The sequence below is a fragment of the Microbacterium sp. NRRL B-14842 genome, from assembly GCF_050470785.1.
Genome location: NZ_JBFLUM010000001.1, coordinates 1,625,889 through 1,680,079, shown reverse-complemented (window position 1 = coordinate 1,680,079; position 54,191 = coordinate 1,625,889). Strand labels below are relative to the sequence as shown.

Below are 54,191 nucleotides of genomic sequence, written 5' to 3'. Positions count from 1 at the left end.
GGTGTACCCCGAACTGGTGATCGCGCTCGCGATGGTGAAGCAGGCCAGCGCGAGGGCCAACAAGGAGATCGGGGTCCTCGACGCCGAGCGCGCCGACCTCATCGACCGCGCGGCGCAGCGCGTCATCGACGGCGAGTTCCACGATCAGTTCACCGTCGGCGTCATCCAGGGTGGTGCCGGCACCTCGACGAACATGAACGCGAACGAGGTCATCACCAACATCGCGCTCGAGATGGCCGGACGCGAGAAGGGCGACTACGCCTTCCTCTCTCCGATCGACCACACGAACCGCAGCCAGTCGACCAACGACGTCTACCCGACGGCGGTCAAGATCGGCCTGTCGCTGACGCTGCGCTCGCTGCTCGACGAACTGGACGCCCTGCGCGTGGCGTTCCTCGGCAAGGCGGGGGAGTTCCACGACATCCTCAAGGTCGGCCGGACCCAGCTCCAGGACGCGGTGCCCATGACGCTCGGCCAGGAGTTCCATGGCTTCGCCACGACCCTGGGCGAGGATCACAGCCGCCTCACCGAGAATGCCTCGCTCATGTTCGAGATCAACATGGGCGCGACCGCCATCGGCACCGGCATCACCACCCACCCCGACTACGCGCCGGCCGTGCTGAAGCACCTGCGCGAGATCACGGGGCTCGACCTCGAGACGGCCACCGACCTCGTCGAGTCCACGAGCGACACGGGCGCCTTCATGTCGTTCTCGTCGTCGCTCAAGCGCAACGCCATCAAGCTCTCGAAGATCTGCAACGACCTGCGGCTGCTGTCGTCCGGTCCGCAGGCGGGCCTCGGCGAGATCAACCTGCCCGCACGGCAGGCCGGTTCCAGCATCATGCCCGGCAAGGTCAACCCGGTGATTCCGGAGGTCGTGAACCAGGTGGCCTTCGCGGTCGTCGGCGCCGACATGACGGTGACCATGGCCGTCGAGGGCGGTCAGCTCCAGCTCAACGCCTTCGAGCCCGTCATCGCGCACTCGATCTTCCAGTCGATCACCTGGATGCGTCAGGCCATGTGGACGCTGCGCGTGAACTGCGTCGAGGGCATCACCGCCAACCGCGACCGTCTGGGCGCGATGGTCGGCGCGTCGGTCGGCGTCATCACGGCGCTCACGCCCTTCATCGGCTACGCGGCGGCCGCGGCTCTGGCCAAGACGGCTCTGCTGACCAACCGCAACGTCGCCGACCTGGTGGTCGAGGCCGGGCTCATGTCCCGCGACGAGGTGACCAAGCAGCTCTCTCCTGCCCGCCTGTCGGGCCTGGAGGCGGTCACCGCGGCCATCCCGATCGTCACCCCGGACGACCTCATCCAGATCTGAGCGTCGACCCGATACGGGAAGGGGACGGGAGCTCGAGCTCCCGTCCCCTTCGTCGCGTCCGAGTCAGTCGAGGATGCGGCAGTGCGTCGTGAGCTCGCCGATCCCGTCGATGCCGACCGTGACGGTCGAGCGGTCGCGGAGGAAGATCTGCGGGTCGCGGGAGTAGCCGGCGCCACCCGGGCTGCCCGTCGAGATCAGGGTGCCGGGCAGCAGCGTGAGCGACTGGGAGAGGTGCGCGATGAGCTTCGCCACCGAACGCACCATCTGGTCGGTGCTGGCGTCCTGCACGGTGTGCCCGTCGACGACGGTCCAGATGTGGAGGTCCTGCGGGTCGGCGATCTCGTCGGCGGTCACCGCGAACGGGCCGGTGGGGGTGAAGCCGTCGAACGACTTGCAACGGGACCACTGCGCCTCGGAGAACTGGATGTTCCGGGCGGTGATGTCGTTGACCACGGTGTAACCCCAGACGTGCGCGAGGGCGTCCGCCTCCGGGACGTCCTTCGCGGGGGTGCCGATGAGCACGCCCAGCTCGGCCTCGTAGTCGACGGCCTCGCTGAGGCTCCGCGGCCAGGAGGTGGTCTGATCGTGACCGGTGAGCGAGTTGGGCCACAGGGTGAACACGGTCGGCGCGGCGTCGGTCTTGAGGCCGAGCTCGCTGGAGTGGGCGGCATAGTTGAGCCCGACGGCGAGCACCGCCGGCGGCGCGATGACCGCGGAGGCGAAACCCCAGTCGGTCAGCGGGTGGCGCGGGGCCGTGCCGTCGCGGAGGGCGGCGCGGAGCTCGTCGAGTCCGGCGTCCCCTCGCTCGATCAGCTGCTGCAGGGTGGCAGGCGCGTCGGACAGGAGATCGGAGACGAGGATGGCGTCCGAGCCCTCCACCACGGCGAGAACCGCACGGGAGGAGTCTGGACGGCGCAGGTGAGCGAACCGCATGGTTCTACGCTACCGGGTGCCTGCGGCCGGTCGGGTGGAGGAAGCCCCCAGAGCCCGGCGCGCAAGCTTGTGCCCCATAAGCTTTGACCATGACCTTCGGAGGACCGTCCGACCCCCAGCAGCCCGCCCGATACACGCCCCCGGCGGGGACACCACCACAGCCCTCGGCGTACTCCGCCGCGCAGTACGCGCAATCGCCCTACCTGCCGCCGTCCTACGGACAGCAGCCGGGCTATGCGTCGGCTCTCGCGCAACCCACGCCCTACACACCGCCGGCGCCGGTCGCGCCGTCGCCCGCGGAGTCGCTGCCGGCTCTCCCGGTGCCGAACAAGAAGGGCCGCACGATCTCGCTGTGGCTCTTCGGCTTCCTCGGCTTCCTGCTGCTCGCACTCATCGGCTACTTCGGCTGGGCCCTCGGCCCGACCGCCTCGGTGATCGGGCTCGTCCTGGCTGTGATCCCGCTCACGATCGTCTTCCTCGGAGTGCGCATGATCGACCGTTGGGAGCCCGAGCCCAAGCGCCTCGTCGCGTTCGCCATCGCCTGGGGTGCGGTCGCCGCCGTCGGCCTCACGCTCCTCGTCGACATCGGGCTCACGATGCTGCTGGGCATCCGGTCCGAGGAGTTCTCGGCGGTGGTGCAGGCCCCCATCGTCGAGGAGTTCTGGAAGGGCCTCGGGGTCTTCCTCATCTTCCTGCTCGCGCGGCGGTCCTTCGACGGGCCGGTCGACGGCGTCGTCTACGGGGCGCTCGTCGGTGCAGGCTTCGCGTTCACCGAGAACATCCAGTACTTCGCCATCAGCCTCATCGAGGGCGGCGGAGAGCAGCTCGGCGTCACGTTCATCGTGCGGGCGGTGCTGTCGCCGTTCGCGCACGCGATGTTCACCTCGCTGACCGGATTCGCGATCGGCCTCGTGGCCCGCCGGCACGCCTCCGCCGGAGCGGCCGCCGGGGCCGGCCTGCTCGGTATGGTCGGGGCGATCCTCCTGCACGCGCTGTGGAACGGATCGGCCACATTCGCGGACTTCTTCGGCCTCTACTTCACCCTGCAGGTGCCGCTGTTCATCGGCTTCATCCTCGGGATCATCGCCTTGCGCAGGGAGGAGGCGCGGCTCACCCGGGCCCGCCTGGCCGAGTATGCGGCCGCCGGCTGGTTCACGCCGGAGGAGGTCACGATGCTGGCCACGCCGGCCGGGCGCAAGGTGGGGCTCGCCTGGGCCGCGCAGCTGCGCGGCGACCGCCGGCCGCTGATGCGCGAATTCATCAAGGATGCGACGGCTCTGGCCGCGGTCCGCCAGCGGGCGATCACCGGACGAGACCCGCTCGCCGTCGAGGACGAGCGTGCCCTGTTGATCCGGACCAGGGCGGCACGCGCCGCGCTGCTGGCCTACTGAGCGGCGCCCCCGCAGACAGACTCAGCGCCCGGTGCTGCGGCGATGCCTGCATGTCTCCCGGGCGCTGAGTTGATCTGCCACCAGGGTGCACCCGCGTCCCGCGAACTGTCAAGAGCCCCGGGGGACTTCGGAGCGGAGTCGCTCGGTGAGGTGTTCGCCGTGAGCAGGTGCCGTCGCGTTGACCGGCCGCGCGACGGTCGGGTTGGATGGAGCCATGACTGATCGCACAAAGCCCGAGTTCGACGCCCCGACCGGCCCTGCCCCCGCAGAACTGGTCATCCGCGACATCATCGAGGGTGACGGCGCCGAGGCCAAGCCCGGCGACACCGTGACCGTCCACTACGCCGGTGTGGAGTTCGAGTCCGGCGAGGAGTTCGACTCGTCGTGGGGTCGCGGGGAAACCATCCAGTTCCCGCTCCGCGGCCTGATCCAGGGCTGGCAGGACGGCATCCCCGGAATGAAGGTCGGTGGCCGCCGCGAGCTGATCATCCCGCCGCACCTCGCGTACGGCCCGGCCGGGGGAGGACACTTCCTCTCCGGCAAGACGCTGATCTTCATCATCGATCTCGTCGCCGTCGGCTGACATCGTCGCTCCGAAGCGCCCTGCACCCCGTGGTGCGGGGCGCTTCTGCATGTCGAGACATTTCTGATCGTCACGGGAATACATGCGAGTGAATGTATGTTGTCGGAAGGGTGCCGCGGACGATCGCGGTGCCATCCCTTCGCCGCCGCCGCGGCCGACGTCTCCTGAGGAGCAATCATGAGCAGCATCGACATCCCCGGTTACCGCCCCGGCACCTGGGTCCTCGACCCGTCCCACAGCGAGGTGACGTTCAGCGTCCGCCACATGATGATCTCGAAGGTGCGCGGCACCTTCGGTGTGAAGAGCGCGACGCTCGTGGCTCCGGAGAACCCCCTCGAAGCCAAGGTCGAGGCCTCCGTCGACGTGACCTCCGTCGACACCAAGGACGAGGGTCGCGACCAGCACCTCCGCTCCGCCGACTTCTTCGACACCGAGAACTTCCCGACCATGGAGTTCGTCTCGACCGGCGCCCGCGTCGAGGGCGGCGACTTCCTCGTCGACGGCGACCTCACCATCCGCGGCATCACGAAGCCGGTCACCTTCGAGCTCGACTTCGGCGGCTTCGGCAGCGACCCGTGGGGCAACTACAAGGCCGGCGCCTCCGCCAAGACCGTCATCAACCGCGAGGACTTCGGCCTCACCTGGAACGCCGCGCTGGAGACCGGCGGCGTGCTCGTCGGCAAGGACGTCACGATCACGCTCGACCTCCAGGGTGCGCTGCAGCAGGACTGACGCGCAGACTCTGTGAACCCCGGGCCCGTCAGGGCTCGGGGTTCTCTGCGTCGTAGTCGCGGAAACGAGGATGCCGCCGGGCGAGGACCGCGACGAGGGCGATCACGATGATCCCTCCGAGCAGCGGCGGGAACCACAGTGACGTCAGCGTCGCGAGCGTCCCGGCGTAGAGGGCGCCGACGCGGGGGCCACCGGTCACCACCACGACGAACAGGCCCTGCAGGCGTCCGCGCATGGCGTCCGGCACCGCCGCCTGCATCATGGTGTTGCGGTAGATCGAGCTGACGTTGTCCGACGCGCCGGAGAGGGCCAGCGCCACGCAGGCGGCGACGATCAGTGCAGCGTGCGGTCGGTCCTCTCCGGCAGGCGTCGCGGAGAAGGCGCCGAGCAGGAGGACGACGCCGAACAGGGCGATGGCGGCGCCGTAGGCCTCCACTGCGCGGGCGATGCCGCGGCCGTGCCACCGGTACTGCACCACGCGTCCGGAGAACAGGCTCGAGGAGAAGGTGCCGACGGCGACCGCCGCCGTGAGGATGCCGGTGGTGAAGGCCCCGCCGCCGAGGATGACCGTGCCGAGTGCCGGGAAGAGCACGAGCGGCTGTCCGAACGTCATCGCGATGATGTCCATGACGTACTGCATCCGGATGTTGCCCGCGCGGCGGAGGAAGCGCCAGCCGTCGACGAGCGAGGCGAGGCCGGGGCGCACGATGTCGCCTTCGGGCCGCAGGGCGGGGAGCGTCCACAGGCCGAGGAACATCGACAGCATGAGCACGACGTCGATCGTGTACGTCCAGCCGTATCCGGTGAGCGCCACCAGGAGCCCGGCGAGGGCCGGACCCGCCATGACCGTGAGCCCGAACGCGACGCCGTTGAGCGCGGACGCGGCCGCGAGCATGCTGCGGGGGATCAGGCGGGGGACGATCGCGGTCCGCGTGGCCATGCCGACGGAGTTCGCCGCCGAGTTCACGATGCTCAGCGCGTACAGCCACCAGATCGTCTCCGTGCCGGTCCAGGTGAGCGCCGCGAGCAGCCCCGTGGAGGCGAAGGTCACCGTGGCGGCGATGAGCGCGACCCGCCGCCGGTCGAACGCATCGGCGAGCATCCCGCCGTAGAGGCCGGCGAGGATCATCGGGAGGAGGCCCGCGACGGCGATCATCGAGACGGCGAACGTGCTCGCGGTCAGATCGAACACATGCAGCATCACGGTCACGATGGTGAGCTGACCGCCGATGCCGGCGAGTGTCGAGCCGATCCACATCCGGGCGAAGGCCGGGCTCGCCTTCAGCGGAGTCAGGTCGATCAGATGGCCGCGTCGGGAGCTCACAGGGCGGTCTTCTTCTGCACATCCCGAGCCTAGTTGACCCCGCGCGCCTCGTCCCCGGCGCCGTGTCCCGCCGTGGTCGTCCGGGCTGGTAGACTCGTCAGGTTGCCGTTCGATCGGCCGCGGATAAAGAGAGCTCACGCATCAGGCGTCGGGCGCCGCGCAACAAGCAGAGAGGGGATCGAATCTATGGCACTGGAAGCAGACGTCAAGAAGGCGATCATCGAAGAGTACGCGACGCACCCCGGTGACACCGGATCCCCCGAGGTGCAGGCCGCGATGCTGACGCAGCGCATCAAGGACCTCACCGAGCACCTGAAGGAGCACAAGCACGACCACCACTCGCGTCGTGGTCTGTTCCTGCTCGTGGGTCAGCGCCGTCGTCTGCTCGGCTACCTCCAGAGCGTCGACATCGAGCGTTACCGCTCGCTGATCGCACGCCTTGGTCTTCGCCGATAAGGCACCACGGACCCCGCGTTCAATCGCGCAGAACATTCTTGAGAAGGCCGCCCCACGGTGTGGGGCGGCCTTCGTCATGTCCGGGCTTGTCCTGGCCATCACTTTCCGGTAGGAAAGTTCTAGAGCTTTCCACCAGGAAAGTCGGGGAGGCCACGATGGAGCAGAAGCCGATCGCCGGTCAGGGCCCTCTGGCCCCGCCGGACTCTGAGACCGCCAGTCAGTACCTGGCAGCGGCCCAGGCGGTGGTCGAGCGCCGCGATCGCGCGGTCGACCGGCGTGCCCTCGCGCGGCTGGAGATCGGCAACGCGGTGGTGACGGCCGCCTACCTCGTCGCCTTCGCACTCGTTCTCCGGCGCGGCGATGTGCTGGCGTCGCAGATCGTCCTGTTCACCTTCCTCGTGTGGGGGCAGTTGTCCAGCGGGATGGCGCAGCGCACCGGGCTGCAGTGGCGGATGACGCGTTCACGATTGCCGTTCCTGCTCGGAGGGGGAGCGGTTCTCATCGGCGCACTCGTGGTGTTCGGCTTCGCCGCCCTGGACACGCGGCTCCCCGAAGCCGTGGTACTCCTTCCCGCCGCCGTGGTGCTCGTCGGCATCGGGGGGCACGGAGTCGTGCAGCTCCTCCGAGCGTCGAACGACTCGCACCGTTCCCGCCCGGGTCCCGTCGCTCTTACGGGCACACGTCGTTGGGGCACCGCCCTGGTCGGCATCGCGATCGGAGTGCTGACCATGCTGGCGGGATCGCCGGACGATGTGCTGCGAAGCGCGATCTCGCTGCTCGTGATGCTCTGCCTGGTGGCGTGGATAGCGGCCTCGACCTCGGAGGTCGGGCTGCCGGCGATCGGCGCGTCGTGGCGGTGGCCGCATGTGCTCGTCTTCTTGCTCGCCGCGTGCGTTCCGGTGGCACTCGTCTTGGGTGCGGGAGTGCTCGGCGATGCGGGGCGGGCCGGAGTCTGGGGTGGGGTTGCCGTGATCGTGTGCTTCGCGGTAGTCACCTGCATCCCGGGACGTGCGGAACGTGACTGACTCCCATGCCGTCCCGCACCCGCGAACGCGGTTGGATGACAACTTCGCGTCCCCGATCCGCTTCTCGCTCATGGCGGGCTTGGGAGACGGGATGGAACTCGACTTCGCGGCGCTGCGCGAGATGCTGCAGTGTGGCGACTCGCCCCTGAGCAAGGCGATCACCCATCTGCAGGCGGCGGGATACGTGACCGCGCGCAAGGGGACCGTCGGCGGGCGCTCGCGCACGTGGGTGCGGTCGACGAGCACGGGCCGAGACGCCTTCGCTGCGCACCTCCAGGCGCTGCGGGAGATCGTCGCCCTGGGCGGCAAGACGTCGTTCTGAGACCCCGTCAGGCGGTGGCACCCACGAGATCAGGGTGGTGGATGGCCGCCACGTCGGGGTGTGCGCGCAGTCGGGACTTCATGGCGTTCTCGCCGTAGGTCGCGTGGATCGGATTGCTCGGGTCCTCGGTGACTCCGGTCGCCTCGGCGGCGAGGTCGGCAGGGAGTTCGAGCAACGGGAGCTGCTGATCGAGCGCCGGGTTGAAGAAGAACGGAATCGAGATGCGCTCCTCGGGCGCCCGCGGCGAGATCACCCGGTGGTTCGTCGCCTTGAGGTAGCCGCCGGTGGCGTACTCGAGCAGCTCGCCGATGTTGACGACGAAGGCGCCCGGCACCGGGGGAGCCGACACCCACTCGCCGTCACGCTCGACCTGGAGTCCGCCCTTGCCCGGCTCCACCCAGAGCAGCGTCAGCACGCCGGAATCCTTGTGCGCACCGACGCCCTGCTGCGGTTCCGGCTCGTTCGTTCCCGGGTATCGCACGATCTTGATCAGGGTGGACGGATCGCGGAACGGCTCGTCGAAGTAGTTCTCCTCCGCCCCGAGGGTGAGGGCCCAGGCCCGCAGGAGCTTGCGGGCGATCTCCGTGAGGGTGTCGTGCCACTCCGTGACGACCTCCTTCAACTCCGGCTGCGCTGCGGGCCAGAGGTTCGGTCCGGTGAGGCGGTTGAAGGCGGGTCCCCCTTCGACCGGCTCCCGTTCGGGGCCGATGTCGATCTGCTCGCGCCAGTCGACCTTGCCCTGCGTCCGCTCCCCGCCGACCCGGGTGTAGCCGCGGAAGTGCGGGCTGTTGACGTTCTCGATCGCGAGCTTGTCCTCCTCTGGCAGAGCGAAGAAGTCGAGGGCGGCCTGATGCAGCCGCGCTTCCAGTTTGGGAGAGATGCCGGTGCCGGTCAGGTAGAAGAAGCCGACATCGTGCGTGGCCGCGCGGAGGTCGTCGCGGAAACGCGCCGCGGCCTCGGGGCCGCCGTCGAGCTGGGACAGGTCGAGGATGGGGAGCGAGAGTTCAGCCATGGACCGAGGCTATGTCGCGGATGAGGCCCGAGGATGCTCTGTTGCATTCCATTACTTCGGTGGCCGGTGTCGGGCGGGCGCCGATCACGGTGCTAGAGTCTCGTCGGTAAGGGATGCCTTACCTCAGTCGCCTGCCAGAGAGTGTCTCCCGTGCTCGCCACCTTCCTCATCGGACTCCGCGAGGGTCTCGAAGCCGCGCTCGTCGTCGGCATCCTCGTCGCTTACCTCCGCCGTCTCGGTCGCCGTGACGCGCTGCCGAAGATGTGGGCCGGGGTCGGCCTTGCGGTCGCCCTCGCTCTGGGCATCGGCGCGATCCTCACCTTCGGGGCCTACGAACTCACGTTCCAGGCGCAGGAGCTGATCGGCGGCGGGCTGTCCCTCGTCGCGGTGGCGATGGTGACGTGGATGATCTTCTGGATGCAGCGTGCCGGCCGCACCATGAAGGCGACCCTCGAGGGCGGCATCGACCGCGCGCTGACGGTGGGCGGTCTCTGGGCGCTCATCGCGATCGGCTTCGTCTCCGTCGCCCGGGAGGGGATCGAGACCACGCTGCTGCTGTGGTCGATGGTGCAGTCCTTCGGCGATGCCCCCTCGGCCCTCCTCGGCGCGCTCCTGGGACTCTCCGTGGCCGTCCTGCTCGGCTGGCTCATCTCCCGCGGGGCGCTGCGCCTGGACCTGCGGCGGTTCTTCGCCTGGACGGGTGGCTTCCTCGTGATCGTCGCGGCCGGTGTCCTCGCCTACGCCCTGATGGATCTGCAGGAGGCGGGAGCGCTTCCCGGTCCCTTCACCGCCGCCGCTCCGCTCGACCCGGCCACCGGCGCCGTCGCCGTGGGCGCGGCCGGCTTCCCGTTCGGCTGGGCGTTCGACGTGTCGGCGGCGATCACTCCCGGCGGCGCGCTGGCCTCCGTTCTGCAGGCCACGGTCGGCTTCATGCCCGCCATGACCTGGCTGCAGGTGCTCGCCTGGAGTCTCTACATCCTCGTCGTGGGCGGGCTCTACCTCCGCGGCCTCCGCTCGGCACGCCCCTCGACGCGCGGCGCCTCCGCCGCCACCCCGACGTCCTCCCTCACACAGCAAGGAGCAGCATGATCACCTCGCACCGGGTCCTCGCTGCGGCAGCCGCCGCGGGCACCGCCGTCCTCCTCCTCAGCGGCTGCGTCGCGAAGAGCGATGCCCAGGCGACGGCGGCGTTCGACGTCTCATCCACCGCCACGGACTGCGCCGTCTCCGCGTCCACCGCGAAGAGCGGGACGCTGACGTTCGATGTGAAGAACGACACCGACCAGGTCTCCGAGTTCTACCTGCTGGCCGAGGACGGTCTGCGGATCGTCGGCGAGGTCGAGAACATCGCCCCGGCTGCGTCCCGCACCCTCACGGTGGTCGCCCAGCCGGGCGAGTACTTCACGCTCTGCAAGCCGGGCATGGTCGGCGACGGTGTCGGCCGGGCCTCGTTCACGGTGACCGGAGACCGCGTGGCGGTGGACGGCCCCGACGCCGAGCAGAAGCAGAAGGCCGTCGATCTCTACGGGGCGTTCGTGAAGGATCAGGTCGGGCAGCTCGTGCCGGCCGTGGAAGACCTCGTGGCCGCCTACGAGTCCGGCGACGACGAGACCGCCCGCACGCTCTTCCCGCAGACGAGGGCGTTCTACGAGCGCATCGAGCCCGTCGCCGAGGCGCTCGGGGACCTCGACCCGCGGATCGACTATCGAGAGGTCGATGCGGTGGCCGAGGGCCTGGACTGGACCGGCTTCCACCGCATCGAGAAGGACCTCTGGGTGCCGGCGAAGGACGCGCTGAACGCCGACGGAGAGACCCCGGCATGGCAGGAATGGGCACCGTCCACGCCCGCGGAGCGCGCCGATTACGGCGACCTGCTCCTGGCCGACGTGCAGGAGCTGTACGACTACGTGCATTCGGACGACTTCACCACCGCACTGGACGACCAGGGGATCGGCGGCATCTCCAACGGCGCGATCGCACTGCTCGACGAGGTGGCCACCGGCAAGATCTCCGGCGAGGAGGACTGGTGGTCCGGCACGGATCTCTTCGACTTCGCCGCGAACGTCGAGGGCTCCAAGATGGCCTTCTCGCTGGTGCAGGACTTCGCCGCGGCGCAGGGAGACGACGGCGAGGCCCTCGTCTCCGAGATCGAGACCGGATACACCGCCCTCGAGGAGTCCCTCGCCGCGCACGGCTCGCTCGCAGAGGGCTTCGTGGGGTACGGCGAGCTGACCGAAGCGGACAAGCGGGAGTTCACCGATCTCATCAACGCCCTGGCGGAGCCGCTCTCGCAGCTCACCGGCACGGTGCTCGACTGACGACGGTGCACGGGCAGGCATGGACGTGAACGAGTCGGAACCGGAGGCCCACGAGGCATCAGCGGGGGTGCCTACTGCGCCCTCCGGCGGCGGTCTCAGCCGCCGCGGGCTGCTCGGGCTGGCCGTCGGCGGCGGGGTCGCGGGCCTGGCCGTCGGCCTCGGGGCCGGGACGGCCGGCGGCGTGGCACTCGGACGCGCACGAGCCGCGGAAGACGCCGAGTCGCGGTACGAGTTCTTCGGCGCGCACCAGGCGGGCATCACGACGCCCGTGCAGGACCACCTGCACTTCGCGAGCTTCGACATGATGCCCCGCACCGACCGGGACGACCTCATCTCCCTGTTGCAGGACTGGTCGTACGCCGCGGCGCGGATGACGCAGGGCCTGGAGGTGAGTGCGAGCGGCGCGGTGAACGGTCCCGCCGAAGCGCCCCCGGATGACACGGGGGAGGCGCTGGGGCTCCCCGCCGCGGGTCTGACCCTCACGTTCGGGTTCGGTCCTGGACTGTTCGAGAACGATGACGGCGATCGCTACGGTCTCGCCGCTCAGCGGCCACCCGGTCTCGAGCGGCTTCCGGCCTTCCTCGGGGACGACCTCGATCCCGAGGCGTCGCACGGCGACCTGTGCATCCAGGCCTGTGCCGACGACCCCCAGGTCGCGGTTCACGCGATCCGCAACCTCAGCCGCATCGCGTTCGGGCGGGCGCGCCTGCGCTGGTCGCAGCTCGGATTCGGTAAGATCTCTCGTACCACGGCCGGCCAGGCGACGCCGCGCAACCTCTTCGGCTTCAAGGACGGCACGGCCAACATCCTCGCCGACGACGCCACGGCGCTCGCGGACCACGTCTGGGTCTCGACCGACGACGAGCCGTCCTGGATGGCCGGCGGTTCGTACCTCGTCGCGCGGAAGATCGCCATGCTCATCGAGACCTGGGACCGGGTGCGGCTGGCCGAGCAGGACACGATCATCGGACGGGACAAAGGTGTGGGGGCGCCGCTCTCCGGCGGTGACGAGTTCACGGCCCCGGACTTCCGCGGCACGAAGATCGATGCGAACAGTCACGTCCGGCTCGCCCACCCGGAGCAGAACGACGGCATCCGCATCCTGCGCCGCGGGTACAACTACGTCGACGGCAACAACGCCCTCGGGCGACTCGACGCCGGGCTGTTCTTCCTGTCCTACCAGCGTGATCCCGCCCAGTTCATCAGCCTGCAGCGCCGACTGTCGACCGACCGTCTCAACGAGTACATCCGTCACGTGGGCTCAGGCATCTGGGCGATCCCGCCGGGCGCGCGACCGGGTTCGTACGTGGGGGCGGAGCTGTTCGCCTGAGCAGGACTCAGCCGGCGGCGACGTCTTCGAGGGCGGCGACGGCGTCCGCAGCGAACGCATCCGCTCCGGCGTGATCGTGAGCGGTCACCGTCACCACCGCGTCGCCGAGGAACAGCAGCAGCTGGCCGTGGGCCCCGTGCAGCCGCCACGCCCGCCCCGGACCCTGCCAGCCCGCGAGCGCATAGCGGTCGTAGCCCGGGTTGACGCCCGCGACGACGCCGTCCTCGTGCATGGCGTCGATCCACTCCGGGGCGACCAGTCGACGACCCTGCCAGGAGCCGCGATCGCGGATGAGCAGCCCCAGGCGCGCGACCTCCTCGGTGCGGAGCGGCAGGCCGCCACCCGCCTCGATGCGTCCGTTCGGGCATCGCGACCAGACCACGTCCTCGATGCCGAGCGGGGCGAAGAGGCGCGTCGAGAGGTAGTCGCCGATGTCGCCCACGCGGGTCGCGAGGGCGGTCATCGCGGTATAGGTGCTCGCGTTGGAGTACTGGAACACACGCCCGCGCGAGGGCCGTCGCAGGAACTCGCGGGCCAGATCCGGCCAGTCCATCATCAGTGTCTCGGACCACGGAAGGTCGATGCCGCTCGACATCGACAGCAGGTGACGCAGGGTGACCTGAGCGACACCGTCGCCGAGCTCGTGGTCCGGGAGGAGGGTGGCGACGGTGTCGTCCAGGCGGATCAGTCCGTCGTCGGCGGCAAGGGCCGTGGCCAGCACGCAGACGCCCTTCGCGATCGAGTGCACGTCCTCCCGGACGTCGGGTGCCCAGCGGTGACCTGCGGTATCCTCGCCGATGCGCACGTGGAGCCCGTGCGCGGCGAACCCCTGGGAGTCGGCGATGGCGACGAGCCGATCCCTGACCTCGGACGCGGGGTGGGCGGCTGTCATCGCGGACGCCGGGATCCGGTCGGATCGTTGCGGCGGCCTTCCCGCGACGCGAGCTCGGGATCGGCGAACAGCCACCGCGGCCGCGGCTCCACGAGCGGACGGAACACCCGCCGCACGGGCGTGGTCGCGAGCAGCAGTGCGAGGACCACCGAGAGCGCCGTGACCGCAGGGAGCCAGAACCAGGTCGGCTCGAGGTCACGCAGCACGCCGCTCTCCCGGAACGGGTAGAGCACGAACGAGTGCAGGAGATAGACGTACATCGTGTACTGGCCGAAGGTGGTCCACCAGTAGGACCCGCGGGGGATGAGGACGAAGAACGCAGCGCAGAGGACGACGGCGAGGAGCAGGAGCGCGAAACGGATGCCGCCGGCCCACCACTGGTCCCCGACGAGGTCGGAGTAGGAGGCCTCGTAGAACAGCCAATGCCGCAGATCGGTGGCCTGCCAGACGGGGAGCCAGTTCCACGCAGCCCACCCGGCGGTGCCGAGGACGGCGACGGCGGTGATCCGGACCCACCACGGGCGGAAGTCGAGGAGACGCAGGCGGTCGACGATGTTCCGCTCCCTGAGCCACCAGCCGAGGGCGAAGAAGGGCAGCAGGCCCAGGGTGCGCGAGAGCGAGAAGGTGCTGTCGACGTTCGGGAGATAGCCCGCGCCGACGGAGATGACCACCGTCCACAGCAACGGCCAGCGCAGCAGGGCGAGGTAGGGGAGGACGAGGCGGAAGATCCCGAGCGCGAGCAGGAACCAGAGCGTCCAGCTGGGCTGCGTCGGGTTCGGGGTGGTCTCTCCCTCCACGAGCCACTTGGTGAGCGTCCAGAGCGCCTCGAAGATGACGTAGGGGAGGATGATGTCGGTGATGACGCGGGCCATCTGCGTCCGGGTGGGGGAGCCCGACTTGGAGAAGTAGCCCGAGATGATGGCGAACGCCGGCATGTGGAAGGCGTACAGCGCCAGGTAGAGGGCGAAGGCGATGTCCGAGTCGTAGATGAGGCGCTGGATCGCATGCCCCAGGACCACGAGGACGATGCAGGCGTAGCGCGCGTTGTCCCAGAAGGGCACGCGTCGGCGTTTGCGGTCGACCGGCCCTGTGCTGGGCCCCGTCGTCCCGACTCCGGTGGTGCTCATTCTCCGAGGCTACCGGCCGGGAATAAAGTTGCCCTGCACGCGTTGACCCAATTACATTCAAATGAATAGAACCGGATGTCGAGCATCCGATTCGGAGAACACGGAGCAATCATGAGCGAGCAGTCAGGCGCGCAGGCGATGCAGTTCGGCATCATGTCGGTCAGCGACATCACCCGCGACCCCACTACGGGAGTCACCCCCAGCGAGCAGGAGCGGATCAAGGCGACGCTGGCCATCGCGACGCATGCCGAGGAGGTCGGACTCGACGTCTTCGCGATCGGCGAGCACCACAACCCGCCGTTCTGGTCGTCCAGTCCCACCACGTTCCTCGCCGCGCTCGCCGCACAGACCGAGCGGCTCATTGTCTCGACCTCGACGACGCTGATCACGACGAACGACCCGGTGCGCATCGCGGAGGAGTACGCGATGCTGCAGCACGTCTCGGACGGCCGCATGGACCTCATGCTCGGTCGTGGCAACACCGGTCCGGTGTACCCCTGGTTCGGCCAGGACATCCGCCAGGGGCTTCCGCTGGCGATCGAGAACTACGCGCTCCTGCACAAGCTGTGGCGCGAGGACGTCGTGGACTGGGAGGGCAAGTTCCGCACCCCGCTGCAGGGCTTCACCTCGACCCCGCGTCCCCTCGACGGCATCGCGCCGTTCGTGTGGCACGGCTCCATCCGCACACCGGAGATCGCCGAGCAGGCCGCCTACTACGGTGACGGGTTCTTCGCGAACAACATCTTCTGGCCGAAGGAGCACTACCAGCGCCTCATCGAGCTGTACCGTCAGCGCTTCGAGCACTACGGTCACGGCACGCGGGAGCAGGCGATCGTCGGTCTCGGCGGCCAGGTGTTCATGGCGGCGAAGTCGCAGGACGCGGTGAACCAGTTCCGCCCGTACTTCGACAACGCCCCGGTCTACGGTCACGGTCCCAGCATGGAGGACTTCACCGAGATGACCCCGCTCACCGTGGGATCGCCGCAGCAGGTGATCGACCGCTATGCGGCGATGCGGGAGCACTACGGCGACTACCAGCGTCAGCTGTTCCTCATCGACCACGCCGGCCTGCCTCTGAAGACGGTGCTCGAGCAGCTGGACATCCTCGGTTCCGAGGTCGTGCCGGTGCTCCGCAAGGAGCTGGCGAAGGACCGCCCGTCCACGGTGCCCGACGCGCCGACCCACGCCGCGCGCGTGCAGGCGACCTACGGAAACGGACCGACCCGGCAGGCGCGTCCCGGCGCGAACCGCGGCGACAACCTCACCGGGGACTCGCCCTACCAGGACACGCCGGCTCCCGCGGGAGCCGCGTTCGGACTCGGCCGGAAGGAGGCCTGACATGACCACGCGTCGCATCGCCGTCGTCTCGGCGGGTCTCTCCAACCCGTCGTCCACCCGGATGCTCGCCGACCGACTGGCAGCGGAGACCGTGAAGGCGCTCGCGGAGCGCGACATCGAGGCCACGGTCGACGTGATCGAGCTGCGCGACCACGCGCACGACATCACGAACAACATGCTGACCGGCTTCGCGCCGCCTGCACTCGAGACGGCGATCAACACCGTCGTCTCGGCCGACGCGCTGATCGCGGTGACGCCGATCTTCTCCACGAGCTACTCCGGGTTGTTCAAGTCGTTCATCGATGTGCTCGACCCGGACGCGCTCACGGGGAAGCCCGTGCTGATCGGGGCGAACGCGGGGACACCGCGGCACTCGCTCGCGATCGACTACGCGATCCGTCCGCTGTTCGCCTACCTGCACGCCGAGGCCGTCTCCACAGGGGTCTTCGCGGCGTCGAGCGACTGGGGCGGCGCCGGAGACGATGTCGCACCGTTGGCGAAGCGCGTCGAGAAGGGGGCGAGGGAACTCGCCGAGGCGGTCGCGCGCCGGGAGGCTGCCACCGTCGTCGACCCTTTCGATCCCGCGACCTACCTGGGTGAGGGGCGCTCGTTCGGCCACATGCTCGGCGGTCTCGCCGGAGAGTGACAGGGGGCCTCTAGAGAGCGACATGCCCCGTGCCTTTCGGCGCGGGGCATGTCCGTGTCTGCGGAGAGGGATGCGGGAGCCGTGGACCGGCTCCCGCATCCGCACGGTCAACCGCTCTTGCGTCGGAACTCGCGCCGCGTCTGCGGGGCGTTGGCGGCGTGCACGGCGGAATCGCCGTCGAGGTGGGCCTCGCCCTGCCGGTGGTGCGCGTTCTTCTTCTCGAGCGCTTCCTTGAACTTGCGCTTCATGTCCTCCGAGGAGGAGCCGGCGCCTTCTTCGGTGCTCATGCTCCCGAGCCTAGGGCACGGCAGGAGCAGCGGCGAGGGTCACCGCTCCCGTCCCCGCGTGAACCGGTCGAGCCCGAGCCCGAGACCGACGGCCAGGGCGACCGACACCGGGACCGCGACGAGGGCGCCGCCGGGCAGCACCGCGGCGACGAGCGCGCCGACCGCGGCCTGGTACGCCGCCCACCCGGTCGCAGCCAGCGTCACGAGTGCCAGGTAGCGGGGCGGGTGGATCCGGGAGGCGCCCGCCACGAGGTTCACGGCGAGCCGGGCGAACGGGACGAAACGAGCGGTGAACAGCACCGTGGCCGTGCCGCGGTCCAGCCGGTCGCGTGCCCAGCCGAGGGCCTGCCGCATGCGGCGGCTTCTCATCCAGCCCCAGCGCTCGGTGCCGACGACGCACCCGATCAGATAGCAGCAGGCGTCACCGAGCGCTGCCGCCCCCGCCGCGCAGAGCACCACCGCCCAGAGCGCGGGCGTTCCGGTCGTCATCGCGACCGCGCCGAGGGCTGTCACGGCGATCTCGCCGGGGACGACGACGAAGAACGCGTCCCCGAGCACGAGCAGGCTCATCGCGGCCAGGCTCCAGGGACCGGCGAGGACGTCAGCGAGCAGGTCTGTCGACACCCCGCCACCCTGCCCCGAGACGGTGAACGGGAACCAACGCGCGGATAGCCGGTGACCCGTGATCCAGCATCCGGTGAACATCCGGTGCTCGACGCCGGTTTCTCGCAGCGGGGGCGAGGTGCACCGTCATCCTGGGGGTGTGAGAGTCGCGATCGTCACCGAGTCCTTCCTTCCGCACATGAACGGCGTGACCGGATCCGTGATGCAGATCCTCCGCCACCTGGAGCGCCGAGGGCACGAGGCCTGTGTGCTCGCTCCCGCCGCCACGGGCATCCCGGAGCGGTTGCACGGTGCCCCCGTCACGGCGATCCGCAGCGTGCCACTCCCCGGATACCGGGATGTCCGCGTCGGCGCGGCGACGACCCGTCGGATCGGAACGGAGCTCGGCCGCTTCCGCCCCGATGTCGTCCACCTCGCGTCGCCGTTCGCCCTCGGGTGGCGCGGGCTGCTCGCCGCAGAACGCGGCGGCATCGGGACGGTCGCGGCCTACCAGACCGATGTGGCCGCATACACGGAGAGGTATCGCGTCGCCGCGACGACCGGTATGGCTCACGCCCACATCGCACGGCTCCACCGGCGAGCGACCCTCACGCTCGCGCCGTCCTCCGAATCCGCGCACCAGCTCGGTCGCCTCGGCGTCGACCGGCTCCGATCCTGGGGGAGAGGGGTGGACGCGGAGCGCTTCCACCCCTCCCGGCGCAGCGACGCGCTCCGAGCGGAATGGGGAGCGGAGATCGTCATCGGCTACGTCGGACGCCTCGCCGCGGAGAAGCAGGTGGAGGATCTCGCCGCGCTGCACGGCATCCCCGGCGCCCGTCTGGTCATCGTCGGCGACGGGCCACGGCGGGACCGGCTGCAGGAACAGCTTCCCGACGCTCTGTTCCTCGGGAGGCTCGACGGGGATGCGCTCGCCACCGTGCTGGCCTCCTTCGACGTGTTCGTGCATCCGGGAGAGAGCGAGACGTTCGGCCAGACGCTGCAGGAGGCCCACGCGAGCGGGGTGCCCGTGGTCGCCACCGGTCGCGGAGGGCCGCTCGATCTGGTGAGGGCCGGCGTGGACGGCTGGCTCTACCGCCCCGGGGACCTCGCCGACCTCCGGCGACGCGTGACCGCTCTCGCCGGGGACGAGCAGACCCGCCGAGCGTTCGGGCAAGCAGGCTGGAGCGCTGTGCAGGGACGAAGCTGGGAACACCTCGGGGATCAGCTCCTGGGGCACTTCGAGGAGGCGCGGGCGCTGCACGCCGTGGACAGCCGTCTGCGCGCTCGCCGCCTCGTCCGACCGGAACCGGCCGCGCCCGCCCCGTCGCGACGGTGGCGGCGGGTGGTCGCGCTCGGCGACTCCTTGACCGAGGGACTGTGCGACCCAGGGCCGGACGGTGCACTCCGCGGGTGGGCGGACCGGCTCGCCCTGCTCCTCGCCGCGCGGGGCGGCCTCCACTACGCCAACCTCGCGGTCCGCTCGAAGCGCGTGGCCGACGTGTGCGGCCCGCAACTGGAGCGCGCACTGGAGCTCCGACCCGATCTGGTCACCGTGCTGGTGGGCGCCAACGATCTCGTGAAGCACCGTGCCGCCGTGCCGGCGCTCGCCGCGAGTCTGGAGGCCGCCGTGCGGCGAGTGCGCGCGACCGGCGCCGACGTGGTCCTGGTCACCCCGTTCCTCCCGGACCGACGCGCGGCGGCGCTGTACACCCGGCGCTTCTCCGCCTTCGCCACGGCCCTCGCGGGGATCGCGGCGCGGACCGGTGCGATCCTCATCGACACGGATCTGCATCCGGTGCTGGCGGAGCGGCAGCACTGGGGCGAGGACCTGGTGCACCTCAGCAGTCGCGGACACCGCTTCCTCGCCTATCGGGTCGCCGAGGTGCTCGGGGTGCCGCACGCGGACGCGCTCGGACTGCTGGATGCGGCCCTGCACGAGAACGAGCCGATCGGCCGCGCGGCCTGGTGGCGGCGGCACGCGCTGCCGTGGGTGTGGCGGCGACTCCACGGCCGTGCCGCGGGAGACGGCCGTCGGGCGAAGCACGACGACTACGTCTACGTGGGACGCTCCTCCGTCGAGCGTGACGCCAGCGTGGTCTGAGGGACGGCAGCCCTCAGCGTCGCCCCATCCCGCGGTACGTCCAGCCGGCGGCTCGCCAGGCGGCGGCGTCCAGACAGTTCCGTCCGTCGATCACGATCCGGCCCCGCACGAGGCCGCCGGCGTGCTGCGGACTGAGCTCGCGGCGGTACTCGTCCCACTCCGTGACGACGACGACAGCGTCCGCGTCCCGCAGGGCCTCGTCCCTGGACGACGTGTATCCGAGCTGCGGATGCCGCGCACGGGCGTTCTCGATCGCCGCCGGGTCCGTCACCACGACATCCGCGCCGAGTCCGCGCAGCCGCACGGCCACCTCCAGCGCGGGAGAATCGCGGACGTCGTCGCTGAAGGGTTTGAAGGCCGCGCCGAGCACGGCGATCCTCCGCCCGAAGACCAGGCCGTCCAGGGCATCGACGACCAGACGCACGGCGCGATCACGCCGGCGGAGATTGATGGCGTCCACCTCGTGCAGGAAGGCGACGGCCTCGCCGCGGCCGAGCTCCTCGGCGCGGGCGGCGAACGCGCGGATGTCCTTCGGGAGGCAGCCGCCTCCGAACCCGATCCCGGAGCCGAGATAGCGGCGGCCGATGCGTGAGTCGTGGCCGAGGGCTTCGGCGAGGAGGGTGACGTCGGCACCGGCCGCTTCGGCGACCTCAGCCATGGCGTTGATGAAGGAGATCTTCGTCGCGAGGAAAGCGTTGGCGGCACCCTTGACGAGCTCCGCGGTGGCGAGGTCCGTGACCAGGAACGGGGAGCCCGCATCGATCGCCGCGGCGTATACGCGGCGGAGCAGGTCGACGGCGGCGGCACCCTCCGGGGTGTCATCGGCCCCCACCACCAGGCGGTCGGGGGTGAGCGTGTCGTGGACGGCCCAGCCTTCCCGGAGGAACTCGGGGTTCCAGGCGAGCGTCGCTCCGGTCTGTGCGATCCGACGGGCGAGGCGCGCGGCCGTGCCCACGGGGACCGTCGACTTCCCGGCCACCACCGCGCCCGGCCGCAGGTGGGGGAGCAGCCCGTCGATCGCCGCGTGGATGTAGCGGAGGTCGGCCGCGGGACCGGAGGCGGACTGCGGGGTGCCGACGGCGAGGAAGTGCACATCCGCCCCGGAAGCGGCCGCCGCATCCGAGGCGAAGCGCAACCGCCCGGATCGCAGCCCCGCGTCGAGGAGCTCGTCGAGGCCCGGCTCGAAGAAGGGCGCGGCGCCTGCGGCGAGGTCGGCCACCTTGCGCTCGTCCACGTCGACGCCCACGACGTCGTGACCGAGCGAGGCCATCGCCGCAGCGTGCACCGCTCCCAGATACCCGCAACCGATCACCGACATCCGCATGCGTCCAGCACAGCCGACCCGTCCCTCGCCCCGGCGGACGCGCGGTGAACGTCGGGTGACGGTGCGGTGTCGTGACCGAACCGCGTGAGGAACCCTCGGGACTGAGGGCGCACGCTGGTAGTGTGGTCGAGGGTGACCCCGGTCATCCGACAATTTCATATCGACTCATGGAGCGATCGGCGGAGAAGCTGGTCCCCTGTGGTGGGTTCCTCGGCACACGTCGGGTGGCTTTCTACTGGTGGCCAGCGCAGGCGAGATTCGCGGGAGTGCCCGCGCGCCCGAACCCTTCCGTTCCGCTCCTTTGAACATGCTCGCGCGTCACACGGATTCGCGAGTCTAAACAAAGAAGGAGAGACCTCTTGGAAGGTCCTGAAATCACCGCCACCGAGGCCGTTCTCGACAACGGCCGCTTCGGCACCCGCACCATCCGCTTCGAGACCGGCCGCCTCGCGCAGCAGGCTCAGGGCGCCGTCGCCGCCTACCTGGACGGCGAGACCATGCTGCTCTCGGCCACGAGCGCGGGCAAGCACCCGCGTGAGGGCTTCGACTTCTTCCCGCTGACGGTCGACGTCGAGGAGCGCTCCTACGCCGCCGGCAAGATCCCCGGCTCGTTCTTCCGTCGTGAGGGTCGCCCCTCGACCGAGGCGATCCTGGTCTGCCGTCTGATCGACCGTCCGCTGCGTCCGTCGTTCGTCGACGGTCTGCGCAACGAGGTCCAGATCGTCATCACGGTCCTCTCGATCGCCCCGGGCGAGTTCTACGACGCCCTCGCGATCAACGCCGCCTCCGCGTCGACGCAGATCTCGGGTCTGCCGTTCTCGGGCCCCGTCGCCGGTGTGCGCCTCGGGTTCATCCCCGGTCACGGCCAGCACGAGGACCAGTGGGTCGCGTTCCCGACCGCCGAGCAGGTCTCCGAGGCCGTGTTCGACCTGATCGTCGCCGGTCGCGTGGTCACCAAGGCCGACGGCTCCGAAGACGTCGCGATCATGATGGTCGAGGCCGAGGCGACCGAGGGCAGCTGGAACCTGATCAAGGCCGGCGCCACCAAGCCCGACGAGACCATCGTGGCCCAGGGCCTCGAGGCCTCGAAGCCCTTCATCGCCCAGCTCGTCAAGGCGCAGGCCGAGCTCGCCGCCACCGCGTCGAAGGAGCCGGGCGTCTACCCGGTCTTCCCCGCGTACAGCGACGAGGTCTATGACTTCGTGTCCGAGCGTGCCTTCGCCGAGCTGAGCGACGTGTACCAGATCGCGGACAAGAGCGAGCGTCAGAACGCCGACGACGCGATCAAGGATCGCGTCAAGGCCGAGCTCATCGAGGCCACCGAGGCGGGCTCGCTCCCGGCTGCGGCACCGCTGGAGTTCTCCGCGGCGTACAAGTCCGTCACGAAGAAGATCGTCCGCGGTCGCATCCTCACCGAGGGCACCCGCATCGACGGCCGCGGCCTGGCGGACATCCGTCCGCTCGACGCCGAGGTGCAGGTCATCCCGCGCGTGCACGGCTCCGCGATCTTCCAGCGCGGCGAGACCCAGATCCTGGGCGTCACCACGCTGAACATGCTCAAGATGGAGCAGCAGATCGACTCGCTGTCGCCCACGACGAGCAAGCGCTACATGCACCACTACAACTTCCCGCCCTACTCGACCGGTGAGACCGGCCGCGTGGGTTCGCCGAAGCGTCGCGAGATCGGGCACGGCTTCCTCGCCGAGCGCGCGCTCGTGCCGGTGCTGCCGAGCCGCGAGGAGTTCCCGTACGCGATCCGTCAGGTGTCCGAGGCGCTCAGCTCCAACGGCTCCACGTCGATGGGTTCGGTGTGCGCCTCGACCCTGTCGCTGCTGAACGCGGGTGTGCCGCTGCGCGCTCCCGTCGCCGGCATCGCGATGGGTCTGGTCTCCGACGAGGTGAACGGCGAGACCCGTTACGCGGCGCTGACCGACATCCTGGGTGCCGAGGACGCGCTGGGTGACATGGACTTCAAGGTCGCCGGTACCAGCGAGTTCGTCACCGCCATCCAGCTCGACACGAAGCTCGACGGCATCCCGTCGTCGGTGCTCGCGGGCGCGCTGACCCAGGCCAAGGATGCTCGTCTGACCATCCTCAACGTCCTCAACGCCGCGATCGACGCGCCTGACGAGATGGCGCCCACCGCGCCTCGCGTCATCAGCGTCCAGATCCCGGTCGACAAGATCGGTGAGCTGATCGGCCCGAAGGGCAAGACGATCAACGCGATCCAGGACGAGACCGGTGCGCAGATCTCCATCGAGGAGGACGGCACCGTCTACATCGGCGCGACCGACGGCCCCTCGGCCGAGGCCGCCCGCGCCCAGGTCAACGCGATCGCCAACCCGACCAACCCGGAGGTCGGCGAGCAGTTCCTCGGCACCGTCGTGAAGATCGCCACCTTCGGCGCCTTCATCTCGCTGCTGCCGGGCAAGGACGGCCTGCTGCACGTCACCGAGGTGCGCAAGCTCGCCGGTGGCAAGCGTGTGGAGAACGTCGAGGACGTGCTCTCCGTCGGCCAGAAGATCCTCGTCAAGATCACGAAGATCGACGACCGCGGCAAGCTGTCGCTCGAGCCCGTGCTCGACGACGCACCCGCCGCGGACGAGGCTCCGGCCGAGGACGCCGCCGCCGAGTAGGACACGGTCGGCACGGAACCCGGGTCCCTCCGTCGGGAGGGGCCCGGGTTCCGTCGTTTGATCCGTGATCGAAACGTTATGGGAAGTTTGCGCGCCGTTCCCCGGATTGGCCGGGACGCTCGCGCCCGTCGCATACCCTCGAAGTACGCACCGGGGGGTGCCGGAGAAGCAGTGATGTCGATCGGTCCAGCCGATCGCAGCGGGGGTGAGAGTATGCGGTTGTTCGGCGTAGGCGCAGGTCCCGACGCGGAACGCGTCGCGCTCGAGCACGAGGATCATCCCTCCGCCCCGATCCCCATCGTCGGCCCCGGTGTGGGGGAGTCCATCCGCACCGCCATCGGCGAGACCGGATACGAGACGTTCCCGTTGATGCTCGGCGCCGCGGAGTTCGGGTGGAACGTCGATCTCGAGACGAGCCACGGCATCCTCGATCGCTACGTGGAGTTCGGCGGCAACGCCATCCATACGGCGGACGGATTCTCCGGCGGTCGGAGCGAGCACATCCTCGGGCAGTGGCTGCGGTCGCGCGACCAACGGGAGCGCGTCGTCCTCAGCGTCCGCATCGGAGCGCATGCCGACAACCCCGGTCTGGGGTCGGTCAACCTCGTCCGCGCCGTCGAGGGGTCGCTCACCCGGCTCGGCGTCGAGCGCATCGACGTGCTGTACCTGGACGCCACGCTGGATGCGACCACCAACCTCGAAGACACGCTGGCCACGGTCGAGTGGCTCGTCGAGGCCGGGAAGATCGGCGCGCTCGGCGCGTACGGCTTCACCCCGGAGCGGCTGGTGGAGGCCCGCATCCTCGCGTCCGCAGGGTACCCCCGGATCACTGTGATCGACACGCCCTACAACCTCGTGCGGCGGCAGCCGTTCGAAGGCGATCTGCGGCTCGTGGCCGGCGCGCAGAACCTCGCGGTCACGCCCTCCCATGCGCTGGAGCACGGGTTCCTGTCCGGGCGCCACCGCACCAAGGCGCTCGCGTCACGAGGCGTCCGCGGAGAGCAGTTGCGAGGGAATCTCAACCGCCGCGGTACGAAGGTGCTGCGCGCGCTGGATCAGGTGGCCGCCGAACTGGCAGTGCCGGTGGCCGCTGTGTCCATCGCCTGGCTGCTCGCGCAGCGCACGGTCGCCGCGCCGATCGTGAACACGTTCGCGACCGACCATGTCGACGAGCTCATGCAGGGCGCCGGTGTGACGCTGTCCCGGGCGCAGGTGGCCGACCTCACCCGCGCGGGCGCCTGAGCTTCCGCTGCCCGTGACATAGGGTGGAAGAGGAAGACCGGCGGATGCTGGCGATGAGGCGAGCGAGCGAGTTGTGACGCACTACATATATCTGGTCAGACACGGTGAACATCAGGATGCCGAGCACGGTCTCGCCGACGGACCCCTTTCGCCGCGCGGCCAGCGGCAGGCGGAGCTGATCGCGGATCGGCTGTCCGGGCTCCCGCTCGACGCCGTGTGGCATTCGCCGCTGCTCCGCGCGGCCGAGACGGCGCGATCGATCGCCGGTCGCCTCCCGTCCGTGGACCCCGCGCCGTCCGCTCTGCTGTTCGACTGCGTCCCCACGGGGATGACAGAGGAGACCCCGGCGGTGTTCGAACCCTTCTTCGGATCGGTGACCGAAGCCGAGATCGAGGCCGGTCGCGCCCAGATGTCCGACGCCGTCAACGAGTTCCTCGTGCGGAAGACCGGAGACGTGCACGAGGTGCTCATCACACACAACTTCGTGATCTCGTGGTTCGTGCGCGAGGTGCTCGCCGCACCCGACTGGCGGTGGATGACGCTGAACCAGTCGCACTGCGGACTGACGGTGATCGCCCAGAAGCAGGGTCGGCCGTGGACCCTGCTTACGCACAACGACACCGGCCACCTGCCTATGGAGTTGCGGACGGGGATTCCCGACGCGCTGTTGGTGTGATCACCGTATCCGCGCGCCGCGGCCTCCGCTCGACGCCCGGAAAATAGACTGGACGCATGACCACGAAGGTAGCCCTCGTCGGCGGGACCGGAAAGCTCGGAACGATCATCGGCGCGGTGATCGGCGAGCTGGAAGGCTTCGAGGTGAGCCGGGTGCTGACATCGGCGAGTGACCTCTCGGAGCTCGCGGGAGCGGACCTCGTGATCGACGCGTCCACTCCGCAGATCAGCATCGATGTGGTCCGCACCGCCGTCGAGCACGGCCTCAACATCCTCGTCGCCACCTCCGGCTGGTCGGCCGAGCGGATCGCGCTCGTGCGGCCGCTGGTCGAGGCCGCTGATACCGGAGCGGTCTTCATCCCCAACTTCTCCCTCGGCTCCGTGCTCGGTTCGGCTCTCGCCGCGGCCGCCGCGCCCTACTTCGACTCCGCGGAGATCGTCGAGGCGCATCGGGAGACCAAGGTCGACTCCCCGAGCGGTACCGCCGTCCGCACGGCGGAGTTGATCGCCGCCGCGAGGGCGTCCCAGGGCCCCGTCAGCGCCCCGCATGCGGATCAGCGCGCGCGGGGGCAGCAGGTCGGCAGCGTGCCCATCCACTCCCTCCGGCGGCCCGGGGTGATCGCGAAGCAGGAGGTGATCCTGTCCGGGCCGGGGGAGTCGCTCACGTTCACGCATGACACCACCGACCCGGCGCTGGCCTACGCGCCGGGGATCCGGCTGGCTGTGCCGTATGCGGCCACCGCGTCCGGAGTCGTGGTCGGTCTGGAGAACATGCTCGACATCGGCATCCGCTCGTGATGTCGCGGATCGGGGTCGCACTGATGGCGGCGGCCCTCCTGCTGTACCTCGCGGTCGCGGGCTGGCTCGCGGTCATGTTCCTGGCCGTCGGGACGCCGGTCTCCATCGGGATGGGCGTCACCCTCCTCGTGCTCGCCCCCGTCGGCGGATGGGCCCTGGTTCGCGAGATGCTCTTCGGTTTCGGAGCGGATCGTCTGGGGCGTCTGCTCGACGCCGAAGGCGGAATGCCGCCGGTCGAGACCGAGCTCACGCCCAGTGGCCGCATCGCCAGGAAGGACGCGGACGCGCTCGTCGCGCGCTACACGGCGGAAGCGGAGGCGGCACCCACGGACTGGCGTGCGCGCTACCGGCTCGGCGTCGTGCAGGATGCCGCGGGGCGCAGGAAGGACGCCAGGGCGAGCATCCGGCAGGCGATCAGCCTGTCCCGCGCCTGACGTCCACGGAGCTCAGGCGAGCGTCGCCTCGAGGGTGATCTCGATGCCTGCGAGAGCCTGGGACACCGGGCACCCGGTCTTGGCGCCCTCGGCGATCTCCTGGAACTTCTCCGGAGTCAGACCCGGAACCGTGGCGTTGACGTTGAGGTGGCTGCCGGTGATGCCGACGCCTGGCTTGAAAGTGACCGAGGCGCTGGTGTCGACGCGCTCCGGCGGGGTGCCGTTCTCGGCGAGGGCGTGCGAGAGCGCCATGCTGAAGCAGGAGGCGTGGGCCGCGGCGATGAGCTCTTCCGGCGTCGTGGTGGTGTCGCTGCCCTCGCTGCGGGACTTCCAGTCGATCGGGAACGTCCCCAGATGCGAGGAGGAGAAGGCGACCGTGCCGGAACCCTCCATGAGCGATCCGGTCCAGGTGGCGGCGGCTTCACTGGTGACGGGCATGGTTCCTCCGGTTCTGACGCCACCGGGGGAGCGGCGTCGCTTGGTCGCCAGCCTACCGAGCGACCCGGCCGTCGGAAACCGGGATCACGCGGTGCGGCGCGTTCTCCCGGTCAGCCCGACGCGCTGCAGCAGGAGGTAGAGCTGGCAGCCGAGACAGAATGCGAACACGGCGTTGAGGAAAGCGGCGAGGAACGCTGCGGCGGTGGCGATCGGAAGGGCCCACGGCACGCCGGCGAGGTGGAGCAGGAGGCCGAGCCCCACCACGACGAGGCCCACGCCTTGGGCGAACCGCGGGGGGCGGGGATCCTCCAGTTCGACGGGCGGCGCCAGGCGCGGACGGACGAGGCGGCGGTAGAGCACGCCCCACGGTGCGGTGGCCGGCGAGACCACTCCCCAGAGGAACAGCAGCGCGATCAGCGTCGCAAGGAGGAAGCCCGGGTCGAGCACGCGCGCGACGGGCTCTACTGACGGCAGTGCCCACGCGCCCCCCGGTACGAAGACGGAGCCGCTCTGCGGCTGGACGGCGAACCAGCCGGCGCGCTCTGCGCCGGCGGGAGTCGTGGAGATGCCGATGAGTGCGAGGAACGTCGCAACGGCGAGGAGGAATGCGGTGATCGCGGCGGCGAAACGGGGGCCTCGCGGGTCGATCCCAGCGGATGTCGTCATCGGGTTCTCCAGACTGCGCTTCAGACGAGGGTGGCGACGGCTGTGGCCAGGGCATCCCGGGCGGGCACGCCCCCGAATCGGGCTCGGACGACACCCGAGGCGTCGACGAGGAACGTGGTGGGGGTCTGCAGCACCCGGTACCGGGCGGAGAGGTCGGGTCGGTGCGTGAGGTCGACCTCGATGTGTGCGAGCCCTGTCGTCTCGGCAGCGTACGCGCCGAGCAGCCGGCGCACCTGCGGACACCGGGTGCACATCTCGGTGCTGAACTGCACGAGGGTCGCGCTCGCGCCGAAGGCTGCGCCCGCCGCATCCGCCGGCTCGAACCTCAGGTCGCCGCCGTTGCGTCGACGACCCTCACGCCGACGAAGCGCGAGACCGACGAGGGTGGCGAGTGCGAGAAGCGCGGCCACGGCGGCGAGGGCGAGTGCGGGGGACACACGTCGAGCGTACGGCCGGAGGACCAGGGGTGCCGCGATGTGTCCATCCGTGACGAGAACATCGCGCCGATGACACCGCCTTCGGGGCGACCGAGGCGGGTATCCTGACAACCATGAGCGCCGCTGTCCCGACTCCGTACGAAGACCTGCTCCGCGACGTGCTCGAGACGGGCACGCACAAGAGCGATCGCACAGGGACCGGGACCACGAGCGTGTTCGGGCGGCAGATCCGCTTCGATCTCGCGGAGGGCTTCCCGCTCATCACCACGAAGCGCGTCCACTTCAAGTCCATCGCGTATGAGCTGCTCTGGTTCCTGCGCGGCGATTCCAATGTCCGCTGGCTGCAGGAGAACGGCGTCTCGATCTGGGACGAGTGGGCGGCCGAGGACGGCGACCTCGGCCCCGTGTACGGCGTCCAGTGGCGATCCTGGCCGACTCCCGACGGCGGCAGCATCGATCAGCTGGCCGAGGTCATCGAGCAGATCCGGACGTCGCCGGACTCGCGGCGCCTTCTCGTGTCCGCCTGGAACCCCGCGGACATCCCGGACATGGCCCTCGCACCGTGCCACGCGCTGTTCCAGTTCTACGTCGCCGACGGCAAGCTCTCCTGTCAGCTCTACCAGCGCAGCGCGGACATGTTCCTCGGCGTGCCCTTCAATATCGCCTCCTACGCGTTGCTGACGATGATGATCGCGCAGCAGGTGGGGCTGGAGCCGGGCGACTTCGTCTGGACCGGCGGGGACTGCCACGTCTACGACAACCACGTCGAGCAGGTGCGTGAGCAGCTCACGCGAGAGGCCTACCCGTACCCGACGCTGCGGTTCGCGCGGAAGCCGGACTCGATCTTCGACTACCGGTTCGAGGACTTCGTCGTCGAGGACTACCAGCACCATGCACCGATCCGGGCGGCGGTGGCGGTATGACCTGGGTGGGACTCATCTGGGCCGAGGCCGCCGGAGGCGTCATCGGTGCTGAGGGCGGTATGCCCTGGTATGTGCCGGAGGACCTGGCGCACTTCAAGGAGACCACGCAGGGCGCACCTGTCGTCATGGGACGGAAGACCTGGGATTCGCTGCCGGAACGGTTCCGGCCGCTCCCCGGGCGCGACAACATCGTCGTGACCCGCCAGCAGGACTGGGCGGCCGACGGCGCCCGCCGTGCGGCCACGGTGTCCGAGGCCGTCCGCGGCCAGGAGAAGGTGTGGATCATCGGCGGGGCGGAGATCTTCCGTCAGGTGATCGCCGACGCTGACCGGCTCGAGGTCACCGAGCTCGACCTCGAGGTCGCCGGCGACACGTTCGCTCCGCCCAAGACCGGGTGGCGCGTGGTCGACGAGGGGGACTGGCTGACGTCCCGTACCGGCGTCCGGTATCGCTTCGTGAGGTACGAGCGCTGATGCCCACCGCACTGATCACCGGAGCCAGCGCCGGGCTGGGAGCCGAGTTCGCCCGTCAGCTGGCTCGTCGGCGCGCCGATCTCGTGCTCGTGGCCCGCTCGGAGGAGTCGCTGTCGGCTCTTGCGACGGAGCTGCGCGGCGAGTGGGGAGTGGCCGTCGAGGTGCTTCCGGCCGACCTGTCCGAGGAGGACGGCGTCGAACGCGTCGCGGCACGGCTCCGCGACCGGGACGACCCGATCGACCTGCTCGTGAACAACGCCGGCTTCGGGCTGCCGCTGCAGTTCGCCGACAATGACATCGAGGACGAGGTGCGGCATCTGCGCCTGCACGTCGAGGCCTCCATGCGCCTCATGCACGCGGCCCTGCAGACCATGCGGGGGCGGGGCGGCCGGATCATCAACGTCGCCTCGGTCGCAGGTTTCATCTCTCGATCGACGTACTCCGCGTGCAAGGCCTGGCTCATCGACTTCAGCCGCTGGGCGAACACGGCCTACGGTCCGGACGGCGTGAGCGTCACCGCGCTCTGCCCCGGCTTCACGCACACGTTGTTCCACGAGCGGATGGGTCTCGCGGTCGGCGAGGAGGGCGTGCCGTCGTTCCTGTGGCTCGATGCCCGAGACGTCGTGCGCGAAGGCCTCCGGGACGCCGCGCGCGGGAAGTCCGTGTCCATCCCCTCGCTGCGTTACAAGGCCGTCGTCGCCGTGACGAAGGTGCTGCCCCGATCCCTCACCGCGGCGGTCGCGCGTCGGGGTCGGGTCTGACGGTTCCCGTCACCGTCCGCGGCAGCGGCATCCGACCCGATACGCTGGACGCATGACGCACTCGGGCAACCCTTTCGGACAGGTTCTCGTCGCGCTCGTCACTCCGATGACGGCCGACGGCGAAGTCGACTGGCCCGCCGTCGAGAAGCACATCGATGACGTGATCACCGCAGGCGCGGACGGCATCGTCGTGACGGGAACGACCGGCGAGACCTCGACCCTGACGGACCCCGAGAAGCTCAAGCTCGTCGAGGTCGGGAAGTCCGTCTCCGCCGGCCGGGCGAAGATCATCACGGGCGGCGGATCGAACGAGACCGCGCACGCCATCGAGCTGTACAAGGCCAGCGAGAAGGCCGGCGCCGACGGCATCATGATCGTCACGCCGTATTACAACAAGCCGACGCAGGCCGGCATCCTCACCCACTTCCGGCTCGTCGCCGACGCGACCGATCTGCCGGTCATCCTGTACGACATCCCCGGGCGCACCGGTGTGCCGATCAAGTACGAGACGATCCTCCGGCTCGCCAAGCACCCGAACATCCTCGCGGTGAAGGACGCCAAGGGCGACTTCTCCGAGGTGAGCCGCGTGCTCAATCAGACCGACCTCATGTACTTCTCCGGTGATGACGCGAATGTGCTTCCGCACCTGTCGATCGGTGCGACCGGCCTCATCGGCGTGACCGCGAACGTGGCGTCCGCGCCCTACCGCACGATCATCGACGCCGTGAACCGCGGCGACCTCGCCACGGCGACTGCGGAGCACAAGCGCCTGGAGCCGCTGGTCCGCGCTGTCATGACGCACGTCCCCGGCACCGTCGCCGCGAAGTACATCCTGCACGGGCTGGGTCGCATCTCCAGCCCGCGCGTCCGCCTTCCCCTCGTCGGCCCGGAAGAGTGGGAGGCCGCCCTCATCGAGGACGAGCTCGACCTCGTCAGCGGCGTGCCGGGGGCGGACTTCTCGAACTTCCGGCCCGACCGCAACGCGGCCGCGGGCGGCGCCCTGCCGAAGGTGCACGGCACGACGCGCTGAGCCGCGTCACCATGAACGAACGGACGCGTGGAGTGTCCGACTGAGGAGACAGCATGTCCATTCCCCTGGCCGAACCGTCCGCTCTCGACGAAGGTACGCTCCGGGTCATCCCGATCGGCGGCCTGGGGGAGATCGGTCGCAACATGACCATGTTCGAGTACGACGGGAAGATCCTGATCGTCGACTGCGGCGTGCTCTTCCCGGAGGAGCACCAGCCGGGGGTCGACCTGATCCTCCCGGACTTCGAGCCGATCCGTGATCGCCTCGATGACATCGTCGGCGTGGTGCTCACACACGGTCACGAGGACCACATCGGTGCCGTGCCCTACCTCCTGCGTCTGAAGAGCGACATCCCCCTGATCGGCTCCGGGCTCACGCTCGCGCTGGTCGAGGCGAAGCTCAAGGAGCACCGCATCAAGGCCTTCACCCTCACCGTGAAGGAGGGTCAGGAGGAGCGGGTCGGTCCGTTCGACCTGGAGTTCGTCGCGGTCAACCACTCCATCCCGGACGCCTTGGCGGTGGCCATCCGCACCCCTGCCGGCATGGTCCTCGCCACCGGCGACTTCAAGATGGACCAGCTGCCGCTGGACGGTCGGATCACCGACCTGCGCGCGTTCGCCCGCCTCGGGGAAGAGGGCGTCGACCTGTTCCTCGTCGACTCGACCAACGCCGACGTTCCCGGTTTCACCCCGACGGAACGCTCCATCGGCCCCGTGCTCGACCAGGTCATCGCGAAGGCGCCGCGTCGCGTCATCGTCGCGAGCTTCTCCAGCCACGTCCATCGCGTGCAGCAGGTGATCGATGCCGCACACGCCAACGGGCGCCGCGTCGCGTTCCTCGGACGCAGCATGGTGCGGAACATGACGATCGCCGAGCAGCTCGGCTATCTGAAGGTGCCGTCGGGCGTGCTGATCGACTTCAAGAAGGCACGCGACCTCCCGGACGAGCAGATCGTCTACATGTCGACAGGGTCGCAGGGCGAGCCGATGGCCGTGCTGAGCCGGATGGCGAACATGGACCACGCGATCGAGATCAGCGAGGGCGACACCGTCATCCTCGCCTCCAGCCTCATCCCGGGCAACGAGAACGCGGTCTACCGCGTCATCGACGGCTTGACCAAGCTCGGCGCCAACGTCGTGCACAAGGCGAACGCGAAGGTGCATGTCTCCGGACACGCCGCCGCGGGTGAGCTCATCTACTGCTACAACATCCTCAAGCCGAAGAACGTCCTGCCGGTCCACGGCGAGTACCGGCACCTCATCGCCAATGCCAAGCTTGCACAGGACACCGGGGTGCCGGAGGACAACACGATCATCGCCTCGAACGGCACCGTGATCGACCTCAAGGGCGGCATCGCGAAGGTCGCGGGCCAGCTCGACCTCGGCTTCGTCTACGTCGACGGCTCGACCGTCGGCGAGATCACCGATGCCGACCTCAAGGACCGCCGCATCCTCGGAGAAGAGGGCTTCATCTCGGTCATCGTCGTCGTGGACGCCACGACCGGACGCATCATCTCGGGTCCCGAGATCCACGCCCGAGGTGTGGCGGAGGACGACGCGGTCTTCGACGACGTCGCGCCGAAGATCGTCGCCGCGCTCAAGGAGGCGTCGGGCAACGGGGTGCGTGACACGCATGCGCTGTCCCAGGTCGTCCGCCGGACGATCGGTCGTTGGGTGAACCAGAAGCTGCGCCGCCGTCCGATGATCGTGCCTCTCGTCATCGAGGCCTGACCCTCCGATACGGCGTGCTGTCGCGCGCCGTATCGGCGAATTCCGCGTGGTGACGCGGAGATGTCGGTCGCGGGTCGTACCGTGGAGGCATGGCCAGGAGCAGCACCAAGACCGAGCGCGCCTCGACGAGCGCGCCGTCGCGCCCCAAGCGGCAGGCGGCTCCCAAGGCGCAGCCCGCCCCCAAGAAGTACATCGATGACGCGGACAAGCCGTCTGTCGCCGCGCGCGCCTGGACCGGGCTCGCGCACGGCGTCGGCGGACTCTTCCGCGCATTCGGACCGGAGACGCTGCAGAAGGACGACCGGAGGGACGGATTCCCGTTGCTCCTGGTCATCCTGGCGGCCCTCGGTGCCGTCAACGAGTGGTTCTTCATCGGCAACGAGGCCGCGTCGAACATCAGTGCCTACTCCGTGGGCCTCTTCGTGGGCCGCGTGGCGTTCATCATGCCCGTGCTTCTGCTGCTCTTGGCGGGCTGGCTGTTCCGGCACCCGTCGTCGGTGCACGACAACGGCCGCATCGGGATCGGCTTCGGCATGTTCGTCCTCGCCCTCGCGGGGATCTTCCACGTCGCCGGTCCCCGTCCCCACCCCAACCAGGGCATGCCCGCGCTGAGCGAGTCCGGCGGTCTGCTCGGCTGGCTTGTGGGGCAGCCGCTCACGTACCTCACCGACATCCCCGCCTACATCGTCCTCGGGCTCCTCGCCGCCCTCAGCATCCTGATCCTCACGAAGACACCGCCGAACCGCATCGGTGCGCGGCTCGGAGACCTCTACGCCTGGATGTTCGACGCCGAGCGCCCGGAGAAGCCGGCGAAGGACGCCTCGGCCACGGTCGACGAGGCCGACAAGGTCGACGACCCCGACGTGCTGCCCTGGTGGCGGCGCAACAAGACCGGCCGCGAGGAAGATCCTGACGAGGGCACGCTCGCGTCCGACGACATCACGGCGCTCCTGTCCACCACGGAGGCCACCCCGGCGTACGACCAGGCGGTGACGGTGGCGAACCCGTACGATGCCGCGACCGAGGTGCTGAGCGCCGTCCGCTCCGTCACCGACACGCTCGCGGAGCAGCAGACGACCGCGCTGCTGGACGATGAGTCCGACACCGGCGAGATGCCGGAGCTCCCCGGGCTCGACGGGTTCGGCACTGAGGGACCCGGCGACCGCGGTCCGCAGGCGCCGGTGGCCCCGTACATCCTCCCGTCGCCGGGAGTGCTGTCCGAGGGTCCGCCCTCGGTCGCGCGGTCCGAGGCGAACGACCGCATCGTCGAGCAGATCACCAGCGTCCTGGACCAGTTCAAGGTCGATGCCAAGGTCACCGGCTTCTCCCGCGGCCCGACGGTCACGCAGTACGAGGTGGAGGTCGGCCACGGCGTCAAGGTCGAGAAGATCCTGCAGCTGAGCAACAACTTCGCCTATGCCGTCGCCTCCAACGACGTGCGCATCCTCTCGCCGATCCCCGGCAAGAGTGCGATCGGCATCGAGATCCCGAACACCGACCGCGAGACGGTCGCTCTCGGCGACGTGCTGCGCTCGGGTGCAGCGCAGAAGAGCACGCACCCGCTCACGATCGGCGTCGGCAAGGACGTGGGCGGCAACTTCGTCGTCGCCAACCTCGCGAAGATGCCGCACCTCCTGGTGGCGGGCTCGACGGGGTCCGGTAAGTCGAGCTTCGTGAACTCGATGATCACAAGCCTCCTCATGCGGGCCCGCCCCTCCGACGTGCGCATGGTCCTCATCGACCCGAAGCGCGTGGAGCTCACCAGCTACGCGGGTGTCCCGCACCTGATCACCCCCATCATCACGAACCCGAAGAAGGCCGCAGAGGCGCTGCAGTGGGTCGTGAAGGAGATGGACATGCGGTACGACGACCTCGCGTCGTTCGGCTTCCGCCACATCGACGACTTCAACCGCGCCGTGCGAGCGGGGGAGGTGGAGGTGCCCCCGGGCAGCGAGCGCGTGCTCAAGCCGTACCCGTACCTCCTCGTCGTGGTCGACGAGCTCGCGGACCTCATGATGGTCGCGCCGCGGGACGTCGAGGACTCGATCGTCCGCATCACGCAGCTCGCCCGTGCCTCCGGCATCCACCTGGTGCTCGCCACGCAGCGCCCGAGCGTCGACGTGGTCACCGGCCTCATCAAGGCGAACGTGCCGTCCCGCCTCGCGTTCGCGGTGACGAGCGTCACGGACAGCCGCGTGATCCTCGACAGCCCCGGCGCCGACAAGCTCATCGGCCAGGGTGATGCCCTGTTCTCGCCCATGGGATCGTCGAAGCCGTTCCGCCTGCAGGGCGCGTGGGTCGACGAGAAGGAGATCGACGCGGTCGTCAAGCACGTCACGCGTCAGGCGCGTCCCGAGTACCGCGCGGACGTCCAGGAGGCGATGGAGCCGGCGAAGAAGAAGGAGGTCGACGAGGACATCGGCGACGACCTCGAGCTCCTGCTCGCGGCGGCCGAGCTCATCGTCTCCTCGCAGTTCGGATCGACGTCCATGCTCCAGCGCAAACTGCGGGTCGGGTTCGCCAAGGCGGGACGCCTGATGGATCTCCTCGAGTCGCGTGAGGTCGTCGGCCCCTCGGAGGGCTCGAAGGCCCGGGATGTGCTCGCGACCCCCGAGCAGCTGCCGCAGGTCATGGCGAAGCTCCGTGGCGAGGACGTGCCGTCGGCTCCCGCTGCACCGGCTGCGCCCGCCGCCGCAGCGCCACCGGCCGAACGCGATCCGCTGGAGGCTCAGTACGACGGCCTGCCGGTCGTCGAAGCAGAGGGCGACGAAGACGCCTGGGGCCTGACGGGACGCGACTGATGGCGATTCCCCGACAGCTCCCCAACGCGATCACCGTGGCGCGCATCCCGCTCGCCGTGGTGTTCTTCGTCCTCCTGCTCGTCGGCGGGACATACGGTCTCACCGACCTCACCGTGCGCTGGATCGCCGCCGTCCTCTTCATCGTGGCCATCTCCACCGACTGGGTCGACGGCTATCTCGCCCGCCGGTACGACATCGTCAGCGACTTCGGGAAGCTGTGGGATCCGATCGCGGACAAGCTCCTCACCGGCGCGGGATTCGTAGGGCTGGCGATCCTCGGTGAGGTCTCCTGGTGGATCGTCGCGGTCATCCTCGTCCGCGAGTGGGGGATCACCATCCATCGCCTGGTCGTCGCGAGCGAGCACGTGGTGGCGGCCGCCTGGATGGGCAAGATCAAGACAGCGTTCCAGGGCGTCGCTCTCGGGTGGGCCCTCCTGCCGTTGCATGTGTTCATCGGTCTCGGGCCCTGGACCGTCGTGACCACCGTCCTGATGGTCATCGTTCTGGTGCTCACCGTGGTCAGCGGCATCGACTACATCGTCGCGCAGGTCCGCGGCGCCCGTCAGAGCCGATGAGCGGGACGACGCCGACCGAGGCGCTGACCGCTCTGCGGGGGCGGGGCTGGACGCTCGGCGTCGCGGAGTCCCTCACCGGCGGTGCGGTGTCTGCGGCGCTCGTCGCGGTCCCCGGCGCCTCCGCGGTGCTTCTCGGCGGCGTCGTCGCCTACGCGACCCCGGTCAAGCACACCCTGCTCGCGGTCGATGCCGAGCTTCTGGAACGATACGGGCCGGTGCACGCGGAGGTCGCGCGGCAGATGGCCGCCGGTGTGCGAGAGGCTGTCGCGGTCGACGGGCGCCCTGCCGACGTCGGAGTGTCCACCACCGGGATCGCGGGGCCGGAGTCCCCGGACGGCCAACCTGTGGGTACCGTCCACATCGGAGTGGTGACGCCGACCATGAGTCGCACCGAGCAGTTCCGCTTCGGAGGCGACCGCGACGCGGTGCGGGCGCAGACGGTCGCGGCCACCCTCGACGTGATGGCCGCCGCACTGCGGGAATAGGGACGTGCAGCGTCACGTTGATACGGATGTGCTCACATTCAAACCACAGAGTGCAAGGGTAGATTCTGTGCAAGCCAGGAGGACTAGACTGGCCGTCTCTTCGGGGGAGACCCCGATCCATGAACTGCGGAGGAGGTTCCGATGATTCTTGTACGACAGGAGATCGGCGACGTGCTGAGGGACTTCCGTCTGCAGAAGGGGCGGACGCTCCGCCAGGTCGCGAGCAAGGCTTCGGTCGCCCTCGGTTACCTCAGTGAGGTCGAGCGCGGTCAGAAGGAGGCCTCGAGCGAGATCCTCGCCTCGGTGGCGGAGGCGCTCGACGTCCCCATCTCCACGATCATGCGCGAGGTCGGGGACCGCATCTCGGTCCTCGAGGGTATCCAGGTCTTCCCGGACGTCGTTCCGGACGACCTGGTAGCGTCCGTGGAACCCGAGCTCTCGCTCCGCTGAGTCCCGGAGATCCCTTCTATGCGACGCAGTGAGTTCCTGCGCGCCGTCGATGCCGAGTTCCACGCCCGAGCATCATCTCTGGTGAACGACCTCGTGCTGTCCGGGATGGACGGGCGCACCGCGCTCGAAGCGCTCGACGCCGGGGTGCCGCCGCGGGACATCTGGTTGGCGCTCTGCGCGGACATGGACGTCCCGGAGTCCCGCCGTCATGGCGTCGGACGCCTGGAGCCGCGAGGGCGGTGACGGTCACGTCCCGGTGTGCGGATGTCCGACACGCCGATCCCGGCGTGGTGTCGAAAATCTGTTCGAAGCGGGCGTAGTCTTCTGCACAAGTGGTCAGACGGATCTGATCCCCACGATCCCCGGCTCCTGCGACCGAATGTCGGAGGCCCGCCGTACCGTGAGGGCCAGGCTGAAAAGCCATACGCCTTGTCGGAGAGTTCCTTCCAGCCGGAAGAGCCGCGACAGCCTACAGGCGGCAGCACACGCGCAGAAGGAGCACACCATGCCATCACCCGCCGACCGCGAGAAGTCCCTCGAGACAGCCCTCGCTCAGATCGACCGCCAGTTCGGAAAGGGCTCGGTCATGCGGCTGGGCAGCGATGAGCGTGCCCCTGTGGCCGTCATCCCCACCGGCTCCATCGCCCTCGACGTCGCTCTCGGCGTGGGAGGTCTGCCGCGTGGACGCATCGTCGAGATCTACGGCCCGGAGTCCTCGGGTAAGACGACGCTGACGCTGCACGCCATCGCGAACGCCCAGCGGGCCGGCGGCATCGCGGCGTTCATCGACGCCGAGCACGCCCTCGACCCCGACTACGCCGCGAAGCTCGGCGTCGACATCGACGCCCTTCTCGTCTCGCAGCCCGACACGGGTGAGCAGGCGCTGGAGATCGCCGACATGCTGGTGCGCTCCGGAGCCATCGACCTCATCGTCATCGACTCAGTGGCAGCGCTCGTGCCCCGTGCCGAGATCGAGGGCGAGATGGGTGACTCGCACGTGGGTCTGCAGGCGCGACTCATGTCGCAGGCCCTTCGTAAGCTCACCGGTGGGCTGAACCAGACCAACACCACCATGATCTTCATCAACCAGCTGCGCGAGAAGATCGGCGTCTTCTTCGGTTCTCCCGAGACCACCGCCGGTGGTAAGGCGCTGAAGTTCTACGCGTCGGTCCGCATGGACATCCGTCGTATCGAGACGCTGAAGGACGGAACCGACGCCGTCGGAAACCGCACCAGGGTCAAGGTCGTGAAGAACAAGATGGCCCCGCCCTTCAAGCAGGCGGAGTTCGACATCCTCTACGGCGTCGGCATCTCCCGCGAGGGCAGTCTGATCGACTTCGGCGTCGAGCACGGCATCGTCAAGAAGTCCGGGTCGTGGTACACCTACGACGGCGATCAGCTGGGCCAGGGCAAGGAGAACGCGCGGACGTTCCTGCTCAACAACGCGGACATCGCGTTGGCGATCGAGAGCCAGATCAAGCAGAAGCTCGGTATCGGCGGCCCGGCCGCGGCTCCGGGTGCTGATGAGCTGGCCGAGCGTCGCCCGGCCTGATGAGTGATCAGCGTGGGGGCGATTCCGAGCGGATCGCCCCCATCATCCCTCTCTTCGGCGGCCCCGCGCGTGCCGAGCGCCCGGCGGATGACGGTGCGAGCGGCGCGTCGCCCGGTCGGCACGGCCGGTCGGCGCCGTCTACGGACGCTGCGGGACTCTGGCGGTCGACCTGGGACGATCCCGCGACAGCCGGGAAGCGGACTGCTGACGACGACGGTTCTCCCAGCGCACGTCATCCCGCACGCGGGACCGCGGGTGCGAAGAAGACCAGGCTGCGTGCAGTGGGTGACACGTCCCGGTCGGACGGTGGGGGAGAGGCCGGCGAGAGCGCGCCCTCCGCGGAGGAGGTCCGCACCACGGCGGAGGAGTCGTTGGTGCGGAAGCTCCGTACGCGATCGCTGTCCGTCTCCGAAGCGCGGCTCGTGCTGAAGGGCCATGGGCTCGCCGCAGACGCGATCGAAGACGTCATCGACGACTTCATGCGGCGAGGCTATCTCGACGATGCGGTACTCGCCGAGCTCCTCGTCACGGCCGGGGTCGAGCGCAAGGGCCAGGGCCGGGTCGCGCTGTCCCGGGCGCTGGCACAGCGGGGCATCCCTCGTGAGGTCATCGATGCCGCTCTCGACGAGCTCCCGGACGATGACGCGGAGCGGGCGCTGGAGTTCGCACGGACCAAAGCGCGCTCGATGAGCCGCCTCGATCCCGACGCGGCACTACGGCGATTGGTCGGGCAGCTGTCGCGCCGCGGGTACGCCGGTTCCGTCGCCATGAACGCCGCGAAGACGGCGCTGCGTGAGGCATCTTTCGGTAGCGGCGTCTCCGGCGTCCGGTTCGTGGATTCCGACTGACAGCCGCACGCGGTCGCCTCTCGGTGACGCTCGTACAATGGGAACATCATGACTATCCCCCGCAGCGAACCGACGATCATCAGCGCGTCGTCAGCGGCCGTCGACGATGACGGGCGCCAGCGATCGTACGAAGTGCGCACGTTCGGTTGTCAGATGAACGTGCACGACTCCGAGCGCCTGTCAGGGTCTCTGGAGAGTGCCGGCTACATCCGTGCCGACGCCGGGACCGAGGCCGACGTGGTGATCATCAACACCTGTGCCGTGCGGGACAACGCTGCCGGCAAGCTCTACGGAACGCTCGGCCATCTAGCTGCCGTGAAGCGGCGCAAGGCCGGTATGCAGATCGCGGTCGGCGGCTGCCTCGCGCAGATGGACAAGCAGGCCGTGCTCGACAAGGCACCCTGGGTCGACGTGGTCTTCGGTACCCACAACATGGGCTCCTTGCCCGGTCTGCTCGAGCGCGCCCGTCACAACGGCGACGCGGAGCTCGAGATCCTCGAATCACTCGAGGTGTTCCCCTCGACGCTTCCCACCAAGCGCGACTCCGCGCACAGCGGCTGGGTGTCGATCTCCGTCGGCTGCAACAACACCTGCACGTTCTGCATCGTCCCCAGTCTCCGCGGCAAGGAGAAGGACCGTCGACCGGGCGACATCCTCAACGAGATCCGTCTTCTCGTCGAGGACGGCGCCATCGAGGTCACCCTCCTCGGGCAGAACGTCAACTCCTACGGGGTGGAGTTCGGGGATCGTCAGGCGTTCGGCAAGCTTCTCCGTGCCGCCGGTGAGATCGAGGGCCTCGAGCGCATCCGCTTCACGAGCCCGCACCCCGCTGCCTTCACCGACGACGTGATCGACGCGATGGCGGAGACCCCCGCGGTCATGCCGCAGCTCCACATGCCGCTGCAGTCCGGAAGCGATCGGATCCTCAAGGCGATGCGGCGCTCGTACCGCAGCGAGCGCTTCCTCGGCATCCTGGACCGCGTTCGGGAACGCATCCCGCACGCGGCCATCACGACCGACATCATCGTGGGCTTCCCCGGCGAGACCGAGGAGGACTTCGAGGACACGATGCGCGTCGTCGAGCAGTCCCGATTCTCCGGAGCCTTCACCTTCCAGTACTCGATCCGCGAAGGGACCCCCGCGGCCACCATGCCGGATCAGGTGCCCAAGGAGGTCGTGCAGGCCCGCTACGACCGGCTGATCGCGCTCCAGGAGCGCATCTCGCTGGAGGAGAACCAGAAGCAGGTCGGCCGGGAGGTCGAGGTGCTCGTCTCCACGGGTGAAGGCAAGAAGGACACGGCGACCCGTCGACTGACCGGACGGGCTCAGGACAACCGGCTCGTGCACTTTGAGGTGACCCCGGGTTCGGAGCTGCCGCGTCCAGGTGACGTCGTCACCGTGAGGGTGACCCACGCCGCACCGTTCCACCTCCTCGCCGACGATCCGACCGGCGCGCCGCTGCGCATCCGCCGTACGCGCGGTGGAGATGCCTGGGATCGGGGACAGGCGGAGTCGTGCGCCGTGCCGGCTCCGAGCGACGGGGCACCGCGCGCCGTCTCCCTCGGCCTGCCGACCCTCCGCGTCGGAGTGTGACCACACCTCGGCTCTGGGCCGTCGTCGGCGCGACAGGTACCGGGAAGAGCGATCTGGCGCTCGATCTCGCGGAGGAGCTCCGGCGTCGCGGCAACCCGGCGGAGATCGTCAACGCGGATGCGATGCAGCTCTACCGCGGCATGGACATCGGAACGGCCAAGCTGCCCGTCTCCGAACGACGCGGCATTCCGCACCATCTCTTCGACGTGCGAGAGGTGACGCAGGATGCCGCTGTGGCCTGGTATCAGCCGCTCGCACGCGAGGCCGTGCAGAGGATTCACGCGGGGGGCGGCGACGCCATCCTCGTCGGCGGATCCGGACTCTACGTGTCCGGTGTCGTCTACGAGTTCCACTTCCCGCCTCGAGACCCCGTGATCCGCGAACGTCTCGAGCAGGAGCTGGATCGGGACGGCGTCGAGTCTCTCCTGCAGCGGCTGCGTGTGCGCGATCCGGAAGCCGCAGCCAGGGTGGACCCGCGCAACGGCAGACGAGTGATCCGTGCTCTCGAAGTCGTCGAACAGGGGAGCGCGACGCACGGCGCGACACTGCCCGTGAAGCCGACGCTCTGGCATCCGCGCACCCGGCTGATCGGTCTGCACGTGGATCGCTCCGATCTCGTCGCCCGGCTGGATGCTCGTGTCCGGCGGATGTGGGAGCACGGCCTCGTGGCCGAGGTCGCGCGGCTGCGCGACGAGGGTCTGGAGCGCGGGACGACGGCTCCCCGGGCCATCGGGTACGCGCAGGCGCTCGCACAGCTGGAGGGACGCTCCACCGCCGAGGAGGCGATCGCTGAGACGCAGGCACTCACCCGGCGCTACGCGCGTCGTCAGGTGTCGTGGTTCAAGCGCTATCCGGAGCTCGAATGGATGGCGCCGCCGGTGGCCGTCGCCGACCTGCTGGCGCCCTGACCTGATGTCGGTGGCCCGTGCGACGATGCGCGCATGGCCACTCATTACTTCACCGCGTCCAGCCTTGACGGGTACATCGCCACGACGGAGCATTCGTTGGATTGGCTTCTGACGCAGGACATCGACATGGAAGGTCCCATGGCCTATCCGGCGTTCGAGAAGAGTATCGGGGCGCTCGTGATGGGGTCATCGACGTACGAATGGGTCATGCGCCACGAGGAGGGCCGCTGGGCGTATCAGCAGCCCACGTGGGTGCTCTCGCATCGTGAGCTCGCCGTGCCGACCGGGGCGGACGTCCGTGTGACGAGCGCGGCGATCCCCGACGTCCATGCCGCGATGCACGAGGCGGCGGAAGGAAAGGACCTCTGGGTCGTCGGCGGGGGAGACGTGGCAGGACAGTTCGCAGACGCGGGCCTCCTGGACGAGGTCTGGGTCCAATACGCCCCGGTGACCCTCGGGGGCGGTGCCCCACTGTTGCCCCGGCGTCTCGACCTGGATCTGATCGAGGTGGCCCGCAACCGCAGCTTCCTCTGCGGGCGTTACCGCGTCGCGGGGCGGAGCGCCGGCTCGACGGCTCCCTAGACTGGTCCCATGGTCGCATTCACCAAGGGGCACGGTACCGGCAACGACTTCATCATCATCGCCGATCCCGACGGCCAGCTGGAGCTGACCGCGGAGCAGGTCGCGGTGCTCTGCGATCGCCATTTCGGCATCGGGGCCGACGGCGTTCTCCGAGTCGTGCGTTCGTCCGCGATCGCGGAGGGGGCAGCGGCCCTGGCGGAGGAGCCGGATGCCGAGTGGTTCATGGACTACCGCAACGCGGACGGCTCGGTCGCCGAGATGTGCGGCAACGGGATCCGAGTCTTCGCGCACTACCTCGTGCGCTCCGGTCTCGCCGACATCGAGGCCGGCAGTACTCTCCCCATCGGCACCAGGGCTGGCGTCCGTGACGTCACGCGCGGCGTGAGCGGTTACCAGGTCGACCTGGGCGCGTGGCGCCTGTCGGGCGTCGACCCGCTGGTGCGCGCGGACGGGCTGACCGTGACCCGGCCCGGACTGGGCATCGACGTCGGGAACCCGCACGTCGTGGTGGCGCTCGCCTCCGACGCCGAGCTCGGCCTGCTGGAACTCACGCGCGCGCCCGAGTTGGAACCGGCTCCGCCCGCCGGGGCGAACGTCGAGTTCGTGGTGCCCGGCGAGCCCCTCGTGCGCGACGGCGTCGGCCACGTGCGGATGCGTGTGTTCGAACGCGGCGTCGGCGAGACCCTGAGCTGCGGCACGGGCGTGGCCGCCACCGCACTCGCCGTGCGCTACTGGGCCGGTGCCCAGGCGCCTGACAACTGGAAGGTCGAGGTTCCGGGTGGCACGCTCGGAGTCCGGATGTTCCCCGCCGAGGACGGGGAGCACGTCGCGCTGTCCGGACCTGCTCAGCTCGTCTACCAGGGCGAAGTCGATCTGGTCTGAGGGGTGAGGGGGCTCAGACGACGTCGATCGGTTCCGTCGGCGGCGTCCCGTGCTTCCTCACCTTGAGGATGCGGTAGCCCTTGCCCGTCGCCGTGCGGAAGACGCTGAAACCGGGGTGGAAGGTCGCAGCGATCCAGCGCTGCAGAGAGTCGGCGCCGAGATTGCGCTGGACGACGAGCCACGCGTCGCTGCGTTCGTCGAGCCGCGGGATCCACTTCTCCAGCAGCCCGTGCAGTTCGTTCTTCCCGACGCGGATCGGCGGATTGGACCGGATCGTGCGGAAGGTCACGTCGTCGGGAACATCTTCGGGCAGGGAGGCGTTGATATTGGTGAGGCCAAGGGCAGCCGCGTTGCGACGTACGAGATCCAAGGCCCGCTCGTTCACGTCCACCGCCCAGACGGTCGCGTGCGGCGAGGCCAGTGCCATCGACAGGGAGATCGGCCCCCACCCGCTCCCGAGGTCGAGAAGATGACCTCCGGGAGGAACGGGAGGCATGTTGGCGAGGAGCACTGCGGTGCCGGCGTCGAGTCGATCCGGGCTGAAGACACCACCCGCGGTGGTCACTTCGAGCTCACGGCCTGCAAGGGATACGCGGATCTTGCGCAGGTTCTCGGGGCTAGCCGGGGCCGCAGTGAAATAGTGGTCGGACCCCATACGGTGAGCGTACCGGACAGCGCGGGCTAAGGTTAAGGCTCGCGAGGAAACCAGAGACAGGAACGGATGACGGAGACGAAGACACCCTCCACCGACGACCAGACGGTCGACCGCGTGCTGGCGAACGCAGAGAAGCGCTCCGAGGTGCGCACGTTCGGCGCCGCGCAGGCACTCCAGGACGAAGCGACGGCCGCGCATTCGACGGCCGACGGCGAACAGTGGGACCTCGAAGATCGGCACGCGCTGCGGCGCGTGGGTGGTCTGTCCACCGAACTCGAGGACGTCACCGAGGTCGAGTACCGCCAGCTCCGGCTGGAAAACGTCGTGCTCGTCGGGGTGTACCCGCAGGGTGCCCAGGAGGACGCGGAGAATTCGCTGCGCGAACTCGCGGCGCTCGCGGAGACAGCGGGCGCGGTCGTGCTCGACGGCGTGCTGCAGCGCCGCCCGCACCCGGATGCCGCCACCTACCTCGGGCGAGGCAAGGCCCAGGAGCTGAAGGACATCGTCGCGGCGGTCGGCGCCGACACGGTCATCGCCGACACCGAGCTGGCGCCCAGCCAGCGACGAGCGCTCGAGGACGTCGTGAAGGTCAAGGTGATCGACCGGACCACTGTGATCCTCGACATCTTCAGCCAGCATGCCAAAAGCCGGGAGGGCAAGGCCCAGGTCGAGCTCGCACAGCTCGAGTACCTGCTGCCGCGCCTGCGTGGTTGGGGTGAATCGATGAGCCGTCAGGCCGGTGGACAGGTCGGCGCCGGCGGCGCCGGTATGGGTTCGCGCGGTCCTGGTGAGACGAAGATCGAGCTCGACCGTCGACGCATCCGGACGAAGATGGCGCTGCTGCGCAAGCAGATCCGCGACTTCGCCCCGGCGCGTGAGGCGAAGCGCGCCGAGCGCAAGCGGAACACGATCCCGTCTGTCGCCATCGCCGGATACACGAACGCCGGAAAGTCCAGTCTGCTCAATGCGCTGACGAGCGCGGGCGTCCTCGTGGAGAACGCGCTGTTCGCCACCCTCGACGCGACCGTGCGGCGCTCGGAGACCGAGGACGGCCGCGTGTACACGCTGACCGACACCGTCGGCTTCGTGCGCAACCTGCCGCACCAGCTCGTCGAAGCCTTCCGTTCGACGCTGGAGGAGGTCGGGGACGCAGACGTCGTCCTCCACGTGGTCGACGGCTCGCACCCCGATCCGGCCGGACAGCTGCAGACCGTGCGTGACGTGATGGGCGACGTCGGTGTGCGTGACATGCCGGAGCTCGTCGTCTTCAACAAGGCCGATCTGATCCCCGAAGACGAGCGGCTGGTTCTCCGCGGCCTGGAGCCGCGGGCGCACTTCGTGTCGTCGCGGTCGGGGGAGGGCATCGCCGAACTCCGTGCAGCCATCGAGGAGGCCCTGCCGAAGCCCGCGGTCGAGCTCCACGCCGTGATCCCTTACGACCGTGGAGACCTTGTCGCCGCGATCCACGAGACCGGGATGCTGCTATCGGTCGAGCACGAGGAGGCGGGTACCGCCGTCCACGCGCACGTGTCGGAGCGCCTCGCCGCCGACCTCGCCCCCTTCGTCGTCGCCGACTGAGGGCGCGGGTCAGCGAGCGAGGAACCGCGCCTCGACGGTTGCCGTGAGCACGATATCCTGCGGCTCGTACTCCATGGCCGGGGCGGCATCGGCCGCGAAGGCGACGGCGCCGCGTGCCTTCCCGAGCGGAGCGCCCGGCGCCGGCGTCGTGGAGGAGAGCAGGCCGGTGTCAGCGATCTCCACGGGAGTCACCTGGGCGAGACCGAGAGCAGCGGCGTAGGCCTCGGCCCTCGTCACGGCCACGCCGACGGCCTGTGCGGCGACCTCTCGTTCCACGCGGACGCGGGTCTCCGGGGTGAGATGCCAGTCGACCCAACCGATCTCGACACCGTCCCACGCGGAGATATCGGAGATCCAGAGGGAAAGCTCCGAGGCCTCCGCGAAGGTCGCGGTCACGTCGATGCTCGCGTAGTACACCGGGGCGAGACGCTTCCCCTCGGCATTCCACGGGCGCTCGGCACGCACCGAGAGTCGCGTGCTGCTCCAGTCGAGGGCGGTGCCGGCATCCACACGTCCCACGATGCTGCTGCGGACGGGTTCGGTCAGACGCAGGACGTGGTCGACGACGGTCGCGCGCTCCGGACCCTCTGCGCGCACCGTGACGCGGATGGTCGCCCGTTCCGGCGACAGACGCGCCTCGTGTTCGCCGCGGACGGTGACTGTCACATCGCTCATGGGCCGACTCTACGCGACGGGCATCGGCGGCGGGGAATGGCGGCCGAGGCGCGAACGTTGTAGTCTGAGATACTCGGGTGCTCATCGCCCGGGAGTGACAATTCCACAGTGTGACAGCGGCTCCTTCGAGAGAAGGACCACGGGGCTGATCGGTTTCGACAGCGCCTGTGAATCCACGAGAAGCGGGCCGAGGATGCAGAGTTATCTCGTAAACGCTCTCTGCAAAACAATAGTTGCCGAAACCAAGCGCAACGACTTCGCCCTCGCTGCCTAAGCGAGCCCGATAGTCCGTCAGACCGTATGTGATTCCGATACGGATCCTGGCGTCATCTAGGAATCTTGCTGCGTGACGGCGTCTGGACGTCACGTGGGACTCTTCCCAGGCTGGGCTCGTCGACTTAGGTGTCTGTGACAAAGGTCGGAGCCGAGCAGAACGCTTCCACAGACTGCGCCCGGAGAAGGCGTGGAGACTCAGCGTTGGACGGGGGTTCGATTCCCCCCAGCTCCACCAGGTCGCTGTCACCAGAAAGAAGCCCCGGTGGCTCGGACTCTCGTCCGGGACACCGGGGCTTCTCCTATGAGGTCACCCAGCGGACGCCGTCGGCGTCCGGATGGAAGCGGTGCGCGGCGTCCGTCTCCAGCTCCTCCATGAGGGGGACGATGACGCTCCACAGCGCCCAGTGCTCTGATGTCCCCTCTCCGCCCTGGACACGACCCTCCCACCGCGCGGCATTCGGGAGCGCCACGCGCATGCCGAATCGCGAGCCGGCGGGGTCGGCCACCTGAGCAGTCAACGATCCGGCATCGACCGTCACCTCCGTCAGCTGGAATCCCGAGGGCACGAGGATCGTTCCCCGCGCCCTGGCCCACGCCTCGCGGACTGCTGCCACCAGCGGCTCCGCAACGACATCGATCGTCATGAGAAGTCCTTCCGATCATGAGCGCCGGGCGATGATCGGCGTGACCGGCCATCGACGCTCGCACCTCTCGTATCTCGCACGAGTCCCCTGATCCGGCCAGAGTATCGACGTATGCCAGGAGCCGTCTGTCCCCTCTTCGGGGGACGTCACTCAGCGGTGGGCGCTCATACAGACATGCTCGCGCTCAGATCCCGGCGGCCATGAACTCCAGAGGACCTGACTGCCTCTGGTGACGGATGGAACGCGGGCCTACGATTCGCACATGGGGTTCATCATGTACGACGGCACGAGCCAGCTCCACATCGAAGACCGAGCGCTCGCGCACCTCAAGGTCGTGATCGCGACGAAGCTCCGACGCAACGAGAGCTTCACGGTGTCCTGGACCCACCCCGAGGGAGAGGCCTACGGTCGCTCTACGATCTGGCTGCATCCGGCGATCCCGCTGCGCTTCACGTTCGAAGGTCGGGAGCCGCCGAAACTGAATCCGCAGTGGATCGAGGATCTGATGCAGTCGGCCAACTCGACTGGGGGGATCCACCTCGTCGACGAGATCGTCCAGGGGTCGACGCCCGGACGAGACGACAGGAGCCCCGCCTCGTCATGAGGCGGGGCTCCTGTGTTCGACAGGCTCAGTGCGAGCGGTCCGGATCCTCCGCGAGGACGTCGTCCCCGTCATCGTCGGACCCATCCGTGGGCGGAACCGTTCGCGGCTCGCCCTTGTTGTCCTCGGCGCCGAGGTTGTCGTTCTCCTCCGGGCCGGGGGAGGGCTCGGTGCTGATGTCGTTGCGGTCGCTGTCGTTAGCCATGCGCGTTCCTTTCCTCGACGAATACCTCCAGCATGCTCTCTCCGCGGAGAGGAGCCCAGACGCTTGACAACGTCGTCGGGATGATGCGCTGCTCAGTCCCGGCCTTCGACCAGAAGCAGCCCCTGTTTGGTGTCGGCGACCTTCACCCAGCCGTCGCCGAAGAGGTACGTCATGCCGTAGCCGTCTTCGTCGGTGCTCATCGCGTACTGAGGGTCCTCCGTGACGTAGACGCCCTGGGCGCTCTCCTCGCTCCGCCAGCCCTCGTCCTCGAGGCCCTCCCGCGCCCGTTCGGCGTCGGCGGGGGAGAGCGCAGACCAGCCGTACATCTGACCGTGATCGGACGGGACGGTGAAGTCCGCCCAGAAGCACAGGAGTCCCTCCGAGAGCTCGACGCCGCCGACGCGGAATTCCCGCGGCTCGGCGGTCCACCCGGCTTCGGTGAGGGCGGCGACCGTGCCCTCCGAGATCATCGACTCGCACGTCAGCTCATCCGTGGCCGCCGGCGTCGCCGCGGCGTCACCCGCGGCGGACGTGGGCTCCTGCGAGGGCGACGGGTCGGGTGCGCCGTCGTCGGTACACGCCGTGAGGAGCGCCCCGATCAGTACGAGGCTGGTCAGAGCCGCGAGTCGTCGGGGGTTCATGGTGCCTCGGAGGTATCAGTCGTGCAGAAGACGGAGGAAGTCGTCGTGAAGGATGCCGTTGGTGGCGAGTGTCGAGCGCGCCGAGATCGTCTCGGAACCGTCGAAAGCCGTCATGCGCCCACCCGCCTCGGTGACAATGGCCACGGCGGCGGCGATGTCGTATTCCTTCACATCGAACTCGGCGACGGCTTCCAATCGTCCCTCCGCCAGGAGCATGTACGCATAGACATCGCCGTACGCCCGATCGCGCCAGACGTGCTCGCTCAGACGCAGCAGGGCGTCCAGCTGCCCGGCGTCGCGCCACTGGGCGATGCTCTGGAAACTCACGCTGGCCTCATCCAGCGCCGAGACGGAGGAGGTGGCGAGGCGTCGCTCCGTGCGGTCATCGACGGTCCAGGCGCCGTGTCCCGTCGCCGCCCACCACCGTCGACCGAGCGCCGGCATGCTGACCACGCCGACCCGTGGCACACCGTCGATCGCGAGAGCGATCATCGTGCCCCACAGCGGGACGCCCCGGAGGAAGTTCGCCGTGCCGTCGATCGGATCGATGATCCACTGCCGGACGGTGCTGCCCTGGGCGCCGAACTCCTCGCCGAAGATGCCGTCGTCGGGACGTTCCTCCTCGAGGAGTCGGCGGATCGCGCGCTCCGTGGCGAGGTCGGCGTCGGTCACGTGGGAGTGATCCGCCTTCGTGGAGATCTCCAGATCCGCAGCGTCGAACCGGGGGAGCGACTGCGCGTCCGCGGCGTCGGCGAGGCGAAGGGCGAGCTGGAGATCTGCGCGCAGGTCAGCGGCGTCGGAAGTGGCGGTCACGCTCTCAGAATAGTCGCCGTCATCGACGCAGCCGCAGAGACCATCGGCCAGGATCGCGGGGCGAAACGCCCGAGCCACGCCCGGGTCGCCGTGGATTTCGTCTCGACGCCAACCGCTGGTAATGTAATTCCTCGGTCGGGGTTATCCCGGGCCACGCACCTCTAGCTCAATCGGCAGAGCAACTGACTCTTAATCAGTGGGTTCAGGGTTCAAGTCCCTGGGGGTGCACGGAACAAGCCTCAGAGATCTCGCCATCTCCGAGGCTTTTTCTTTTGTCTGTACGAACGAGACGCTCGCTGCATCCACGGTCGCGTCCATGCCGGCCGCCAGGGTGCTCTTAGCGGGATCGAAACCGCACCTCTGCAGGCTAGGGCAGGAGCCTTTTCGAGCCCGCACGGAGCGTGCGGGTCGACCTGCGCGAGGGGGGAAACGCGCGCTCGGGTGGGCGGTTCGCGCGTCAGGCGCGACGGACGGACAGCAACTGCCAGCCCTCGGGCACTTTGGCCTCGATGCCTGCCATGTCGTCGGCCTCGATCTGCTCGACGCCGTCGATGCGATGGAACGTTCCCGTCGCCTCCATCTTCGCCTCGCCCTTGAGCATGCGCACCGGGGCGGACGTGAGCGCGTAGCCCGGCTCGCGATGAGCATCGAGCTGCGTGTGGACGTCTTCGAGGGATGTCCCGGTGACGTCGACGGTCATGGATCCTCGGGGGCGGATGAGAGCGACGAGCATCGGTCCAGTCTACGAGCGGGCCGTGCTCCTCAGAGATCCCAGTCGAGCGTCGAACGGGCGTCGATGGGGGCATCCTGCCCCGTGTCCTCGCGGATGAGGTAGACGACCACCCGGGATTGGGCCGTGATGAGCACGCTCGTCAGCGCATCGCCCGTCGCCAAGTCGACGAAGGTCGGTTGCGAGCGGGCGGCCGCTTCGATCCGAGACATGAGGTCCGCGACGTCCGTGCTGCGAGGCAGGAGGAAGTCGTGCCCATCGATCTCGATGTGCGTCGTCGTCATTCCCGTATGGTTCCCCATGGCTCCACGGTACGAAGGGACAGGACCGATACGAAGGGGGGTTGAACCCGCTCCGTCGGCGTGTTAGGAGCGCGTGAGAGCGCTCTCGCGCTCGTCCGGCTGCTGCTGCTCCGCGGGCTCGGGGACGAGATACAGCCCGCTCGGGGCGTTCGCCGTGAATGCGAGAGCCTCGATCCAGGCGCGGTTCACGCTGGGCTGCCGGCTGCCGTGGTACTTGTACACGAGCGAGCTGCCGGCATGGATCCAGACCGTCGTCCGGCCGCCGCCCATGCTGACGTCGTCCTTCCACGTGAAGCCGAAGGGCTCGCCACGGCGGAGCTTCGCGGTCATGACCAGCTGGATGTGAGTGAGAGCGCGGTCTTCGATATCGACCTTGACGCTGTTCTCGTAGATGAACTTGCCCATTGCAAGATTCCCTTCTCGCCACGGGAACCTGTGCCAAGAGGCGCGGACGCGATGACCGCTGGTGTGGGGTGTGCTCAGCGTTTCACACTTCTGCCCGTTCTCCTACCCGACCGGGGTGTCGTGCGTCGTCGCGTGTCTCCCCGTTTCAGGCCACCGGATCGAGAAGCGTGGGATCGGACGGGTCGACGGTGCGGGTGTTGCTCACCTTGCGGTCCACGACGTGGCCGCGGAGCGTCGCCGCGACGTCGGCGGAGGTGTGATCGAGCATTGCCAGCGTGTCCAACTTGGTCTGCCCGGCGAGCTTCTCCGGTGTGAGCCAGGCGTCCCACGTGTCGGGGGTCAGGAAGGCGGGCATCCGGTCGTGCACCTCGCCGCCGGCGTCGCGCGCCTCCCTGGTGACGACGACGAAGCAGCGCACCTTCTCGCCCTCGTGCTCCATCGACCAGGTGAGGCCGGCGGCGGCGAGCAGGCCGTCCCCGTGGAGGAAATGCGGCGTCTTGTGCCCCTTCTCACCTGTCCACTCGAAGTACCCGCGCATCGGGACGAGGCAGCGGGCCGCGGAGAACGCCGGCGCCCAGAATCCGGCGGCGAGCTTCTCCATCCGTGCATTGATCAGCGGGGCGCGCTGGGGACGGTTGGGGGGACTCTGCCAGTCCCACCGCACGAGTTCGAGGATGTGGCCCTCACCCCGGTCCCGGACGATGGGGGCGCTCTCGGTGGGCGCGATCGAGTAGGCGCCGTGCCAGGACTTCCACCAGTCCTCCGGTCGGCCGCCCTCGGCGACGAACTCCCGGATCAGCTCGTCCGTCGTCGCGTCGTTCGCGAATCGTCCGCACATGTCGTCGCCTCCCTGTCGTCGGTCACCCGACCGCGGCCGGTATCGCCTCCATCATGGGGCATGGCGCGGACATCCGGTCAGACGACCTCGATCACCGTGCCGGCGGTGAGGCTCGACAGCTGGGCGAAGGTCAGCGGCATGACGGTGTGCGGATGGCCCGCCGCCGCCCAGATCGCGTCGTGCTGCTGCAGGGCGCTGTCGATGAAGGTGGGGAGGGGTGCGGGATGGCCGACGGGCGCCACGCCGCCGATCGCCTGTCCTGTGGCCTCACGGACGACGGCGGGTTGCGCCATGGCCACCGCACGCGCCCCGATGCTCCGCGCGAGAACGGCGAGATCCGCCCGGTGCCCGCCGCTGGTCATGACGAGGACGGGGCGGCCGTCGGCGAGGAAGACGAGACTGTTGGCGATCGCGGCGACGTCGCAGTCGATGGCGGCCGCCGCCTCCGCAGCGGTGCGTGCCGAGTCCGGCAGGACCCGGATCTCGGTCTCGACACCGGCCGCAAGGAGGTGCTCCTGCACCCGTCGGCTGCGCTCGGGGAGGGAAGAGGGGTCGCTCATGCCCCCACGGTAGTCGAGCGGTCAGCCGGCGTCACCGACGAGGATCGCCGCCGCGTCCTCCGCGGTCGCGTCTGCAGGTTCGTCGTCGATGTGCGCGAGGACCTTCCGGCCGAGGAGGATCGTCAGCGCTGCCAGAAGGACGGCGGCGGCGGCGAAGAGGTACGGCACGGTCGCGCTGAACAGGTGCCACAGGAGCGCCGCGATCGGCGGGGCCATCGCGCCGCCGAGGAAGCGGACCGCGGAGTAGGCCGAGGAGGCGACGGAGCGGGGGAGGTCGGTCGCCTCCATCACGGCTTCGGTCAGCACGGTGTTCATGACGCCGAGCAGCAGGCCGCCCACGATGATGCACACGACGAGAGAGGCAGGTTCGGCGACCACCAGCCCCGCGACGACGAGGTCGACGGCGAGCAGCGGCAGCACGGTGAGGATGACGTGGGTCCTCGGCATCCGGCGCATCAGCACGGGCGCGACCCACACGCTGGTGACCGCGAGGGCGACGCCCCAGCCGAAGAACGTCAGGCCGATGCCCATGGCCCCGAAGCCCAGGGGGAACGGCGAGAACGCCAGCAGCACGAAGAAGCCGATGTTGTAGAACAGGGCGGCCACGGCGAGGATCGCGAGAGCGGGACGGCGCAGAGCGGTGAAGGGGGCGGAGAACTTCACGGGGGTGCGCTTCTCGCCCGGCCCTCGCAGCAGCACCAGGACGGCGATGAACGCGATGGCCATCAGGGCGACGACGCCGAAGAACGGTCCGCGCCAGCTCTGCTCGCCGAGGATGCCGCCGAGCAGCGGGCCCACGGCGATGCCGAGGCCGAGAGCAGCCTCGTACAGCACGATCGCCGCACTGCTGCCGCCGGATGCCGCGCCGACGATGGTGGCCAGCGCGGTCGAGATGAACAGCGCGTTGCCCAGACCCCAGCCGGCCCGGAATCCGATGACGGCGTCGACGCTGCCGCTGATCGCGCAGAGGAAGGCGAACACCACGATCAGGCCGAGTCCGACCAGGAGCGTGGCCTTGGCGCCGATCCGGCTGGAGATCCAGCTCGTGACGAGCATCGCGAGGCCGGTGACCAGGAGGTAGCTGGTGAACAGGAGCTCCGTCTCGACCGGCGTCGCTTCCAGGGACTCCGCGATCGCCGGGAGGATCGGATCGACGAGGCCGATGCCCATGAAGGCGACGACGCACGCGAAGGCGACGGCCCACACCTGGGCGGGCTGCTTCCAGACCGATGGGGTGCGGGATGCGGGGGCGGTGTTCAACGGATCTCTCCTGTCCGGTCT

General features: G+C 69.2%; 60 protein-coding genes, 1 tRNA gene and 1 other RNA gene (2 of these 62 cut by a window edge). 38 read left to right on the top strand and 24 right to left on the bottom strand.

The annotated features are described in order from the left end of the window. A protein-coding gene (locus AB1285_RS08450; protein WP_187663860.1) for an aspartate ammonia-lyase crosses the window boundary here: on the top strand, positions 1-1,324 show its 3' portion. Its footprint begins 137 nt before the window's first position; only the last 1,324 of its 1,461 coding nucleotides appear in the window; the start codon falls outside the window, past its left edge; the stop codon is at positions 1,322-1,324. A gap of 63 nt (positions 1,325-1,387) precedes the next feature. On the opposite strand, the gene AB1285_RS08445 is transcribed toward AB1285_RS08450, so the two are convergent. Further along, entirely contained in the window at positions 1,388-2,257 is an 870-nt protein-coding gene (locus AB1285_RS08445) for a fumarylacetoacetate hydrolase family protein (RefSeq protein ID WP_315637021.1), read from the bottom strand. Between the two features lie 89 nt (positions 2,258-2,346). Between AB1285_RS08445 and AB1285_RS08440 the strand changes: the two genes are divergently transcribed. The 3 genes from AB1285_RS08440 (at position 2,347) to AB1285_RS08430 (ending at position 4,963) form a co-directional block, all read left to right on the top strand. Next, complete coding sequence (locus AB1285_RS08440) at positions 2,347-3,648, top strand: PrsW family intramembrane metalloprotease (protein ID WP_268776448.1); 1,302 nt, start codon at positions 2,347-2,349, stop codon at positions 3,646-3,648. 214 nt (positions 3,649-3,862) lie between these two features. Beyond that, positions 3,863-4,231, top strand: a complete 369-nt coding sequence (locus AB1285_RS08435) for an FKBP-type peptidyl-prolyl cis-trans isomerase (protein ID WP_025103196.1) — start codon at positions 3,863-3,865, stop codon at positions 4,229-4,231. A gap of 177 nt (positions 4,232-4,408) precedes the next feature. Continuing rightward, a complete protein-coding gene (locus AB1285_RS08430; RefSeq protein ID WP_187663862.1) occupies positions 4,409-4,963 on the top strand; it encodes a YceI family protein in 555 nt (184 codons plus the stop codon). A 28-nt stretch (positions 4,964-4,991) separates the two neighbouring features. On the opposite strand, the gene AB1285_RS08425 is transcribed toward AB1285_RS08430, so the two are convergent. Further along, on the bottom strand, positions 4,992-6,287 hold the full coding sequence (locus AB1285_RS08425) for an MFS transporter (RefSeq protein WP_370428925.1): 1,296 nt from the start codon (positions 6,285-6,287) through the stop codon (positions 4,992-4,994). A gap of 186 nt (positions 6,288-6,473) precedes the next feature. On the opposite strand from AB1285_RS08425, the gene rpsO reads away from it, so the two are divergent. From rpsO to AB1285_RS08410, 3 genes are all read left to right on the top strand, one after another. Next, the gene (rpsO, locus tag AB1285_RS08420; protein WP_017203073.1) at positions 6,474-6,743 is read left to right on the top strand and encodes a 30S ribosomal protein S15; all 270 of its coding nucleotides are present in this window, start codon (positions 6,474-6,476) and stop codon (positions 6,741-6,743) included. Positions 6,744-6,898: 155 nt separating this feature from the next. After that, entirely contained in the window at positions 6,899-7,768 is an 870-nt protein-coding gene (locus AB1285_RS08415; protein WP_187663864.1) for a hypothetical protein, read from the top strand. Continuing rightward, positions 7,761-8,090 (top strand): transcriptional regulator, encoded by a 330-nt coding sequence (locus AB1285_RS08410; protein WP_280566053.1) that lies wholly within the window; start codon positions 7,761-7,763, stop codon positions 8,088-8,090. The genes AB1285_RS08415 and AB1285_RS08410 overlap by 8 nt, the downstream gene beginning before the upstream one ends. A gap of 7 nt (positions 8,091-8,097) precedes the next feature. Here AB1285_RS08410 and AB1285_RS08405 read toward each other — a convergent pair whose 3' ends face one another. After that, on the bottom strand, positions 8,098-9,102 hold the full coding sequence (locus AB1285_RS08405; RefSeq protein ID WP_370428924.1) for an isopenicillin N synthase family dioxygenase: 1,005 nt from the start codon (positions 9,100-9,102) through the stop codon (positions 8,098-8,100). A gap of 150 nt (positions 9,103-9,252) precedes the next feature. Here AB1285_RS08405 and efeU point away from each other — a divergent pair, with 150 nt between their 5' ends. Genes efeU through efeB form a run of 3 tightly spaced genes read left to right on the top strand, consistent with a single transcriptional unit; the run spans position 9,253 to position 12,750 of the window. Further along, positions 9,253-10,191 (top strand): iron uptake transporter permease EfeU, encoded by a 939-nt coding sequence (gene efeU, locus AB1285_RS08400; protein WP_370428923.1) that lies wholly within the window; start codon positions 9,253-9,255, stop codon positions 10,189-10,191. Beyond that, complete coding sequence (efeO, locus tag AB1285_RS08395; protein WP_370428922.1) at positions 10,188-11,420, top strand: iron uptake system protein EfeO; 1,233 nt, start codon at positions 10,188-10,190, stop codon at positions 11,418-11,420. Before efeU ends, efeO begins: the two co-directional genes overlap by 4 nt. A gap of 19 nt (positions 11,421-11,439) precedes the next feature. Further along, on the top strand, positions 11,440-12,750 hold the full coding sequence (gene efeB, locus AB1285_RS08390; RefSeq protein WP_370428921.1) for an iron uptake transporter deferrochelatase/peroxidase subunit: 1,311 nt from the start codon (positions 11,440-11,442) through the stop codon (positions 12,748-12,750). A gap of 7 nt (positions 12,751-12,757) precedes the next feature. Here the strand turns inward: efeB and AB1285_RS08385 are convergent, their stop codons facing one another. Further along, a complete protein-coding gene (locus tag AB1285_RS08385) occupies positions 12,758-13,642 on the bottom strand; it encodes a serine hydrolase domain-containing protein (protein ID WP_370428920.1) in 885 nt (294 codons plus the stop codon). Then, a complete protein-coding gene (locus AB1285_RS08380) occupies positions 13,639-14,769 on the bottom strand; it encodes an acyltransferase family protein (protein ID WP_370428919.1) in 1,131 nt (376 codons plus the stop codon). The genes AB1285_RS08385 and AB1285_RS08380 overlap by 4 nt, the downstream gene beginning before the upstream one ends. Positions 14,770-14,880: 111 nt before the next feature. Here AB1285_RS08380 and AB1285_RS08375 point away from each other — a divergent pair, with 111 nt between their 5' ends. Both AB1285_RS08375 and AB1285_RS08370 read left to right on the top strand, forming a co-directional pair. Continuing rightward, complete coding sequence (locus AB1285_RS08375) at positions 14,881-16,107, top strand: LLM class flavin-dependent oxidoreductase (RefSeq protein WP_280566044.1); 1,227 nt, start codon at positions 14,881-14,883, stop codon at positions 16,105-16,107. Between the two features lies 1 nt (position 16,108). Beyond that, positions 16,109-16,753: an FMN reductase gene (locus AB1285_RS08370; protein ID WP_268776441.1), complete on the top strand. Its 645-nt coding sequence runs from the start codon at positions 16,109-16,111 to the stop codon at positions 16,751-16,753. A gap of 107 nt (positions 16,754-16,860) precedes the next feature. Here AB1285_RS08370 and AB1285_RS08365 read toward each other — a convergent pair whose 3' ends face one another. Continuing rightward, positions 16,861-17,040, bottom strand: a complete 180-nt coding sequence (locus AB1285_RS08365) for a DUF5302 domain-containing protein (RefSeq protein WP_136052140.1) — start codon at positions 17,038-17,040, stop codon at positions 16,861-16,863. Positions 17,041-17,079: 39 nt separating this feature from the next. Beyond that, positions 17,080-17,664, bottom strand: a complete 585-nt coding sequence (locus AB1285_RS08360) for a DedA family protein (protein ID WP_292797119.1) — start codon at positions 17,662-17,664, stop codon at positions 17,080-17,082. Between the two features lie 139 nt (positions 17,665-17,803). Here AB1285_RS08360 and AB1285_RS08355 point away from each other — a divergent pair, with 139 nt between their 5' ends. Next, on the top strand, positions 17,804-19,744 hold the full coding sequence (locus tag AB1285_RS08355; RefSeq protein ID WP_370428918.1) for a GDSL-type esterase/lipase family protein: 1,941 nt from the start codon (positions 17,804-17,806) through the stop codon (positions 19,742-19,744). A 13-nt stretch (positions 19,745-19,757) separates the two neighbouring features. Here the strand turns inward: AB1285_RS08355 and AB1285_RS08350 are convergent, their stop codons facing one another. Beyond that, on the bottom strand, positions 19,758-21,068 hold the full coding sequence (locus AB1285_RS08350; protein ID WP_259953994.1) for a UDP-glucose dehydrogenase family protein: 1,311 nt from the start codon (positions 21,066-21,068) through the stop codon (positions 19,758-19,760). Between the two features lie 359 nt (positions 21,069-21,427). On the opposite strand from AB1285_RS08350, the gene AB1285_RS08345 reads away from it, so the two are divergent. The 5 genes from AB1285_RS08345 (at position 21,428) to AB1285_RS08325 (ending at position 26,853) form a co-directional block, all read left to right on the top strand. Next, positions 21,428-23,704, top strand: coding sequence for a polyribonucleotide nucleotidyltransferase (locus AB1285_RS08345; RefSeq protein ID WP_370428917.1), 2,277 nt, complete (start codon positions 21,428-21,430; stop codon positions 23,702-23,704). 213 nt (positions 23,705-23,917) lie between these two features. After that, complete coding sequence (locus tag AB1285_RS08340; protein ID WP_187664141.1) at positions 23,918-24,946, top strand: aldo/keto reductase; 1,029 nt, start codon at positions 23,918-23,920, stop codon at positions 24,944-24,946. 73 nt (positions 24,947-25,019) lie between these two features. Next, positions 25,020-25,622, top strand: a complete 603-nt coding sequence (locus tag AB1285_RS08335; protein ID WP_187663877.1) for a histidine phosphatase family protein — start codon at positions 25,020-25,022, stop codon at positions 25,620-25,622. A 56-nt stretch (positions 25,623-25,678) separates the two neighbouring features. Then, positions 25,679-26,419, top strand: coding sequence for a 4-hydroxy-tetrahydrodipicolinate reductase (gene dapB / locus AB1285_RS08330; protein ID WP_259953992.1), 741 nt, complete (start codon positions 25,679-25,681; stop codon positions 26,417-26,419). Then, the gene (locus AB1285_RS08325; RefSeq protein ID WP_187663879.1) at positions 26,419-26,853 is read left to right on the top strand and encodes a hypothetical protein; all 435 of its coding nucleotides are present in this window, start codon (positions 26,419-26,421) and stop codon (positions 26,851-26,853) included. The genes dapB and AB1285_RS08325 overlap by 1 nt, the downstream gene beginning before the upstream one ends. A 12-nt stretch (positions 26,854-26,865) precedes the next feature. Here the strand turns inward: AB1285_RS08325 and AB1285_RS08320 are convergent, their stop codons facing one another. The 3 genes from AB1285_RS08320 to AB1285_RS08310 all read right to left on the bottom strand — a co-directional run bounded on the left by AB1285_RS08320 (position 26,866) and on the right by AB1285_RS08310 (position 28,394). After that, positions 26,866-27,291, bottom strand: coding sequence for an OsmC family protein (locus tag AB1285_RS08320; protein ID WP_259953991.1), 426 nt, complete (start codon positions 27,289-27,291; stop codon positions 26,866-26,868). 84 nt (positions 27,292-27,375) lie between these two features. Beyond that, entirely contained in the window at positions 27,376-27,957 is a 582-nt protein-coding gene (locus tag AB1285_RS08315) for a DUF4395 family protein (protein ID WP_187663881.1), read from the bottom strand. A gap of 20 nt (positions 27,958-27,977) precedes the next feature. Then, positions 27,978-28,394, bottom strand: coding sequence for a TlpA family protein disulfide reductase (locus AB1285_RS08310; RefSeq protein ID WP_187663882.1), 417 nt, complete (start codon positions 28,392-28,394; stop codon positions 27,978-27,980). Between the two features lie 113 nt (positions 28,395-28,507). On the opposite strand from AB1285_RS08310, the gene AB1285_RS08305 reads away from it, so the two are divergent. From AB1285_RS08305 to dapF, 16 genes are all read left to right on the top strand, one after another. Further along, a complete protein-coding gene (locus AB1285_RS08305; RefSeq protein ID WP_280566029.1) occupies positions 28,508-29,317 on the top strand; it encodes a thymidylate synthase in 810 nt (269 codons plus the stop codon). After that, positions 29,314-29,790: a dihydrofolate reductase gene (locus AB1285_RS08300; protein WP_187663884.1), complete on the top strand. Its 477-nt coding sequence runs from the start codon at positions 29,314-29,316 to the stop codon at positions 29,788-29,790. Before AB1285_RS08305 ends, AB1285_RS08300 begins: the two co-directional genes overlap by 4 nt. Then, complete coding sequence (locus tag AB1285_RS08295; protein ID WP_292797142.1) at positions 29,790-30,551, top strand: SDR family NAD(P)-dependent oxidoreductase; 762 nt, start codon at positions 29,790-29,792, stop codon at positions 30,549-30,551. Before AB1285_RS08300 ends, AB1285_RS08295 begins: the two co-directional genes overlap by 1 nt. 52 nt (positions 30,552-30,603) lie before the next feature. Next, positions 30,604-31,581 carry a 4-hydroxy-tetrahydrodipicolinate synthase gene (gene dapA, locus AB1285_RS08290; protein ID WP_187663886.1) on the top strand — a complete coding sequence of 326 codons (978 nt, stop codon included), beginning with the start codon at positions 30,604-30,606 and terminating at the stop codon, positions 31,579-31,581. A gap of 53 nt (positions 31,582-31,634) precedes the next feature. Continuing rightward, the gene (locus AB1285_RS08285) at positions 31,635-33,311 is read left to right on the top strand and encodes a ribonuclease J (RefSeq protein WP_259953985.1); all 1,677 of its coding nucleotides are present in this window, start codon (positions 31,635-31,637) and stop codon (positions 33,309-33,311) included. 89 nt (positions 33,312-33,400) lie between these two features. After that, on the top strand, positions 33,401-36,112 hold the full coding sequence (locus AB1285_RS08280) for an FtsK/SpoIIIE family DNA translocase (protein ID WP_370428916.1): 2,712 nt from the start codon (positions 33,401-33,403) through the stop codon (positions 36,110-36,112). Next, positions 36,112-36,687 carry a CDP-diacylglycerol--glycerol-3-phosphate 3-phosphatidyltransferase gene (gene pgsA / locus AB1285_RS08275; protein WP_268776433.1) on the top strand — a complete coding sequence of 192 codons (576 nt, stop codon included), beginning with the start codon at positions 36,112-36,114 and terminating at the stop codon, positions 36,685-36,687. The genes AB1285_RS08280 and pgsA overlap by 1 nt, the downstream gene beginning before the upstream one ends. Next, complete coding sequence (locus tag AB1285_RS08270; RefSeq protein WP_292797151.1) at positions 36,684-37,172, top strand: CinA family protein; 489 nt, start codon at positions 36,684-36,686, stop codon at positions 37,170-37,172. Before pgsA ends, AB1285_RS08270 begins: the two co-directional genes overlap by 4 nt. A gap of 141 nt (positions 37,173-37,313) precedes the next feature. Beyond that, positions 37,314-37,622 carry a helix-turn-helix domain-containing protein gene (locus AB1285_RS08265; protein WP_025103227.1) on the top strand — a complete coding sequence of 103 codons (309 nt, stop codon included), beginning with the start codon at positions 37,314-37,316 and terminating at the stop codon, positions 37,620-37,622. 18 nt (positions 37,623-37,640) lie between these two features. Then, on the top strand, positions 37,641-37,865 hold the full coding sequence (locus tag AB1285_RS08260) for a DUF3046 domain-containing protein (protein WP_187663891.1): 225 nt from the start codon (positions 37,641-37,643) through the stop codon (positions 37,863-37,865). A gap of 262 nt (positions 37,866-38,127) precedes the next feature. Next, positions 38,128-39,174: a recombinase RecA gene (gene recA, locus AB1285_RS08255; RefSeq protein WP_187663892.1), complete on the top strand. Its 1,047-nt coding sequence runs from the start codon at positions 38,128-38,130 to the stop codon at positions 39,172-39,174. 281 nt (positions 39,175-39,455) lie between these two features. Further along, positions 39,456-40,022: a regulatory protein RecX gene (locus AB1285_RS08250; protein ID WP_232089223.1), complete on the top strand. Its 567-nt coding sequence runs from the start codon at positions 39,456-39,458 to the stop codon at positions 40,020-40,022. Between the two features lie 48 nt (positions 40,023-40,070). After that, positions 40,071-41,615: a tRNA (N6-isopentenyl adenosine(37)-C2)-methylthiotransferase MiaB gene (miaB, locus tag AB1285_RS08245; RefSeq protein ID WP_292797159.1), complete on the top strand. Its 1,545-nt coding sequence runs from the start codon at positions 40,071-40,073 to the stop codon at positions 41,613-41,615. Further along, entirely contained in the window at positions 41,612-42,523 is a 912-nt protein-coding gene (miaA, locus tag AB1285_RS08240; RefSeq protein ID WP_187663895.1) for a tRNA (adenosine(37)-N6)-dimethylallyltransferase MiaA, read from the top strand. The genes miaB and miaA overlap by 4 nt, the downstream gene beginning before the upstream one ends. 33 nt (positions 42,524-42,556) lie before the next feature. After that, positions 42,557-43,105 carry a dihydrofolate reductase family protein gene (locus tag AB1285_RS08235; RefSeq protein ID WP_268776427.1) on the top strand — a complete coding sequence of 183 codons (549 nt, stop codon included), beginning with the start codon at positions 42,557-42,559 and terminating at the stop codon, positions 43,103-43,105. Between the two features lie 9 nt (positions 43,106-43,114). Continuing rightward, on the top strand, positions 43,115-43,987 hold the full coding sequence (dapF, locus tag AB1285_RS08230) for a diaminopimelate epimerase (protein ID WP_187663897.1): 873 nt from the start codon (positions 43,115-43,117) through the stop codon (positions 43,985-43,987). 13 nt (positions 43,988-44,000) lie between these two features. Here the strand turns inward: dapF and AB1285_RS08225 are convergent, their stop codons facing one another. After that, positions 44,001-44,642, bottom strand: coding sequence for a class I SAM-dependent methyltransferase (locus AB1285_RS08225; protein ID WP_259953970.1), 642 nt, complete (start codon positions 44,640-44,642; stop codon positions 44,001-44,003). 66 nt (positions 44,643-44,708) lie between these two features. On the opposite strand from AB1285_RS08225, the gene hflX reads away from it, so the two are divergent. After that, complete coding sequence (hflX, locus tag AB1285_RS08220; RefSeq protein ID WP_187663899.1) at positions 44,709-46,220, top strand: GTPase HflX; 1,512 nt, start codon at positions 44,709-44,711, stop codon at positions 46,218-46,220. A 9-nt stretch (positions 46,221-46,229) separates the two neighbouring features. Here hflX and AB1285_RS08215 read toward each other — a convergent pair whose 3' ends face one another. After that, on the bottom strand, positions 46,230-46,895 hold the full coding sequence (locus tag AB1285_RS08215) for an SIMPL domain-containing protein (protein WP_187663900.1): 666 nt from the start codon (positions 46,893-46,895) through the stop codon (positions 46,230-46,232). 141 nt (positions 46,896-47,036) lie between these two features. On the opposite strand from AB1285_RS08215, the gene ssrA reads away from it, so the two are divergent. Then, positions 47,037-47,406, top strand: a transfer-messenger RNA (tmRNA) gene (ssrA, locus tag AB1285_RS08210). A gap of 64 nt (positions 47,407-47,470) precedes the next feature. Here the strand turns inward: ssrA and AB1285_RS08205 are convergent. Beyond that, complete coding sequence (locus AB1285_RS08205; protein ID WP_292797168.1) at positions 47,471-47,815, bottom strand: hypothetical protein; 345 nt, start codon at positions 47,813-47,815, stop codon at positions 47,471-47,473. Between the two features lie 262 nt (positions 47,816-48,077). On the opposite strand from AB1285_RS08205, the gene AB1285_RS08200 reads away from it, so the two are divergent. Further along, complete coding sequence (locus AB1285_RS08200) at positions 48,078-48,419, top strand: hypothetical protein (protein WP_187663902.1); 342 nt, start codon at positions 48,078-48,080, stop codon at positions 48,417-48,419. A gap of 25 nt (positions 48,420-48,444) precedes the next feature. Here AB1285_RS08200 and AB1285_RS08195 read toward each other — a convergent pair whose 3' ends face one another. From AB1285_RS08195 to AB1285_RS08185, 3 genes are all read right to left on the bottom strand, one after another. After that, positions 48,445-48,621 carry a hypothetical protein gene (locus tag AB1285_RS08195; protein ID WP_187663903.1) on the bottom strand — a complete coding sequence of 59 codons (177 nt, stop codon included), beginning with the start codon at positions 48,619-48,621 and terminating at the stop codon, positions 48,445-48,447. Positions 48,622-48,713: 92 nt separating this feature from the next. Continuing rightward, complete coding sequence (locus tag AB1285_RS08190) at positions 48,714-49,262, bottom strand: hypothetical protein (RefSeq protein WP_280566405.1); 549 nt, start codon at positions 49,260-49,262, stop codon at positions 48,714-48,716. Positions 49,263-49,277: 15 nt separating this feature from the next. Further along, complete coding sequence (locus AB1285_RS08185; protein WP_280566402.1) at positions 49,278-50,075, bottom strand: inositol monophosphatase family protein; 798 nt, start codon at positions 50,073-50,075, stop codon at positions 49,278-49,280. 155 nt (positions 50,076-50,230) lie between these two features. Here AB1285_RS08185 and AB1285_RS08180 point away from each other — a divergent pair. Beyond that, positions 50,231-50,303 (top strand) — tRNA-Lys (locus tag AB1285_RS08180). Between the two features lie 229 nt (positions 50,304-50,532). On the opposite strand, the gene AB1285_RS08175 is transcribed toward AB1285_RS08180, so the two are convergent. The 7 genes from AB1285_RS08175 to AB1285_RS08145 all read right to left on the bottom strand — a co-directional run. Then, positions 50,533-50,808: a hypothetical protein gene (locus AB1285_RS08175; RefSeq protein WP_268776422.1), complete on the bottom strand. Its 276-nt coding sequence runs from the start codon at positions 50,806-50,808 to the stop codon at positions 50,533-50,535. Between the two features lie 29 nt (positions 50,809-50,837). Continuing rightward, positions 50,838-51,089, bottom strand: coding sequence for a hypothetical protein (locus tag AB1285_RS08170; RefSeq protein WP_187663907.1), 252 nt, complete (start codon positions 51,087-51,089; stop codon positions 50,838-50,840). Positions 51,090-51,170: 81 nt separating this feature from the next. Continuing rightward, complete coding sequence (locus AB1285_RS08165) at positions 51,171-51,512, bottom strand: ATP-dependent DNA ligase (RefSeq protein ID WP_187663908.1); 342 nt, start codon at positions 51,510-51,512, stop codon at positions 51,171-51,173. A gap of 145 nt (positions 51,513-51,657) precedes the next feature. After that, positions 51,658-52,350 carry an SOS response-associated peptidase gene (locus tag AB1285_RS08160; protein ID WP_268776420.1) on the bottom strand — a complete coding sequence of 231 codons (693 nt, stop codon included), beginning with the start codon at positions 52,348-52,350 and terminating at the stop codon, positions 51,658-51,660. A gap of 77 nt (positions 52,351-52,427) precedes the next feature. Beyond that, positions 52,428-52,910: a YbaK/EbsC family protein gene (locus AB1285_RS08155; protein ID WP_370428915.1), complete on the bottom strand. Its 483-nt coding sequence runs from the start codon at positions 52,908-52,910 to the stop codon at positions 52,428-52,430. Positions 52,911-52,931: 21 nt separating this feature from the next. After that, complete coding sequence (locus AB1285_RS08150; protein WP_268776418.1) at positions 52,932-54,170, bottom strand: MFS transporter; 1,239 nt, start codon at positions 54,168-54,170, stop codon at positions 52,932-52,934. Further along, positions 54,167-54,191, bottom strand: the 3' portion of a protein-coding gene (locus AB1285_RS08145; RefSeq protein ID WP_259953925.1) for a MarR family winged helix-turn-helix transcriptional regulator. Its footprint extends 413 nt past the window's final position; 25 of the gene's 438 nt are visible here — the last part of the coding sequence; its start codon lies off the right edge, out of view; the stop codon is at positions 54,167-54,169. The genes AB1285_RS08150 and AB1285_RS08145 overlap by 4 nt, the downstream gene beginning before the upstream one ends.

Bases quoted from the DNA above. Each gene is read 5' to 3' on its own strand.
- AB1285_RS08445 (WP_315637021.1), bottom strand. From the start codon at position 2,257: ATGCGGTTCGCTCACCTGCGCCGTCCAGACTCCTCCCGTGCGGTTCTC.
- AB1285_RS08440 (WP_268776448.1), top strand. From the start codon at position 2,347: ATGACCTTCGGAGGACCGTCCGACCCCCAGCAGCCCGCCCGATACACG.
- AB1285_RS08435 (WP_025103196.1), top strand. From the start codon at position 3,863: ATGACTGATCGCACAAAGCCCGAGTTCGACGCCCCGACCGGCCCTGCC.
- AB1285_RS08430 (WP_187663862.1), top strand. From the start codon at position 4,409: ATGAGCAGCATCGACATCCCCGGTTACCGCCCCGGCACCTGGGTCCTC.
- rpsO (WP_017203073.1), top strand. From the start codon at position 6,474: ATGGCACTGGAAGCAGACGTCAAGAAGGCGATCATCGAAGAGTACGCG.
- AB1285_RS08415 (WP_187663864.1), top strand. From the start codon at position 6,899: ATGGAGCAGAAGCCGATCGCCGGTCAGGGCCCTCTGGCCCCGCCGGAC.
- AB1285_RS08405 (WP_370428924.1), bottom strand. From the start codon at position 9,102: ATGGCTGAACTCTCGCTCCCCATCCTCGACCTGTCCCAGCTCGACGGC.
- efeO (WP_370428922.1), top strand. From the start codon at position 10,188: ATGATCACCTCGCACCGGGTCCTCGCTGCGGCAGCCGCCGCGGGCACC.
- efeB (WP_370428921.1), top strand. From the start codon at position 11,440: ATGGACGTGAACGAGTCGGAACCGGAGGCCCACGAGGCATCAGCGGGG.
- AB1285_RS08385 (WP_370428920.1), bottom strand. From the start codon at position 13,642: ATGACAGCCGCCCACCCCGCGTCCGAGGTCAGGGATCGGCTCGTCGCC.
- AB1285_RS08380 (WP_370428919.1), bottom strand. From the start codon at position 14,769: ATGAGCACCACCGGAGTCGGGACGACGGGGCCCAGCACAGGGCCGGTC.
- AB1285_RS08375 (WP_280566044.1), top strand. From the start codon at position 14,881: ATGAGCGAGCAGTCAGGCGCGCAGGCGATGCAGTTCGGCATCATGTCG.
- AB1285_RS08370 (WP_268776441.1), top strand. From the start codon at position 16,109: ATGACCACGCGTCGCATCGCCGTCGTCTCGGCGGGTCTCTCCAACCCG.
- AB1285_RS08365 (WP_136052140.1), bottom strand. From the start codon at position 17,040: ATGAGCACCGAAGAAGGCGCCGGCTCCTCCTCGGAGGACATGAAGCGC.
- AB1285_RS08350 (WP_259953994.1), bottom strand. From the start codon at position 21,068: ATGCGGATGTCGGTGATCGGTTGCGGGTATCTGGGAGCGGTGCACGCT.
- AB1285_RS08340 (WP_187664141.1), top strand. From the start codon at position 23,918: ATGCGGTTGTTCGGCGTAGGCGCAGGTCCCGACGCGGAACGCGTCGCG.
- dapB (WP_259953992.1), top strand. From the start codon at position 25,679: ATGACCACGAAGGTAGCCCTCGTCGGCGGGACCGGAAAGCTCGGAACG.
- AB1285_RS08325 (WP_187663879.1), top strand. From the start codon at position 26,419: ATGTCGCGGATCGGGGTCGCACTGATGGCGGCGGCCCTCCTGCTGTAC.
- AB1285_RS08320 (WP_259953991.1), bottom strand. From the start codon at position 27,291: ATGCCCGTCACCAGTGAAGCCGCCGCCACCTGGACCGGATCGCTCATG.
- AB1285_RS08315 (WP_187663881.1), bottom strand. From the start codon at position 27,957: ATGACGACATCCGCTGGGATCGACCCGCGAGGCCCCCGTTTCGCCGCC.
- AB1285_RS08305 (WP_280566029.1), top strand. From the start codon at position 28,508: ATGAGCGCCGCTGTCCCGACTCCGTACGAAGACCTGCTCCGCGACGTG.
- AB1285_RS08300 (WP_187663884.1), top strand. From the start codon at position 29,314: ATGACCTGGGTGGGACTCATCTGGGCCGAGGCCGCCGGAGGCGTCATC.
- AB1285_RS08295 (WP_292797142.1), top strand. From the start codon at position 29,790: ATGCCCACCGCACTGATCACCGGAGCCAGCGCCGGGCTGGGAGCCGAG.
- dapA (WP_187663886.1), top strand. From the start codon at position 30,604: ATGACGCACTCGGGCAACCCTTTCGGACAGGTTCTCGTCGCGCTCGTC.
- AB1285_RS08285 (WP_259953985.1), top strand. From the start codon at position 31,635: ATGTCCATTCCCCTGGCCGAACCGTCCGCTCTCGACGAAGGTACGCTC.
- AB1285_RS08280 (WP_370428916.1), top strand. From the start codon at position 33,401: ATGGCCAGGAGCAGCACCAAGACCGAGCGCGCCTCGACGAGCGCGCCG.
- pgsA (WP_268776433.1), top strand. From the start codon at position 36,112: ATGGCGATTCCCCGACAGCTCCCCAACGCGATCACCGTGGCGCGCATC.
- AB1285_RS08270 (WP_292797151.1), top strand. From the start codon at position 36,684: ATGAGCGGGACGACGCCGACCGAGGCGCTGACCGCTCTGCGGGGGCGG.
- AB1285_RS08265 (WP_025103227.1), top strand. From the start codon at position 37,314: ATGATTCTTGTACGACAGGAGATCGGCGACGTGCTGAGGGACTTCCGT.
- AB1285_RS08260 (WP_187663891.1), top strand. From the start codon at position 37,641: ATGCGACGCAGTGAGTTCCTGCGCGCCGTCGATGCCGAGTTCCACGCC.
- recA (WP_187663892.1), top strand. From the start codon at position 38,128: ATGCCATCACCCGCCGACCGCGAGAAGTCCCTCGAGACAGCCCTCGCT.
- miaB (WP_292797159.1), top strand. From the start codon at position 40,071: ATGACTATCCCCCGCAGCGAACCGACGATCATCAGCGCGTCGTCAGCG.
- AB1285_RS08235 (WP_268776427.1), top strand. From the start codon at position 42,557: ATGGCCACTCATTACTTCACCGCGTCCAGCCTTGACGGGTACATCGCC.
- dapF (WP_187663897.1), top strand. From the start codon at position 43,115: ATGGTCGCATTCACCAAGGGGCACGGTACCGGCAACGACTTCATCATC.
- AB1285_RS08225 (WP_259953970.1), bottom strand. From the start codon at position 44,642: ATGGGGTCCGACCACTATTTCACTGCGGCCCCGGCTAGCCCCGAGAAC.
- hflX (WP_187663899.1), top strand. From the start codon at position 44,709: ATGACGGAGACGAAGACACCCTCCACCGACGACCAGACGGTCGACCGC.
- AB1285_RS08215 (WP_187663900.1), bottom strand. From the start codon at position 46,895: ATGAGCGATGTGACAGTCACCGTCCGCGGCGAACACGAGGCGCGTCTG.
- AB1285_RS08205 (WP_292797168.1), bottom strand. From the start codon at position 47,815: ATGACGATCGATGTCGTTGCGGAGCCGCTGGTGGCAGCAGTCCGCGAG.
- AB1285_RS08200 (WP_187663902.1), top strand. From the start codon at position 48,078: ATGGGGTTCATCATGTACGACGGCACGAGCCAGCTCCACATCGAAGAC.
- AB1285_RS08195 (WP_187663903.1), bottom strand. From the start codon at position 48,621: ATGGCTAACGACAGCGACCGCAACGACATCAGCACCGAGCCCTCCCCC.
- AB1285_RS08190 (WP_280566405.1), bottom strand. From the start codon at position 49,262: ATGAACCCCCGACGACTCGCGGCTCTGACCAGCCTCGTACTGATCGGG.
- AB1285_RS08175 (WP_268776422.1), bottom strand. From the start codon at position 50,808: ATGCTCGTCGCTCTCATCCGCCCCCGAGGATCCATGACCGTCGACGTC.
- AB1285_RS08170 (WP_187663907.1), bottom strand. From the start codon at position 51,089: ATGACGACGACGCACATCGAGATCGATGGGCACGACTTCCTCCTGCCT.
- AB1285_RS08165 (WP_187663908.1), bottom strand. From the start codon at position 51,512: ATGGGCAAGTTCATCTACGAGAACAGCGTCAAGGTCGATATCGAAGAC.
- AB1285_RS08160 (WP_268776420.1), bottom strand. From the start codon at position 52,350: ATGTGCGGACGATTCGCGAACGACGCGACGACGGACGAGCTGATCCGG.
- AB1285_RS08155 (WP_370428915.1), bottom strand. From the start codon at position 52,910: ATGAGCGACCCCTCTTCCCTCCCCGAGCGCAGCCGACGGGTGCAGGAG.